This is a genomic window from Ercella succinigenes (genome assembly GCF_900002895.1).
The window spans coordinates 57,672-115,342 of record NZ_CDHP01000073.1 but is presented as its reverse complement, the minus strand read 5'-3'; the positions used below and the strand labels follow the sequence as shown (position 1 = coordinate 115,342).

52 protein-coding genes (2 of these 52 cut by a window edge) are annotated in these 57,671 nt (G+C 37.5%); 13 read left to right on the top strand and 39 right to left on the bottom strand.

From position 1 onward, the window contains the following. A protein-coding gene (locus AC0KSB_RS15805) for a sulfide/dihydroorotate dehydrogenase-like FAD/NAD-binding protein (protein WP_472310903.1) crosses the window boundary here: on the bottom strand, positions 1-173 show its 5' portion. 679 nt of this gene lie to the left of the window's left edge; only the first 173 of its 852 coding nucleotides appear in the window; it begins with the start codon at positions 171-173; its stop codon lies off the left edge, out of view. 261 nt (positions 174-434) lie between these two features. Between AC0KSB_RS15805 and AC0KSB_RS15800 the strand changes: the two genes are divergently transcribed. Then, positions 435-947: a ferritin gene (locus AC0KSB_RS15800; RefSeq protein ID WP_472310901.1), complete on the top strand. Its 513-nt coding sequence runs from the start codon at positions 435-437 to the stop codon at positions 945-947. A 9-nt stretch (positions 948-956) separates the two neighbouring features. Here the strand turns inward: AC0KSB_RS15800 and AC0KSB_RS15795 are convergent, their stop codons facing one another. After that, positions 957-1,877 carry a CHAD domain-containing protein gene (locus AC0KSB_RS15795; protein WP_472310899.1) on the bottom strand — a complete coding sequence of 307 codons (921 nt, stop codon included), beginning with the start codon at positions 1,875-1,877 and terminating at the stop codon, positions 957-959. 220 nt (positions 1,878-2,097) lie between these two features. On the opposite strand from AC0KSB_RS15795, the gene tkt reads away from it, so the two are divergent. Both tkt and AC0KSB_RS15785 read left to right on the top strand, forming a co-directional pair. Then, a complete protein-coding gene (gene tkt / locus AC0KSB_RS15790; protein WP_472310897.1) occupies positions 2,098-4,077 on the top strand; it encodes a transketolase in 1,980 nt (659 codons plus the stop codon). A 451-nt stretch (positions 4,078-4,528) separates the two neighbouring features. After that, positions 4,529-6,643, top strand: coding sequence for a glutamine synthetase III family protein (locus tag AC0KSB_RS15785; protein WP_472310895.1), 2,115 nt, complete (start codon positions 4,529-4,531; stop codon positions 6,641-6,643). 123 nt (positions 6,644-6,766) lie between these two features. Here AC0KSB_RS15785 and AC0KSB_RS15780 read toward each other — a convergent pair whose 3' ends face one another. Further along, on the bottom strand, positions 6,767-7,426 hold the full coding sequence (locus tag AC0KSB_RS15780; protein ID WP_472310893.1) for an HAD family hydrolase: 660 nt from the start codon (positions 7,424-7,426) through the stop codon (positions 6,767-6,769). 214 nt (positions 7,427-7,640) lie between these two features. On the opposite strand from AC0KSB_RS15780, the gene AC0KSB_RS15775 reads away from it, so the two are divergent. Further along, entirely contained in the window at positions 7,641-8,012 is a 372-nt protein-coding gene (locus AC0KSB_RS15775; protein WP_472310891.1) for a rhodanese-like domain-containing protein, read from the top strand. An 11-nt stretch (positions 8,013-8,023) separates the two neighbouring features. Here the strand turns inward: AC0KSB_RS15775 and AC0KSB_RS15770 are convergent, their stop codons facing one another. The 19 genes from AC0KSB_RS15770 to AC0KSB_RS15680 form a co-directional block, all read right to left on the bottom strand. Next, positions 8,024-8,521 carry a GNAT family N-acetyltransferase gene (locus tag AC0KSB_RS15770; RefSeq protein ID WP_472310889.1) on the bottom strand — a complete coding sequence of 166 codons (498 nt, stop codon included), beginning with the start codon at positions 8,519-8,521 and terminating at the stop codon, positions 8,024-8,026. Between the two features lie 16 nt (positions 8,522-8,537). Next, positions 8,538-9,356 (bottom strand): TIGR00266 family protein, encoded by an 819-nt coding sequence (locus AC0KSB_RS15765; RefSeq protein WP_472310887.1) that lies wholly within the window; start codon positions 9,354-9,356, stop codon positions 8,538-8,540. Between the two features lie 66 nt (positions 9,357-9,422). Beyond that, on the bottom strand, positions 9,423-9,926 hold the full coding sequence (gene ilvN, locus AC0KSB_RS15760) for an acetolactate synthase small subunit (protein ID WP_472310885.1): 504 nt from the start codon (positions 9,924-9,926) through the stop codon (positions 9,423-9,425). 22 nt (positions 9,927-9,948) lie between these two features. Continuing rightward, on the bottom strand, positions 9,949-10,869 hold the full coding sequence (locus tag AC0KSB_RS15755; protein ID WP_472310883.1) for a bifunctional enoyl-CoA hydratase/phosphate acetyltransferase: 921 nt from the start codon (positions 10,867-10,869) through the stop codon (positions 9,949-9,951). 36 nt (positions 10,870-10,905) lie between these two features. Further along, positions 10,906-11,991 (bottom strand): butyrate kinase, encoded by a 1,086-nt coding sequence (buk, locus tag AC0KSB_RS15750; RefSeq protein ID WP_472310881.1) that lies wholly within the window; start codon positions 11,989-11,991, stop codon positions 10,906-10,908. A 40-nt stretch (positions 11,992-12,031) separates the two neighbouring features. Beyond that, the gene (locus AC0KSB_RS15745; RefSeq protein ID WP_472310879.1) at positions 12,032-13,321 is read right to left on the bottom strand and encodes a transglutaminase domain-containing protein; all 1,290 of its coding nucleotides are present in this window, start codon (positions 13,319-13,321) and stop codon (positions 12,032-12,034) included. After that, positions 13,318-14,595 (bottom strand): sulfatase-like hydrolase/transferase, encoded by a 1,278-nt coding sequence (locus AC0KSB_RS15740; protein WP_472310877.1) that lies wholly within the window; start codon positions 14,593-14,595, stop codon positions 13,318-13,320. The genes AC0KSB_RS15745 and AC0KSB_RS15740 overlap by 4 nt, the downstream gene beginning before the upstream one ends. Positions 14,596-14,615: 20 nt before the next feature. After that, the gene (locus tag AC0KSB_RS15735) at positions 14,616-15,419 is read right to left on the bottom strand and encodes a hypothetical protein (RefSeq protein WP_472310875.1); all 804 of its coding nucleotides are present in this window, start codon (positions 15,417-15,419) and stop codon (positions 14,616-14,618) included. A gap of 121 nt (positions 15,420-15,540) precedes the next feature. Beyond that, a complete protein-coding gene (locus AC0KSB_RS15730; protein WP_472310873.1) occupies positions 15,541-16,335 on the bottom strand; it encodes an ABC transporter ATP-binding protein in 795 nt (264 codons plus the stop codon). After that, positions 16,328-17,224, bottom strand: coding sequence for an ABC transporter permease (locus AC0KSB_RS15725; RefSeq protein WP_472310871.1), 897 nt, complete (start codon positions 17,222-17,224; stop codon positions 16,328-16,330). Before AC0KSB_RS15725 ends, AC0KSB_RS15730 begins: the two co-directional genes overlap by 8 nt. 25 nt (positions 17,225-17,249) lie before the next feature. Further along, a complete protein-coding gene (locus tag AC0KSB_RS15720) occupies positions 17,250-18,227 on the bottom strand; it encodes an ABC transporter substrate binding protein (protein WP_472310869.1) in 978 nt (325 codons plus the stop codon). Positions 18,228-18,327: 100 nt separating this feature from the next. Further along, positions 18,328-20,856: a beta-glucosidase gene (locus AC0KSB_RS15715; RefSeq protein WP_472310867.1), complete on the bottom strand. Its 2,529-nt coding sequence runs from the start codon at positions 20,854-20,856 to the stop codon at positions 18,328-18,330. Between the two features lie 56 nt (positions 20,857-20,912). Next, a complete protein-coding gene (locus AC0KSB_RS15710) occupies positions 20,913-22,739 on the bottom strand; it encodes a glycerophosphodiester phosphodiesterase family protein (RefSeq protein WP_472310865.1) in 1,827 nt (608 codons plus the stop codon). A 163-nt stretch (positions 22,740-22,902) separates the two neighbouring features. Next, complete coding sequence (locus tag AC0KSB_RS15705) at positions 22,903-24,417, bottom strand: UDP-glucose--hexose-1-phosphate uridylyltransferase (RefSeq protein WP_472310922.1); 1,515 nt, start codon at positions 24,415-24,417, stop codon at positions 22,903-22,905. Positions 24,418-24,579: 162 nt separating this feature from the next. Continuing rightward, the gene (gene malQ, locus AC0KSB_RS15700; RefSeq protein ID WP_472310863.1) at positions 24,580-26,091 is read right to left on the bottom strand and encodes a 4-alpha-glucanotransferase; all 1,512 of its coding nucleotides are present in this window, start codon (positions 26,089-26,091) and stop codon (positions 24,580-24,582) included. A 54-nt stretch (positions 26,092-26,145) separates the two neighbouring features. Continuing rightward, the gene (locus AC0KSB_RS15695) at positions 26,146-27,156 is read right to left on the bottom strand and encodes a LacI family DNA-binding transcriptional regulator (protein ID WP_472310861.1); all 1,011 of its coding nucleotides are present in this window, start codon (positions 27,154-27,156) and stop codon (positions 26,146-26,148) included. 30 nt (positions 27,157-27,186) lie between these two features. Next, complete coding sequence (locus AC0KSB_RS15690) at positions 27,187-28,023, bottom strand: carbohydrate ABC transporter permease (protein ID WP_472310859.1); 837 nt, start codon at positions 28,021-28,023, stop codon at positions 27,187-27,189. Then, entirely contained in the window at positions 28,023-28,865 is an 843-nt protein-coding gene (locus AC0KSB_RS15685) for a carbohydrate ABC transporter permease (protein ID WP_472310857.1), read from the bottom strand. Before AC0KSB_RS15685 ends, AC0KSB_RS15690 begins: the two co-directional genes overlap by 1 nt. A 102-nt stretch (positions 28,866-28,967) precedes the next feature. Beyond that, positions 28,968-30,350, bottom strand: a complete 1,383-nt coding sequence (locus AC0KSB_RS15680) for an ABC transporter substrate-binding protein (protein WP_472310855.1) — start codon at positions 30,348-30,350, stop codon at positions 28,968-28,970. Positions 30,351-30,640: 290 nt separating this feature from the next. Between AC0KSB_RS15680 and AC0KSB_RS15675 the strand changes: the two genes are divergently transcribed. Further along, the gene (locus AC0KSB_RS15675; protein WP_472310853.1) at positions 30,641-31,864 is read left to right on the top strand and encodes a helix-turn-helix domain-containing protein; all 1,224 of its coding nucleotides are present in this window, start codon (positions 30,641-30,643) and stop codon (positions 31,862-31,864) included. Between the two features lie 17 nt (positions 31,865-31,881). Here the strand turns inward: AC0KSB_RS15675 and AC0KSB_RS15670 are convergent, their stop codons facing one another. Next, positions 31,882-32,217: a PadR family transcriptional regulator gene (locus AC0KSB_RS15670; RefSeq protein ID WP_472310851.1), complete on the bottom strand. Its 336-nt coding sequence runs from the start codon at positions 32,215-32,217 to the stop codon at positions 31,882-31,884. A 173-nt stretch (positions 32,218-32,390) separates the two neighbouring features. Continuing rightward, a complete protein-coding gene (locus AC0KSB_RS15665) occupies positions 32,391-32,945 on the bottom strand; it encodes an SH3 domain-containing protein (protein WP_472310849.1) in 555 nt (184 codons plus the stop codon). Positions 32,946-33,062: 117 nt separating this feature from the next. Here AC0KSB_RS15665 and AC0KSB_RS15660 point away from each other — a divergent pair, with 117 nt between their 5' ends. Further along, positions 33,063-33,704, top strand: a complete 642-nt coding sequence (locus AC0KSB_RS15660) for a class I SAM-dependent methyltransferase (RefSeq protein WP_472310847.1) — start codon at positions 33,063-33,065, stop codon at positions 33,702-33,704. A gap of 90 nt (positions 33,705-33,794) precedes the next feature. On the opposite strand, the gene AC0KSB_RS15655 is transcribed toward AC0KSB_RS15660, so the two are convergent. After that, entirely contained in the window at positions 33,795-34,010 is a 216-nt protein-coding gene (locus AC0KSB_RS15655) for a DUF1858 domain-containing protein (protein ID WP_472310845.1), read from the bottom strand. 337 nt (positions 34,011-34,347) lie between these two features. Between AC0KSB_RS15655 and AC0KSB_RS15650 the strand changes: the two genes are divergently transcribed. Further along, positions 34,348-34,623 carry an HU family DNA-binding protein gene (locus tag AC0KSB_RS15650; protein ID WP_472310843.1) on the top strand — a complete coding sequence of 92 codons (276 nt, stop codon included), beginning with the start codon at positions 34,348-34,350 and terminating at the stop codon, positions 34,621-34,623. Between the two features lie 55 nt (positions 34,624-34,678). On the opposite strand, the gene AC0KSB_RS15645 is transcribed toward AC0KSB_RS15650, so the two are convergent. The 3 genes from AC0KSB_RS15645 to AC0KSB_RS15635 all read right to left on the bottom strand — a co-directional run bounded on the left by AC0KSB_RS15645 (position 34,679) and on the right by AC0KSB_RS15635 (position 36,146). Then, on the bottom strand, positions 34,679-35,296 hold the full coding sequence (locus AC0KSB_RS15645; RefSeq protein ID WP_472310841.1) for a sporulation initiation factor Spo0A C-terminal domain-containing protein: 618 nt from the start codon (positions 35,294-35,296) through the stop codon (positions 34,679-34,681). A gap of 131 nt (positions 35,297-35,427) precedes the next feature. Continuing rightward, a complete protein-coding gene (locus tag AC0KSB_RS15640) occupies positions 35,428-35,691 on the bottom strand; it encodes an HPr family phosphocarrier protein (RefSeq protein ID WP_472310839.1) in 264 nt (87 codons plus the stop codon). Between the two features lie 35 nt (positions 35,692-35,726). Continuing rightward, positions 35,727-36,146 carry a hypothetical protein gene (locus tag AC0KSB_RS15635; RefSeq protein WP_472310837.1) on the bottom strand — a complete coding sequence of 140 codons (420 nt, stop codon included), beginning with the start codon at positions 36,144-36,146 and terminating at the stop codon, positions 35,727-35,729. A 255-nt stretch (positions 36,147-36,401) separates the two neighbouring features. On the opposite strand from AC0KSB_RS15635, the gene AC0KSB_RS15630 reads away from it, so the two are divergent. Together AC0KSB_RS15630 and AC0KSB_RS15625 are read left to right on the top strand one after the other, a co-directional pair. Beyond that, complete coding sequence (locus AC0KSB_RS15630; RefSeq protein WP_472310835.1) at positions 36,402-36,656, top strand: hypothetical protein; 255 nt, start codon at positions 36,402-36,404, stop codon at positions 36,654-36,656. Positions 36,657-36,896: 240 nt separating this feature from the next. After that, positions 36,897-37,277 carry a metal-dependent transcriptional regulator gene (locus AC0KSB_RS15625; RefSeq protein WP_472310833.1) on the top strand — a complete coding sequence of 127 codons (381 nt, stop codon included), beginning with the start codon at positions 36,897-36,899 and terminating at the stop codon, positions 37,275-37,277. 6 nt (positions 37,278-37,283) lie between these two features. Here the strand turns inward: AC0KSB_RS15625 and AC0KSB_RS15620 are convergent, their stop codons facing one another. From AC0KSB_RS15620 to AC0KSB_RS15610, 3 genes are read right to left on the bottom strand one after another with little or no spacing between them, the layout of a single operon-like run. Then, the gene (locus AC0KSB_RS15620) at positions 37,284-38,195 is read right to left on the bottom strand and encodes an HAD-IIA family hydrolase (RefSeq protein ID WP_472310831.1); all 912 of its coding nucleotides are present in this window, start codon (positions 38,193-38,195) and stop codon (positions 37,284-37,286) included. Next, positions 38,195-40,240, bottom strand: coding sequence for an NAD-dependent DNA ligase LigA (gene ligA, locus AC0KSB_RS15615; protein ID WP_472310829.1), 2,046 nt, complete (start codon positions 40,238-40,240; stop codon positions 38,195-38,197). Before ligA ends, AC0KSB_RS15620 begins: the two co-directional genes overlap by 1 nt. A 43-nt stretch (positions 40,241-40,283) precedes the next feature. After that, on the bottom strand, positions 40,284-40,910 hold the full coding sequence (locus tag AC0KSB_RS15610; protein ID WP_472310827.1) for a hypothetical protein: 627 nt from the start codon (positions 40,908-40,910) through the stop codon (positions 40,284-40,286). 312 nt (positions 40,911-41,222) lie between these two features. Between AC0KSB_RS15610 and AC0KSB_RS15605 the strand changes: the two genes are divergently transcribed. Beyond that, the gene (locus AC0KSB_RS15605; protein ID WP_472310825.1) at positions 41,223-42,197 is read left to right on the top strand and encodes a diaminopimelate dehydrogenase; all 975 of its coding nucleotides are present in this window, start codon (positions 41,223-41,225) and stop codon (positions 42,195-42,197) included. Positions 42,198-42,340: 143 nt separating this feature from the next. On the opposite strand, the gene AC0KSB_RS15600 is transcribed toward AC0KSB_RS15605, so the two are convergent. Further along, entirely contained in the window at positions 42,341-42,574 is a 234-nt protein-coding gene (locus tag AC0KSB_RS15600) for a YdbC family protein (protein WP_472310823.1), read from the bottom strand. 125 nt (positions 42,575-42,699) lie between these two features. Between AC0KSB_RS15600 and AC0KSB_RS15595 the strand changes: the two genes are divergently transcribed. Next, positions 42,700-43,587 carry a metallophosphoesterase gene (locus AC0KSB_RS15595; RefSeq protein WP_472310821.1) on the top strand — a complete coding sequence of 296 codons (888 nt, stop codon included), beginning with the start codon at positions 42,700-42,702 and terminating at the stop codon, positions 43,585-43,587. Here AC0KSB_RS15595 and AC0KSB_RS15590 read toward each other — a convergent pair. From AC0KSB_RS15590 to AC0KSB_RS15580, 3 genes are all read right to left on the bottom strand, one after another. Next, positions 43,569-46,760: a diguanylate cyclase domain-containing protein gene (locus tag AC0KSB_RS15590; protein ID WP_472310819.1), complete on the bottom strand. Its 3,192-nt coding sequence runs from the start codon at positions 46,758-46,760 to the stop codon at positions 43,569-43,571. The genes AC0KSB_RS15595 and AC0KSB_RS15590 overlap by 19 nt on opposite strands. A gap of 18 nt (positions 46,761-46,778) precedes the next feature. Then, positions 46,779-48,248 carry an extracellular solute-binding protein gene (locus AC0KSB_RS15585; protein ID WP_472310817.1) on the bottom strand — a complete coding sequence of 490 codons (1,470 nt, stop codon included), beginning with the start codon at positions 48,246-48,248 and terminating at the stop codon, positions 46,779-46,781. A gap of 113 nt (positions 48,249-48,361) precedes the next feature. Then, positions 48,362-50,740 carry a glycogen/starch/alpha-glucan phosphorylase gene (locus AC0KSB_RS15580; protein WP_472310815.1) on the bottom strand — a complete coding sequence of 793 codons (2,379 nt, stop codon included), beginning with the start codon at positions 50,738-50,740 and terminating at the stop codon, positions 48,362-48,364. A 232-nt stretch (positions 50,741-50,972) separates the two neighbouring features. On the opposite strand from AC0KSB_RS15580, the gene AC0KSB_RS15575 reads away from it, so the two are divergent. Both AC0KSB_RS15575 and AC0KSB_RS15570 read left to right on the top strand, forming a co-directional pair. After that, positions 50,973-51,701 (top strand): prepilin peptidase, encoded by a 729-nt coding sequence (locus AC0KSB_RS15575; protein ID WP_472310813.1) that lies wholly within the window; start codon positions 50,973-50,975, stop codon positions 51,699-51,701. A 4-nt stretch (positions 51,702-51,705) separates the two neighbouring features. Continuing rightward, positions 51,706-52,770, top strand: a complete 1,065-nt coding sequence (locus AC0KSB_RS15570) for a lysostaphin resistance A-like protein (RefSeq protein WP_472310811.1) — start codon at positions 51,706-51,708, stop codon at positions 52,768-52,770. On the opposite strand, the gene AC0KSB_RS15565 is transcribed toward AC0KSB_RS15570, so the two are convergent. The 4 genes in view from AC0KSB_RS15565 to der are tightly spaced (at most 40 nt apart) and all read right to left on the bottom strand, a layout consistent with a single transcriptional unit that may run on beyond the window. Continuing rightward, positions 52,758-54,092 (bottom strand): peptidase U32 family protein, encoded by a 1,335-nt coding sequence (locus AC0KSB_RS15565; RefSeq protein WP_472310809.1) that lies wholly within the window; start codon positions 54,090-54,092, stop codon positions 52,758-52,760. The two genes, AC0KSB_RS15570 and AC0KSB_RS15565, sit on opposite strands and share 13 nt — an antisense overlap. After that, positions 54,058-55,215, bottom strand: coding sequence for an endolytic transglycosylase MltG (gene mltG, locus AC0KSB_RS15560; RefSeq protein ID WP_472310807.1), 1,158 nt, complete (start codon positions 55,213-55,215; stop codon positions 54,058-54,060). Before mltG ends, AC0KSB_RS15565 begins: the two co-directional genes overlap by 35 nt. A gap of 40 nt (positions 55,216-55,255) precedes the next feature. Further along, positions 55,256-57,115 (bottom strand): translational GTPase TypA, encoded by a 1,860-nt coding sequence (gene typA / locus AC0KSB_RS15555; RefSeq protein WP_472310805.1) that lies wholly within the window; start codon positions 57,113-57,115, stop codon positions 55,256-55,258. A 32-nt stretch (positions 57,116-57,147) separates the two neighbouring features. Further along, on the bottom strand, positions 57,148-57,671 hold the final stretch of the coding sequence (gene der, locus AC0KSB_RS15550; protein ID WP_472310803.1) for a ribosome biogenesis GTPase Der. It continues 802 nt past the right edge of the window; only the last 524 of its 1,326 coding nucleotides appear in the window; the start codon falls outside the window, past its right edge — the gene reads right to left on this strand; the stop codon is at positions 57,148-57,150.

Sequence of the window (57,671 nt, the reverse complement as noted above, 5' to 3'; positions counted from 1 at the left end):
GTACCTTCGACTGCATCGTATGCAGCTATAGTCAGTGGTACTCTCTCGCCTTCATCATCAACTCTGAGAATGATGAACTGTCCCGGTTGTGCCTTTCTGGCAATTTCCGGTGATTCTATCTGCATCAGAACAACAGATGGATTCAAATCCTGTTTTTTGAATATTTTGAACAAAAACGCAGCCCCCTTTGTCTCGCTTCTTTTGTTATTTTACCTCTCTATTATAAAAGCTTTGTTTAATTTTGCAATCTTATCGGCCTAAAATTGCAAAAATTGATATAAAGTGATTCTTTTTCATACCATAACATGATAACCTTACACAAACATTTTTTTTGTAACATTTCTGTTGGCGGTTGTTAAGATAGTACCTTATAATTAAACAGAATCTTGTAATACTGTCAAAACAAGCAATAATATGGGAAGAAGGTAATAATTATGAATTCAGAATTAGCAAATGCAATCAGTGATCAGATTAACAAAGAATACTATTCCGCTTTCCTTTATCTAGCAATGTCAAACTGGTGCTCAGACAAGGGTTTCAAGGGAGCTGCCAACTGGATGTATGTTCAGTATCTTGAAGAGCTAGCTCATGCACAAGGATTTTACCAGTACATGCAAACAAGAAGTCAGCCTGTTACTTTTAAGGCTATCGACGACCCCAGCGGAGATTGGACAGATCTGTTGGATATTTTCAAAAATACTCTTGCACATGAACAATTTGTTACAGATTCTATAAATAATCTTGCGACTATTGCAATGAAGGTAAATGATCATGCGGCGTATATTTTTCTGCAGTGGTACATAACCGAACAAGTAGAAGAAGAAGGTAATGCTAATGATATGATCGATAGGCTGACACTTGCCGGCGAAAACACAAATGCACTGCTTAATATTGATGATCAAATGGCAACCCGTGTATTCGCACCGCCGGTTATTCCAAATATCTGATATCACATATTATAATTGTAACCAAGTAACTATTTGATTATTAAGCTTTGACAGATCAGCAGCAGCCAGCTGATCTGTCATTTTTTTTTGTAATTGTTGCTCTAGAACATCTACAGACTTGCATAGATTTGAATATTTACCTGTTCTATTGTTTAGTTTTTTCAATGTACTTTTTAAAAAATAAATGTCATGCCATATTCCCAGCTCTGATTGAAGTTTTTTTATTTTATCAATCAAAAAAGATTTTTTGTTTTCACTGTAAAAGGAAAAAAACTCCGTCAGGTAACGCATTTTTTTGCAGGCTATACGAAGTCTGTGAAGATCTGCTTGCTTTAACTGAGAAAAAGCATTTATATCGGCAGCCGCTCTAAAAAGCACTGCCGGAGCTATATTATTCATTTTATATTCACTTTTGCCAGGGCTAAGGCTACAGGAAATTCTGCGCGCTGCTTCAGGAGAAGAAATAATGAGCCGTAATTCTCGCATGCTGATTGAAAAATTATCCGAATTAATGAAGTCAGAAAGTTCCTGCCATGACTTTTCTCTTTTTATATTTAGATAATCGCATAATTCCTGACACTCTGTTTTCTGAATTTCACAATCCTCAGCATTTAATTCTGTTTTTGATAAAAAACTGATCATAACATCGTAATCTCTGAGTTTCCCGGTTTTTCTTAGTATTTTTTTAAAAGATTCAGTCATAAACTCAGCAGTTTGTGATTCAACAAAGGAATTTAGTCCTTGAATTATTGAAAGGCATCTGCGAGAAGATGTGCGAAGATCATGCACATCATCTGTTTTTTCTATATGCTGGCTGAATTTACTATCTTTAATAATCTGCATTTTCAGGTAAATAATTTCGGTTTGGGCAAGCATATAAACTGCCAATGCATCACCAAGTGAAATATCTTGAATAACTGATGACTCCATACAAGCCCCCCTGCTTATAGTAACCATTTGAAAAGCAACTGTTCAAAAACGTCAACTGTTCATATCACATCTAATCAGGCAATATCCAACTGAAAAATAATTTATTATTTACATTTTAACATATAAATTTGATTCTTTTTTTACTCTCTTGTTTTGTCGTCATTTAATTTCGTGTATAATGAGAGGTGATGTTTATCGAAAATACTCGGAGGTGAAACCTATGTCTGACACACAACGTCTAGACCAGTTGGCAGTAAATGCAATTCGTATTCTGTCTGCTGAAAGTATTCAAAAGGCCAATTCTGGTCATCCAGGATTACCTATGGGCTCTGCCGCTATGGCTTATGAGCTGTGGGCTAATCACATGTCGCACAATCCTGCAGACCCTAAATGGGTTAATCGCGATCGATTTGTCTTAAGTGCAGGCCACGCGTCTATGTTGATCTATTCTCTGTTACATCTTTTTGGTTATGGATTGACTATGGAAGATCTGAAGTCTTTCCGTCAATGGGACAGTAAAACTCCCGGGCATCCTGAATACGGTCATACAACTGGTATTGAAACTACGACCGGCCCTCTTGGTCAGGGTATTGCAACTGCTGTAGGTATGGCAATGGCAGAAGCTCATCTGGCAGCTCGCTTTAATCGTGAAGATGGTAAAATTGTTGATCATTATACATACGCTCTTGTCGGCGATGGTTGTATGATGGAGGGAATTTCCAGTGAGGCCGCTTCATTAGCCGGAACTCTTAAGCTTGGAAAACTGATTGTTTTTTATGATGACAATGATATTTCAATTGAAGGAAATACCGATGTTGCTTTTACGGAAGATGTAGGAGCACGCCATGAGGCCTACGGTTGGCATGTTGTTCATATCGATGACGGTAATGACCGTGCAGCGATTGCCAAAGCAATTGAAGCCGCTAAAGCTGAAACAGATAAACCTTCAATGATTGTTGTAAAAACAGAGATAGGGTTCGGATCACCTCTGGCTGGACTTGCCAAAACACATGGTGAGCCACTTGGTGCTGAAAATGTTGAAAAAACCAAAGAACTTCTGAACTGGCCTCAAAAAGAAGCTTTTACTTTGCCTTCTGAACTGGAAGATTATCTTAAAGAAAAACAGTCAGATCTGAAAAACAAACAGACAGAATGGCAGTTAGTCTTTGATAATTGGCAGGAAAAATATCCTGAACTGGCAAAAGAATTTGAAGCTTGCAATAATAATGAATTGCCAGACCTGTTAAATGACGAAGAATTCTGGTCTTTTGAAGGATCACAGGCAACTCGCGCAACCAGCGGAGTTATTTTGAACAGACTGGCCGATCGTTTGCCTAATCTTATTGGCGGCAGTGCGGATCTGGCACCTTCTACCAAGACAGAATTAAAAGGAAAAGGCTGGTTTGCTCCAGGATCCTATGAGAGTGCCAACATACATTATGGGGTTCGTGAATTTGCAATGGCAGCAGCAGCAAACGGACTTGCTTTGCACGGAGGTCTTCGTACATTCTGTGCTACTTTCTTTGTTTTCAGTGATTACCTGAAAGGATCATTAAGATTGAGTGCTTTAATGAAAGCACCTGTTATGTATGTTCTTACACATGATAGTATTGGTGTTGGAGAAGATGGTCCAACACATGAGCCAATCGAACATCTGGCAGCTCTAAGAGCAACACCTGGTGTCAGAGTGTATCGCCCGGCAGACGGCAAAGAAACAGCTGCTGGTTATCTGGCAGCGCTTACCAATGAAGGGCCAACCTGTCTTGTTTTGAGCAGACAGAATTTACCTACTTATGAAAATAGTGGCAAAGAAGCTTTAAAAGGTGGCTATGTATTATCTGATGCTGAAAACCCAGATATTATTCTCATCGCTACCGGTTCTGAAGTAGAACTGGCTATGAAATCACAAAAAGCTCTGCAAGAAAAAGGAATTGCTGCTCGTGTAGTATCAATGCCTTCCTTAGAACTTTTTGAAGAACAAAGTGATGATTACAAAGAAGCGGTGCTTCCTTCATCTATCAAAAAGAGAGTCGCTATAGAAGCCGGTGCTACTATGCCATGGTATCGTTATGTCGGTTTTGAAGGCAAAGTTATTGGTATTGATCATTTCGGAGCATCTGCTCCTGCTGGTAAATTATTTGAAGAATTCGGATTTACTGTTGATAATGTTGTAGCGCAGGCTGAAGAATTAGTAAAATAATTAAAATCTTATGGTCATAAATCCTTAACTTGTAAAAGATCAACTCGCTTTTGCAACAAACACATCTTAACATTTCACACACAAATAAAATCAGCAAAGAGAATTGTATGCTAAAAATATAATTCTCTTTGTTTTTTTGCCTAAAAACACTCTAAAATAAGCTTTTAGGGTTATAGCATCATCATAACAGCTAAAAAACATTTATGTTTATAACCACAACTTTATGCAATTCACTATTGCATTTCTTGCATTTTGTGTTAGAATAAAAGCAGAAAACGATGTAAATGCATCGGTGATTCATCAGATCGGATAGGACTGACGGATATTTCGGCGAAAACGAGGACGTTTCGTGTTTCCTTTAAGTAGGAAGCGGAACGTTTTTTTTATACAAATATCTGGTCAGATATGATCGCCGCAGCTCACCGAAATGCAACCAAAGGAGGTTCATAACATGTTACAAACTTTTGAAAATGCTAGTGGAACATCTCTAAGCCAATTATTCGGATCAAATGTATTCAATGATTCTGTTATGCGTCAGACCTTGCCAAAGGCGACTTATCAGGCACTGCGCAAAACCATTGAAGCAGGTAAAACTTTAGATCCGCAGGTCGCGGAAGTGGTTGCATCAGCAATGAAAGACTGGGCTATCAGCAAAGGTGCTACACATTTTACGCATTGGTTCCAGCCTATGACAGGAATCACTGCAGAAAAGCATGATTCGTTCATTTCTCCAACGTCTGATGGCAAAATCATTATGGAATTCAGTGGCAAAGAATTAATCAAGGGCGAGCCTGATGCTTCTTCATTTCCTTCGGGAGGATTAAGAGCAACTTTTGAAGCTCGTGGTTATACAGCCTGGGATTGTACTTCTCCTGCTTTTGTTAAAGATAAATCGCTTTATATTCCCACAGCTTTTTGTGCTTATACAGGTGAGGCATTAGATAAAAAGACGCCTCTGCTTCGTTCAATGGATGCACTTAGCAATCAGGCTGTAAAAATACTTCATTTGCTGGGTCAGACTCAGGTAAAGAAAGTAACAACTACAGTAGGGCCAGAGCAGGAATATTTCCTGATTGATAAAAAGTATTATGATCAACGCAAGGATCTTATAATGACAGGGCGCACATTATTTGGTGCCAAACCGCCCAAAGGTCAAGATCTGGAAGATCATTATTTCGGTCAGATAAAAGATAGAATTGCAGCTTATATGGCTGATCTGGATGCTGAATTATGGAAAATGGGAGTTTCTGCAAAAACAAAACATAATGAAGTTGCTCCTGCACAGCATGAATTGGCTCCTATTTTCAGTACAACCAATATTGCTACTGATCATAATCAGCTGACAATGGAAACTATGAAAAAAATTGCTCTCAAACATGGTCTGGTCTGCTTATTGCACGAAAAACCTTTTGCCGGTGTTAACGGATCAGGAAAACATAATAACTGGTCAATGAGCACTGATGATGGTCAGAATCTATTGGAACCAGGTAAAACACCTCACGAAAATCAACAGTTCCTTTTATTCCTAAGTGCCGTAATCCAGGCAGTTGATGAGTATGCTGATCTTCTTAGAATATCAGCTGCAAGCCCTGGAAATGATCATAGATTAGGTGCTAACGAAGCTCCTCCGGCAATTATTTCAATATTCCTTGGCGATCAGCTTACAGATATTCTGGAACAGATCGAAACAGGCAAAGCAACCAGTTGTAAGTCTGGTGGTATACTTAGTCTTGGAACAGCATCATTGCCAAATTTATTCAAAGATAGTACTGATCGTAACAGAACATCTCCTTTCGCCTTTACTGGCAATAAATTTGAATTCAGAATGGTTGGATCATCTCAATCAATAGCGCAGTGTAATTTTACATTGAATACGATTGTTGCTGAAATTCTGAGCAGATATGCAGAAAGACTTGAAAAAATTGATGATACAACTGCCGAAGTTGATGAAATCATCCGCGAAACCATCAAAAATCATAAAAGAGTTATTTTTAATGGTAACGGTTATTCTGATGAATGGGTTGTCGAGGCAGAAAAAAGAGGTTTACCAAATATCAGAACTACAGTTGATGCAATTGCTGTTATTCGTGATGAAAAGAATAAGGCCCTGATGGAAAAGCATAGCGTTCTTTCAAGAGTTGAAATGGATTCACGTTGTGAGATACAGTATGAAATATATATCAAAACAATCAATATTGAAGCTTTAACAATGTTGGAGATGGCTAAAAGACAGATTATGCCTGCTGCAATTAGTTATCGCAGTAAACTGGCTTCTGAAATTGCCATGATCGATGCTATAAATGGCGGAGCTGAAGTAGAGAAAAATCTTTTCCAAAAGATAAGTCAGGCACTTTCTTCTTTCAATAAGAATCTGGATAAGCTCGAGAAGGCGGTAGAAACAGCATCTTCTATGCATGAAGATACAGTAGCTCAGGCAAAAGCTTATCGGGACGAAGTTTTTGCAACAATGAATGAGTTGCGCGAAGATTCAGATTTACTGGAAACTCTTGTTGATGCCAAGTACTGGCCGATCCCTTCTTATTCCGATATGCTGTTTAACGTATAAGCAGAATCTATCTACAACAGAAGTAATCGAAAGGGGCTATCTCGTTTGAGACAGCCCCTTTGTTTAAACTTAGCAGCTTGTAAAACTTAAATAACAAGGTAGTGATTATTTAGAATTAATCAATTAAACCAGATCAGAAACTTTACTCATATTATCTATAATATGATCAGCACCTGCTTCTGTTAATTCATCTGCAGAATGCGCCGAAGTAAAACCAATACAGGTCATGCCGGCAGCTTTACCTGCTTTAATTCCGCTGACAGCATCCTCAACTACATAACATCTTGCAGGATCAGTATTACATCTTTCAGCAGCCAGCAGATAAATATCCGGGAAAGGTTTTTTCCTCTCAATATCGCTACCTGTAATTACGGCATCAAAAAGATTATCCGGAAGATTGAGAACTTTTAGATTTGCTTCTACCTTGACCATATCGGCACTGCTGGCAACGGCAAGACGATAGCCTTGTGCTTTAAGACTATGAAGAAGATCAGTAACGCCTGCAAACGGTTCAACAAAATCAGGAGCATGTTCAATATATTTTTCATAGACATGTGCCTTGATATCAGCAGTAAATTCAACGCCATATTTTTTCAGAACTTCACCCAGATAGGTTTCTTCGCCCATGCCTATATAAGGCTTAAAGTCATCAGGACTTGCCGGAGCACCAAAATCAGCCAGTGCAAGTGCAGCTACCCTTGCCAAAGCAGGCTCAGAGTCAACCAGAACACCATCACAATCAAATAAAACAGCTTTGCCAAGACCGGACATTAATTCACCCATTATTATTCCTCCACTTTATTTGCAATATCCGTGAAAAGTCCAAAAGCAATGGCTTATTGTGATCAGATCACAGAATAAAAAACATTCATGCTATATCATATCAATGTAATTGTTATATGACAATAAAGCAGAATACACAAACAAATTTTTTTGCCGAACAATACTATTGTCGGTTGGTAAAATAATTTTTTAAAAAAGATAGGAGACTAATAATATGTCAAGTTTATTTGAATCATTCAGAACAGCTATTCATGGAAATAATTTCAACACAGCAGCAAGTGTTCAGAGAATCAAACCACAGCAAGTAAAGGAATGGCTTGAACAGGAAAATCCACCGCTTTTGATAGACGTGCGCACAGTTGACGAGCATAATCAAGGACATATACCGGGAAGCAATCTTCTGCCGGTTCATGAAATACCTAATAATCTGGCTGAACTTCCTTCAGACAAAAGCCAAGCTATTGTTGTTTATTGTGCCAGCGGAGCAAGAAGTGCTCAAGCAGCAAGGTTTCTTGTCAAAAATGGATACGAAAATGTATATGATATGGGTGGTATCTTCAGTTGGCCTTTCAAGATAGTAAAATAGTCTTATGACAATTATATCTGCATTTTCATGACATAATCATCCATATAATAACCAGATCCTATATCAGATTTCTGCTCAGAAATAATTTCAAATCCAAAATGCTGATATACTTTTATGCTCCCTGAATTGCCTTTATTTACAGTTAACCAGATATATGAAGGGTTATGTCTGGCCTTCATGTGATCAATCATCTTTCTGGACAATCCATGACCTCTAAACTTTTCGGACAAATAGATCTTACTGAGAAAAAGAGATTTCTCAGCAAGATCTGGTTTCACGGCATAGTATCCTGCTTTATCATCGCAGTCACTGCTTAAGATAAAATATTCATAGTTTTTTTCTTTTATATCGTTGATTATAGCTTCTGGAGACTGAAATTTGGCAATCATATAATTTACCTGCTCAGATCCGATCAGCTTATCATAGTGCTCATGCCATATTTCAGAGGCAAGCTCAGAAAGCATAGCAGCAGCAGCAAAATCTTTTACTTGCAAAAAATCAAATGTCATAATCAATTACCTTTTTTTAATTACCGGATTTTGGCAAAAATGGAATCAGCTGTTTGGCAAAATTCGATAAAGTCATTGTTTGCAGCCAAACTTTTCCTGGTCCTGTTAAAGTGGTCAGGAATAAACCTTCACCGCCAAAAAGAACATTTTTAAAGCCCTTCACCATCTCTGCCTGATACTGAACAGATTCGGTGAATGCGGCAACATTGCCGGTATCTACTTTAATTGATTCTCCAGGCGCCAGTTCTCTTTCCACTAAACTGCCATCTATTTCTAAAAATACATAGCCGCTTCCAGACATTCGCTGCATAATAAAGCCTTCACCACCAAAAAGACCTGCTTTAATACCTTTGGTAATATATGCACTTAAATTAACACTAGGCTGTGCACAAAGGAAAGATGATTTTTGAGCTATAATGGGGCTTCTGCCTATATCTACGGCAGCAATTTTACCTGGAAAGCTGCTGGCAATTACTATTTCCTGATTATCTCTGCTGGCGGTATAAGTAGCAATGAAAAGTGAATCTCCGGAAAAAACTCTGCCCAAGCCTTTCATTAGTCCACCATTCATATTGGTTGACATTTGCATACCATTATCCATCCAGGTCATTCCGCCGCTTTGTGTATAGATACTTTCACCAGCATTTAATCTAATAGAAACAGCAGGCAAATTATCGCCAAAAATTTCATATTTGAAACCGCCTGATGCATAGCTATGATTATTTACTGCTGACACCGCCTGATTGCCATTATTCTGCTCATTTAAACTCTGTCCGCAACTGGTACAAAATTTTGCATTGTCCTCGTTAGGAGCTCCGCATTTGATACAAAACATATTTTTATCCTCCTGAATTATATTATTTTAAATTTTTATGGATAACAAAACAACTGTAATTTTCATCTAGTCAAAGAGTTTTCTTCCACGATCCATTGCTATGGTCCCTGTTCTAACAATTTCTAATATTCCAAAGGGTCTCAACAGATCTATCAACGCTTCAATTTTAACTGAATTTCCAGCAATTGCAACGGTCATGGTATGTGTAGCCACATCCACTATACGTGCTCTAAAAACATTAATCAGATTAATCAGATCGGTTCTTTTTTCATCTGGGGCATCTACTTGAATTAAACCGAGTTCCATCTGAACTGATTCTTCCTGATCAACCTGTTTAACCTGTATTAAACTGGTTATTCGGTTTAATTTGGCAAGAACAGAAGATACATCCTGCTGGTCTCCTGCAACAATTATAGTCATTCGCGAAATTTTATTCTTTTCTGTCTGTCCAACCGCAAGACTTTCTATATTACAATTCTGTTCACCAAACAATTGTGTCACCTTGCCAAGAACTCCTGCTTTATCTTCCACCCATACGGAAAGAATAATTTTCTTTTCTTTAACAGCCATTGATAAACCTCCCTGATAAATTTTATCTTAAATCTCGGCAATATCCATTTTCACCTAATGCTAATGCCAATAAAATAGAATAATATTTTGCCTCACTGCTTTCTGCCCTTGAGGTCACGACAAGAGGAACTCTTGCCCCAGTTATTATGCCGCAAGATCTTGCCTGTGCAAGAAACACAAGCGATTTAACTAAAATATTGCCAGCTTCAATATTGGGGGCCAGCAGAACATCTGCATCACCAGCAACCTCACTTTCAATATGTTTTTGTCTTGCGGCCTGTCTGTCTATTGCATTATCCATAGCCAAGGGGCCGTCAACCAGACAATTTCTTATTTGACCGCGCTTTGCCATCAAAGACAAAGCGGCTGCATCTAAGGTTGCACTCATGGATGAATTAATTAACTCTACTGCCGAAAGAACAGCAACTTTGGGATTATCATTTCCAAGGCAATGTGCTACTTCTACAGCGTTCTTAATTATCTGAGCCTTTTGCTGTAAATCAGGCTGAATATTTATACCTGCATCCGTAACCATAAGCAATTTATGGTATGAGGGCATTTCATACAACCCTATATGACTAAGAAGGCGATCTGTTCTCAGACCCTGTTCTTTTGCCAGCACAGCCCTGAGCAGTTCAGCAGTTTGAAGCTGCCCCTTCATTAAAATATCTGCTTCTCCATTATTTACCATATTAACAGCCTGAACAGCACAAGCTTGTGGGTCAAGTTCCTTTATAATTGTTATATTAGAAAGATCAAGTTCCAGATTATCTGCATGCTCAAATATTTTTTCTTTATCACCTATTAAAACTGCACTGGCATAACCAAGATTACAAACTGCATTTACAGATTGCAAGACATGATCATCATGCGCTGCCGCAACGGCAATACGGCCTGGAGCCCTACCTCTTACTAAATCTTCGAGTTCTTCAAAATGTTTCATTTCCACCTCCGGAAACATCGGGAAAACTGTTTATATTTAACTATCTTTATAGATTAAAGGTATTTCTTCATTATTCAATATGCGTAAAGCCCCTGCTGCCAAAGCCTCTGATTCCATTTCCCCCGCAATAATCTCCACAGGTGCAATAAATTCAATTCTTTCCTTGATGCTCTGGCATAAAAAAGAACTGTAAGCCATTCCACCTGTTAACACAATTGACTGAACATCGCCCTTAAGAGCAGCAGCCATTGAAGATATTTCTTTGGCAATCTGATAAGACATGGCTTCTAAATAAAGAAATATTTCTGAATTCTCTTCTTTTTGTGATTCAAGAAATCTGACATCTGAAGAACCTGTCAAAGATAACAAGCCGCCTTTACCATTTAAATTTTTATAAAATTGATTAAAACTAAGTCCCGAATTGATGAATTCGCTCATCAAGGATATACTAGGCAAAGAGCCTGCTCTTTCTGGAGAAAAAGGACCTTCTTCAAGAGCATTATTTACATCTATTACTTTGCCGCGGCAATGTGCTCCAACGGATATTCCACCACCCATATGGCATACTATTAAATTTAATTGTTCATACTCTCTCTTAAGCTTGGCAGCTGCTTTTCTGGCCGCGGCCTTCTGATTAAGAGCATGAAAAATACTTTTGCGCTTAATACTTTTAAGACCGGTTATCCTGGCTACATCCTCCATTTCGTCAACCGAAGGTGGATCAACTATATATCCCGGCTTATTATATCTACAGGAAAAATCAGAAGCTATCAACGCCCCCAAATTACTGGCATGTTTACCGTATTTAGCTATTGTCAGAACATTTATCATGTCTTCATTAATTTGATAGGTACCACCTTTAACAGCTCCAATCAATCCTCCTCTGCCCACAAAAGCAGAAACCTGTTTCAAGCTGCCGATACCATGTTTTTTTAACGAAACTTCACAAAATTCATTAATCATTCTTAATCTATAGGGCAACTGATCAATTATTTCGGGAAAGCTGGCTAACTCAGAAGAATCATGTCTGATTATTTTCTCTTCGAGGCACTCTTTTTCGCAAAACAATCCTGTCTTAGTAGACGTCGACCCGGGATTGATTGTAATTATCAATCTTTTCATTCTGCTGCCCCCTGATAGCAAAATCAGCTGTAATTGTTATCTATTCAGATATAATAATAATTTGTAAAACTCTTTTGCTTACTGATATTCTATACGAAAAACCACGATTAATGCCACTATTATCTAAAGCCTGTTTGAAAATTCTATCAAATTCATCTGAAGATGGTTGATCTTGTGCTGTGTAAAGCAATTCCAACTGCTTATCTCTTTTATCTTCAAAATCAGTTAAAATCAAAAATTGCTGTGTTTTTTGCAGCAAGGAATCTTTGCTATCTACGATAAGTTCATTCTGTCTGTAATAATGAGCACCATCCTCAGGAGCAGCAGGATATGCACTTTTGTCCCAGACATGTGTTTCACTCATTACTTCATCAGATCTGAGGAAGTGTCGGTGTTCAACAGGTGCATGTTCACCTCTATCGGGCACAGGATCATCATGTGTTACATCAACATGGTAATAAACACCATCTAAGAGCACAAGGTTCCAGGCATGTTCTATGCCATCTGCCTGACCTGATATAACCAAAGAATCAAGATCCATCAGATCACAAACAAGTTTAAAAGCCTGGGCATAACCTTTGCATAGTGATATTCCATCAATCAAAGCACTTGCAGTCTGATTATACCTTTGATCAAGACCGGTATCATAAGTTATCCTTCTAACAAGCTCATCATGGATAATAAGCATTTTTTCCCAATCAGCTCTATCTGTACCGGCCATATTAACAATTTCTCGAGCTTGGACAAGAATATTGTTTTTTACTTCCTTTAGCATGTCTTTGCTATGGTTTTCAAAACCGGCTAATCGCTGCACAACAACAGAAAGTTTTATTACTTGTCTTTGCCCCCAGGCAGACTGTAGTTCATACGCAACTTTCATGGAGCCATCAAGATGAAACATGAAAGGATCCTGCATATAAATATGTTCAAAAATCGAAACAAGTCTGGAAACAAGATTATCTACTTCCGCTTCTGCTATGATATATCCTTCAAGGCATTCTGTTAAATCAATTTCATCTTCAAAAGCAGAAAATCCTGCTGAAAGCCTCTCCTTGACTTTTCTATCAAATTCGTCATCCAACTGAACAAGATCATCGCCATTTTGGCTATTGTCTTCAAACAGACCTCCCTGATCAACATCAATAACATAGCTTGTAGGATCTGTTTCTGATGAGGTGTCAGACTCTTCCAGTGTTTTTGCTGCTTCTTCAAGTATATCTTTACCAGTCTGTAAGAGTTCACTAAAACCACAGCTGCCGGTCATAACAGCTATACTCAATAATAAACATATAACAAAAGTCAGCGTTCTGAATCTTTTTTTCTGAATCACTGGCCTTTTCCCTCCATCTCGGTTTGCATTACTCGAATAAGAGGATCATCACATCTTATCATTTCCGTTAACATTAATGCTTTTAGTCTTGCAGCTTCATCCACATCTGTTTCAATTCGATTAATTAACTCATAAGGATCTTTTTGCAAATCATACAACTCATCAAGATCTGTCGGATTCCAAATATACTTAAATCGACTGTCTCTGAACATGCGTTGCGTATACAAGCCTTGGCTAAGACCCAGCTGACTTGACATTATTCCATCACGGTTGCAAAAACCACTTTCAGATTTTCCCTTGCTCCAAAAACAAGATAAATCAAAACCCTGCAGTCTTTCTAATTTTCTATCTTGAAGTAAAGAAATCAGAGTTGCCGGCAAATCAAGCAAACTGCTTACCAGCTTGTCGCAACGTAAACCAGCAGGAATAATACCTGGCCAATGCAAAAGCATCGGCACTCTCATAACCTCATCATAGCAGACATATTCATTTCCTATAAGTTTATGACTGCCACACATTGATCCTGAAGCTGCGGTGAAAATAATCAAAGTGTCCTCAAGAAGACCCATCTGATTTATCTGTGCCACCAGGTTGCCAACAGCATCATCTAATCTGGTTGCCTGTGCAACTGAATTGGCAGCCCGTTCAGACCATTCTGACCATAGATTATGTGTAGAACTACATCGTTCCTGCAGTCTTTTCTGAGCCATAGGCTTATTTTGCATATCGTCTGTAAAATTTGGCCACGGAGAAAGTGGAACGGGTTGATCATTTTTTATGTCTTCTGACGGCATATAATCTGGGAAATTCAGGCAAAGATGCCAGGGAAGACCTTGCTGTCCGTTTTTTCTAAGCCATTGTATTGCAGATTCCGCTATATCAGATGGTTTATCAGACTTAATGTCATCTGCTTTTTCATAGCCGAAATCAGCAGGTTCATAACCACTGATTTGCCATTTGCCAAGCCATGAACACAGCCAGTTTCGATCACTTAGCCAATTGCTCCAATTATCCTTAAATTTAATAACGGCGCGAGGAGATAAACTTTTTTCATAGGGAAAATAATAATTTGCATTAACCCTTTCCCCACTTAATAAAATACTTTGTGCAAGGCCTAAGTTAGGATTAGGTGTGTAGGCCTGTTCAAACCATACACCATTACCTGCAAGCCAATCCAGATAGGGAGTTTTACTCAAACGCACCTGACTACTGCCAATACAATCATATCTGATACGTTCTGCCATTATAAAAAGTATATTTGGATGGTGCTTCATCTTTCACCTCAATGACAACTTTATTTTTTTGATTCCATTGGCCATTTTTTTACGAAGAGCACCTGTAAAACAGTTGCCACAGCTAGAGCACCAAGAGTAATCAGTAAATACTGCCAGAAATTAATGTCATCATTAAAAAAGTTAGGCATTAGAATAATAGCCATAACAGCTAAAAAGATTAAATTAATCGACTTCTTCCTTGACATGGGAAAAGTTATAGGATCACCACAATGTTTACAAACAAAATCCATTTTACTGGGTATGTAATTTTTCCAGGTATCAACCGGTTCATGCTTACATTCTGGTTCTTCCGGTAATGGTTTTGCCTGTTTTACAGGACTTGCCTCACCACGTTCCTGAGCCTGTTTTTCATAAGCAGCATACATTTCCATTAACTGCTTTTGTTCTTCAGTTAAATTCTGATCATCAGCAGCATTATCAATTTGATCTGAAGATTCATCAGTCAAAACATCAGTTTTTGATTCTTCTGCATTTTTTTCATCACTTTTTTCTACAATATCTTCATCGATAATTTCTTCATACGGTCCAAATTTGATAATCATTACCAAAACTATAACATAGGCAGTGGCAAGAGCGAACAAAATACCCATGTTTATAAGGAAACCTTCTACTGAAGCTTCTGTATCTGTTGTATTAAATGCCCTAAAAAGAATAATCATTATGAAAAGAGCATTTGCAGCTCTTAACCCTGTTCTGAAAGGAGGTGTTAACTGTATTTTCGCACCACAATTCTGGCAAAAATATTCTGGTCTTCTGGCAAATAATTTTTTAAATTTAAATATCGGTTTATGTTTACATGACATTATCGGTTACTCCTTCAATCAATTTTATGATTAATTGATTGTAACATATAATTAATGCTTTTACAGAGAACAAATTTTGCAAAAACTGCTTTACAGAGAGCATATTCTTACATATGATCAATCAGCCAAGCAGCATTCTATCATTATCAAGTTGCGAACCGCTTGCTTGCTCGAACAAGTGAAGCAAATCTTCCACTTTTAGTTCTTTTTTATTCTCACCTGATATATCAACAATTATCTTACCCTCATGAAGCATAAGTAATCTATTACCATATCTGATAGCATCACGCATATTATGTGTAATCATCATAGTAGTTAAATTATTCTGACTAATTAAATCTTCAGTCAATGAAAGAACTTTAGCGCCTGTCTTGGGATCAAGAGCAGCAGTATGTTCATCCAGCAACAGCATGCGTGGTTTTTTTAGAGTTGCCATCATCAGCGTTAGAGCCTGTCTTTGTCCACCGGAAAGAAGTTTAACTTTTGCAGAAAGACGACCCTCCAGACCAAGATCAAGCTGTTGCATTAGTTTCTTATAGTTACTTCTCTCTGATCTGGATATCCCCCAGCCTAATCCTCTACTTTTGCCACGACGAGCAGCTAGAGCAAGATTTTCATCAATACCCATATCTCCAGCGGTACCTCTCATTGGATCTTGAAAAACACGGCCTAGCAAATTTGCTCTTTTATGTTCCGGCAGCCAGGTAACATCAACATCATCAAGTACAATGCTGCCACAATCAGGAAGCAATGCACCGGCTATAAGATTTAGCAAGGTTGATTTACCTGCACCATTTCCACCAATTACAGTTATAAAATCGCCGTCTTTAATCTCCAGATCAATATTCTTTATTGCCTGATGTTCGTTGGGAGTCCCAATATAAAATGTTTTGCTGACTTGATTAATTTTAAGCATTATTTTTCCTCCTGCGCTGTCTGTAAGCTCTGTAGTCCGATCGCATAACAGGCAGGAAAAGCGCTATGGCTACAAGAACCGCAGTGAAAAGCTTCAAATCAGTCGATTTCAAACCTAGTCTGAGCACAAGAGTTATTACTATGCGATAAACTACAGATCCAAATATTACTCCCGCAAGTCGGAAAAGGAAATTCTTTTGTGTAAATAGAACTTCACCGATAATAATCGCTGCAAGACCAATTACTATGGCACCTGTTCCCATTCCAATATCTCCAAATCCTTGCTGCTGTGCAATCAGTCCACCGGACAAGGCAACCAGAGAATTACCCATTACAAGACCCAATATAGTTGTTGTGTCAGTATGAACACCCAATGCTCTTATCATATGAGGATTATCTCCGGTAGCACGAATAGCACTGCCTATTTCGGTACCAAAAAACCAGTACATCAAAGCAATAACACCAGTCATGAATAAAATGCCTATGAATAATGTAACCCAACGTGAGGGGAATCCTATATCTTCAATCCAGGTAAAAATCGTAGTTATTCTCAACAAAGGAATATTAGGAGACCCCATCACCCTGAGATTTATCGAATATAATGCAATTTGTGTAAGAATACTTGCCAGAAGACCAGGTATTTTCAGTTTTGTATTTAACAAACCTGTACACAAACCGGCAGCCATTCCACTTATCATTGCAAAAACTACCGCAATAAGAGGGTTAAAGCCATTCGCCACAAGGACAGCTGAGACAGCTCCACCTAATGTGAAGCTGCCATCAACAGTCAGATCTGCAAAATTTAAAACTCTAAAAGTAATATAAACACCGAGGGACATTATTCCCCACAATATACCTAGAGAAACCGCACTTTGTATTGTCCAGAACATTTATGGATATCTCCTTCAAATAAGCTTATTTCCCATATGTATTTTGTTCAGCCAGATCTGCAGGAATACTAATATTCAGAGATTCTGCAATATCAGTATTAATACTTAAATCCATTTCACGTAGGTACTCAATAGGCATATCAGCGGTTTTTGCATCATCTTTCAGTATGCGCACTGCCATTTCTCCAGTTTGATATCCCAGTCTATAATAATCTAATCCTACCGTTGCCAAGCCGCCATTATCAACCATACCGCTTTCACCTACAATAACAGGGATTCCAGCAGGTTCAGTTATCATTGTGACGGTAGCCATAGCATTGGCAAAAGTATTGTCAGTGGGAATATAAATTGCGTCAACTCTACTGAGAACCGATTCAACAACCTGCTGAATCTCATTTGAAGAAGAAATTGTTGCTTCTATAGTTTCTAAATCAAGAACCTTGGCAGCTTCTCTTGCCAGATTAGCCTGAAAAACTGAATTTGATTCACTTGAACTATATAGAACAGCGACTGATTTAACATCAGGTATCAATTTCAACATTAATTCCAACTGTTCTTTTACCGGTGTAAGGTCGGATGTTCCAGAAACGTTGCCACCAGGATTTTCATTCGTATCTACCAGTCTGGCATCTTCAGGATCTGTTACAGCGGTAACAAGAATCGGTATATCCTTTATTACATTAGCTGCCGCCTGTGCAGCGGGAGTAGCTATAGCAAGAACCAAATCAACTTTATCATTTGCAAACTGTGTCGCTATGGTTTGACAGTTAGCCTGCTCTCCTTGTCCATTCTGATAATCAATAGTAATATTATCACCATCAACATATCCGGCATCTTTAAGTGCTGCTACGAATCCTTCATAAGATGCATCCAGTGCCGGATGCTCTACAAGCTGAACAACTCCGATTTTGATTTTTGCATCACTGCCACCACAACCTGCAATCATTGCAATAACCATTGCAATTGACATCATTAAAGAAATAATTACTCTTGTTCTTTTCATGTTTTTCCCTCCATACTACTATACTTCTTTGGATTCAGTGTGAAAGTTTATCATCCACAAAACAAATATTCAATGCTATCTGTTACACCATACTGCAAATTCAATCTTTTTTTGAAACTTCGTCTAATTTATCTATCAGGTTGATTGAGACAAGACGTAATGTTCCTCTTATAATTCTGCCATTTAGCATAGATATTATAGCCTTCATTTTGTAAAGATTCATCTCTTTTCCTCCCAGCAGAGCGATGCTGCGCAAAGGAGTTTGTTCCCATTGTGCAATCAGCTGCCTTTCCTGAACAGTTCCAGCAGCCGGATCACCAAAGGCTTTTTGCAAACCAGAAAAAATTTCAAACATCATTTTTCTGGCCAGTTTACCTTCTCCAAGATCACTTATTAGAGTATTCAAATGTATTTTTTCATTTGCCAGAGAAACTTCAGGTAAGTCAGAGCCATATCTTCTGACGAAATCAGCTTTGGTTATAACTAATTTACCGTTTTCAAAATCCTCTGGATGCATGTGGCCGGATACTATGCGGTCATATATGGTATAACTGCGTTTTTTAGCTGATAACATTTTTGTTTTTTCTTCCAAATTGTCAATCTTATCTTTATCTTCATTTTCAAACACAACAGTCGATTTAAGCCATATATCCTGACATGATGATCCAACCGAAATTTCATAAGTACCGTCATCAACGACCTGACAGTCATGATCAGGATCAAACCGGGCAAAAGCCTGCCAGTCAAGAGAAAAAGAAATCATCTTTGTTTCAGCTGGCTCAAGAAAGACTTTGGCAAAAGCTTTTAATTCAAGAGCAGGCCGGTCAGTTGCAGGATCAGTATCTGATACATATACCTGCACTACTTCCGAACCAGCTATAGAACTGCTGTTTCGCAAATAACAGGTTACCTGCAATGGTTCTTTTTTTGTTATCACACTACGATCAAGAGCTAAATTGAACCAGTCAAACTTTGAGTAACTAAGCCCAAAGCCAAATGGCCATAAAACAGGTTTTTGAACAGTTTGATAATATCTATAACCAACATAGATACTCTCTCTATATTCAACCTGATTACCTGTACCAGGAAAATAATTTACGCAGGGAGTATCATCCAGAGTCACCGGCCAACTCTCAGCAAGCTTGCCCCCTGGATTAGCCAGGCCTAATAAAATTCTTGCTATTGCCTGACCGCCTGCCTGACCGCCCAGATATGACAGTAAAACAGCACTGGCACGATTTATAAAGGGAAGTTCTACGGGCGAGCCGCCAAAATAGACAACAACTATACGTGGTTGTACTGTCCATAACTTCTCCATTAAAGCCAATTGATTTGCAGGCAATTGCATATGCGGTCTGTCATAGCCTTCTGACTCATCTTTGTCGGGCAAGCCAAGACAAACTACAGCAACATCAGAACTGCCTGCATTTTCCATTGCCTCTGCTAACAACTCCTGGTCAATATCGTCACTGCTTTGATCATATCCTCGGGAAAAAACAGCATTACAGTCTAAGTCAATCAGTGAATCAAAAAGATTATCCACACGTGTAGGATTGACTCTTGAGCTGCCATGTCCCTGATAGCGTGGATCAATTGCAAAATCGCCAATAACAGCTATTCTATAACGAGCTTTAAGAGGAAGTATTTTTTTCTCATTTTTTGTAAGAACCATTGATTGTTCTGCTGCTCTTAAAGCCAGATAATGATGATCTTCTTCAAAATTATCAACCGGTTTAGATAATTTGCCGTCAGCTCTATCATGCAAAGCAAGGAGTCTTTTCACGGAATCATCAAGATATTTACTTTCTAATTTCTTCTTTTTAAGAGCACAGCATATTTCTTTTACATGAAAAGAACCACTGCCTGGCATTTCCAGATCCATGCCTGCCTCAAGCGCTGCCAAGCGGTCATTAACAGCACCCCAGTCTGAAATAACAACACCATCAAATTTCCATTTCTCTCTTAAAACCGTACTGAGTAAATATTTATTCTCACAGGCATAGGAACCATTTATCATATTGTATGAGGCCATAATACTCCATGGTCTTGCTTTTCGGATAACATGTTCAAATGCACTTAGATATATTTCATGCAATGCTCTTTTATCTACAATAGCATTTACAATCATTCTTCTTGTTTCCTGACTGTTGACAGCAAAATGTTTGAGACATGCGCCAATATTATCTGATTGCAACCCTTCTATCCAAGCGGAGGCCAGCTGACCAGTCAAATAAGGATCTTCTGAAAAATATTCAAAATTCCTGCCACCAAGAGGAGATCTTTTTATATTAATACCAGGACCTAGTAAAATATCTATCTTGCCTTTGCACTCTGCAGCAAGAGCTCTGCCAATCTGAAGAAGCAGACCTTTATCCCAACTGCAGGCAATTGTGCAAGCAGGCGGAAAACAAGTAGCTTTCAGCCCTTCTTCAAAAGGCAAGTGTTCTTTTTCTGGTTCATTTAATCTCAAACCATGAGGTCCATCCGACATCATCAGACTTCTAACAGCAAATCGAGGCAATGCCGAGGTTCGCCAGAAATCTCTTCCCGTAACCATCCATGCCTTATCAATCGGCATCATTTTCCCAATTGTGGCAGAATTGTTGTCATTTTTTTTCTGATCTGTCATAGCAAAATCTCCCATTTTTATATTCATGATCTTACAAACAAGTTTCGGTTGTTCAGCTAATCAGTTATTTCATTTTTTTCTGTTAACTGCGGCACAGGACTCTGTTCATTAAACAGAATATCAAAACCACCTATTTTTTGCACTCTTTGAGGATAATCTGTGATTATACCGTTTATATCATAAGATAATACAGTTTTAATATTTCTTTCAGAATTTACTGTCCAGACCCATATCTGTCGCCCTTCCCTACGTGCCGATTTCACAAAATTCTCCGTAAGCATATTTTGGCTTATTGTGTAAAAATCAACATCCATTTTGCTTAGATTTCCAGCTGACAAAGTGAGGATCTGTCCTATTTTTATATCTGGATTTAAAGTTCTTACCTCTGCCAGAAATCTCGGACTAAAACTCTGTACAAGGCATGTATCAGTGATTTCGTACTGTTCAATAAGATCAACTATGACTTTTGCCATAATTTCAGGGTCTCCTGCCAGTTTAACATCAATAAGCAAACCGCATCTATTATCAACGTGCAAAATTGCTTCTTCCAAAGTAGGTATCCCTGTTTGTCTGAATTCCTCTGAAAACCATGCACCTGCATCTATACGTCTAACAGCCTCAAGTGACAGATCACTTATAGATTCTGATCGATCGGCAATTCTTCGCAATGTATTGTCATGAAATAGAACAGGTACATTATCGTTTGTCAGTTGCACATCGATCTCGACAAAATCAACTGCCTGTTCGATTGCTTTTTCAATTGCCGGTATGGTATTTTCAGGAGCCTGTACAGGATCACCTCTATGTGCGGCAATCATAACATGCCACCTCATAAAAACCAGCCTGTCATAAAATCTGGTATTTACCAGAAATGTCAGCAAAAGCAATATCACTAATAATGTGCGAAATATCTTTTTATGCTCACCGATGATCTTTGCTAACCAGTGTTCAAATTTACCAGCAAGCCAGCTGCCTGACAAAACCAGATCATCCAGAGGTTTTGCATCCTGTGCCGAGCTGTATTCATAGTATAGTCTTGTTATAACAATTAGATTAAGTGGAATAACCAAAATAGTCAGCACAAAACCAAGATAACCGGTAAAAATAATAGTTGCTGATTTAAGAAAAATATATCGGTCTGCCAGCCTTAACCATAAGGGTAAATAGTTAAAAACAAGCAGCAAAGCAATTACTATACCAAAAAAAGCCACATTACTAGTTACAAGAGCAACTGAAATACGAAACATTTTTTTATGAGTCAGTCTCCAGCTTTCTCTAATTGCTTTAGTTATTGAAAGATTTTTAATAATTATTATATGAAGCGAAAAAATCATCCTGCTGAAAAAAAGAATCAACAAGGCTGCCAAAATTAAAAATATAACTGTTCTGAAAGTTGATTGTAAAATAGGATTCAACAACAAGATGTTTAAGTTAAGTCCGCCAAAAAGAAAATCTGTTATTGGTGAATCTACTAATGGAGTAAGTAGAATAAGAATTAAAAAGAGGTTAATCATACCTATACCAAATATTTTTGGAATGCTCTTCATAGTAGTTACTATCGCATCCATAACGCTGACTTTATGTCCAAAATAAATTTTCTGACAAAGAATAACTAATACTCCGAACTCCACAAATAAGGCCAAAACCATAAGAGTTCCGAGAATAATAAAAGCAGCAAAACCTCTTATGTTCAAAGCAAATCGAAATATTTCATTATTTACCAGATAACCACTGCCCGAAGCTCTCAAAAATCTATCAAATATCCAAGCAATAAATGGCACAAATAAAAAACCGGAAAGAAGTATATAAACAGACTCAAAAACCAAAACTTTCCGGTGAATTTGCTTAAAATCTCTCAAACTGTCTTTCCACATGCCGTACATCTTAACACCTCGATATCATCATGATATCTCATTAAATTCTGTCATACAATATTTTTACCAAGAAAAAAGAGCTGTCCTGTGAATCATATAAATTCTCAAGACAGTTCTAATAAGTTTTTCCTTTTTAAATCCTTTATATTAGTTTTAGAAAACAAAAGATGTTTTAAGATTCAGTCAAATGATTTAAATATCTATGAAAAGCTTGTATCCCTTTTTCATCTCTTTTGAACACACCAGCATCCAACAATACTTTTTCAAATTTAAGAGCGGTTTCCAATCGAACAATTTCCTGAGCATGCTGCTTATCTCTGACTTTGAAATACTTATTACGAAGGTAAGCTGCCCATTGAGCATGGTACTGCATTATTTCTACTGTATCATCCAGCAAATAATCAGCAATGACATCAAGTTCAATAACGAGGCGCGATGGCAAAACCGCAAGTCCCATGACTTCTATTAAACCTATATTCTCCTGCTTTATATGATGTACATCTGCATGAGGATGAAAAATACCCATAGGATGTTCTTCTGTTTGTCTGTTGTTTCGCAACACAAGATCCAGCTCATATTTGTTGTTACGAATTCTACCGATTGGTGTAATGGTATTATGTGGTTCTCCGTTACTTGATGACAAAATGTCAGCCTCCGGATCATTGTATTGGCGCCAGTTATTAAGTATTTCTACTGCACAATCTGTAAGCTGCTCTTTCGCTTCACAGCTAAGTCTAATAACAGACATTGGCCATTTTACAATACCCATATCAACCTCTGGATATTTGCTCCAGTTAAAGATATATTCTATCGGCGCTCTTTGCATAGCAAAAGAGTAACGGCCTCCCTGATAATGATCATGACTTAAAATTGATCCGCCTACAATAGGCAAATCAGCATTAGAACCAATAAAGTAGTGAGGAAACAAATCCAGAAATTCCAAAATTCGGACAAAAGTGTTTTTATCTGTTTTCATTGGTCTATGTTCACCCGACAAAACGATACAGTGTTCTGGATAGTAGGAGTATGGAGAATATTGAAAAAACCAATTTTCGCCCGCAAGATTATTTAATCTTATGAGTCTGTGATTAGCCCTTGCAGGATGGTTTATCCTGCCTCTATAACCTTCATTTTCAACACAAAGCAGGCATGCAGGATAATCCGAACTTTCTACCAGCCTGGCTGCAGCAATATCCGCCGGATTTTTTTCCGGTTTTGACAAATTTATTGTAATATCCAGCAAGCCGTATTGGCTATCCGCCTGATAACTGATATTTTTGCGAATTCTCCTTACCTGAATATATTGTACGGCCTGGCAGTATTTATAAAACCAATCAGTAGCAATATCTGGACTTTTGGCATATAAATGCCAGAACTCGCCATTTATTTCTGATGGTCTTGCCATCATACATGACATTAATTCAGCAGCTAGAACTTCTTTCATATCAAACAGGTCTTCTATAAAACCCTGTTCAACAGCCCATAAAACTACTAAATCAATCAGATCAGGAATAGCAGACGGTAAATTATGGATTGGTGATTCTAAAAAATCATCACTTTGAGGCGAAATACCATTTTCTATTGCCAATATGTTCAAAAGCCGATTGTACACATATATGTAGTCTTCTTTCTCTAGAAGATTATTTTCCAAACCTGATTTTACCAATTCATTTAATAAAGTCAGAATATATTTTTCATTTTTAGAGTCTTTTTTCACAATTTATTCCTCCGTTTATATAACCTGAAGACATATTAATATGAAAAAGACTTCTTTAACGATGATAATTTGTTGGTAAAAGCATGATATTTGTTGTTAATTGTCAATATTGAAATTTCAAATCTTATGTATTCAGTTAAAACATGTATCAAATGCTCTATCCACAGATAATCTATGGTAGATCAGCATTTCCTGATACAAACGTTTGGCAAGCACCTGGTTATAGTCACCGTGACTACAACGCCATACCCAATTACCTCCAACAGTCGATGGAATATTTATTCTTGCTTCACTACCAAGACCCAGCAAATCCTGCATCTGTATTATTGCCAGATCAGCCACACTTGCCCAGGCAGATCTCATCATCCCCCAGTTATAGCCTTCCTGCTTATTCAGACGTAAATACCTGACTGCATATTCAACATCTTTTGATGGAGCAGTTGAAATCCAGCCCATAATCGTATCATTATCATGGGTTCCCGTGTACACAACACAATCCCGTGGATAGCAATGCGGCAGATATCCTGCACCTGTGTCACGACTGTCAAAAGCAAACTCCAGAACCTTCATTCCTGGATAACCGGTATCTTTAAGTAGTTTGTGTACAGATGGAGTCATAAACCCAAGATCCTCGGCAATAATCCTGCGTTTTCCCAATACGGCTTCCAAGATTCTGAAGAATTTGATTCCAGGCCCTGGTTTCCAGCAGCCATTTCTGGCGGTTGTTTGATTAACAGGTATGGCATAATAAGCATCAAAACCTCTGAAATGGTCTATACGCAAAACATCGTATATTTCAAATTGATATCTTATGCGATCTATCCACCAGCTATAGTCATCTTTCTCCATTTTAGCCCAGTCAAAAAGTGGATTACCCCAAAGCTGACCGTCTGCTGAAAAACCATCCGGCGGGCAGCCTGCAACTTCTAAAAGCCGCAGATTTGAATCAAGCATAAACTGTTCAGGATTAGCCCATATGTCGGCACTGTCTGCAGATACATAAATTGGAAGATCCCCTATTATATCTATACCGTTTTCAGATGCCCGACGCTTTAAGTTTTTCCATTGGCGAAAAAACAGATATTGCACAGATTTCCAAAATATAATATGTTCAAACAGCTCCTCTTCAGCGGATAGCAAAGCTGATTCGATACGATGACGCAGATTTTCAGGCCAGCTTTGCCATGACATACCATCATATTTGTCTTTTAAAGCCATGAACAAGGCATAATCATCAAGCCATAATTTTTGTTCTTTGCAAAAAGATGCGAACTCATCTTTATTTAGAGCTTGTAACCTGTTTACTGCTATTCTAAGAACATTGAAACGTTCTCTGTAGAGCAGACCATAATCTATTCTATTAGCATTATCGCCCCAGAATTTATTTTGATATTCTTCGGGTTTTAGCAAACCGTCATTCGCAAGGTCGTCCAGATCTATCATATAAGGATTCCCTGCATACGAAGAAAAAGACTGATATGGCGAATCACCGTAACTGGTTGGACAGATAGGTAAAATCTGCCAATATGCCTGCCCACTGTTAGAAAGAAATTTAATAAAATCTCTGGCGGCTTGTCCAAGAGTACCAATTCCATATCTGGAAGGCAAAGATGTTATAGGCATAAGTATTCCGGCGCTTCTCATAAAAGAAACCACCTTTCTGTATCTATTTGTTTTATTTTATGATTTATCTGTGACTTATCGACTGACTCTTTGCACACTCTCACCATGTACAAGCTGGAAAGGAACAATTTCATGCACAGGGGGACGACGATTATGAATTCTGTGAAGCAGCATTTCTACTCCCCTCTTAGCCATAAAAGCAGAATCCTGACGCACAGTTGTCAGTCTGGGAACACTGTAATGGGAAATTGGAACACCATCATAACCTACTACAGAAATATCTTCAGGTACATTTTTATTCATATCCTTTAATGCACGAACTGCACCGATTGCTATCACATCACTCATAGCAAAAATTGCAGTAAGTTTATTGTTACGCATTAGCAGTCTTTTGGTAGCACTATAACCCTCCGACATAGAATATCTGCAAGGCTCACATTGCCTTTCCGCATCAAAAACAAGATTATTCTTTGCCAGGCTCTCTTTGCAACCACAAATACGACTATGACTTATCTGTGTATAAGAAGGATTTCCTCCCAGTATACCAATTTGTTCATGACCTTGTGATACAAGATAGTCAATCACACCGGCAGAAGCAGCTTTATCATCTGTGGTCAGACTGGAAAGATTCTGAAAACCAAGACTACTGGCATTATTCGTCAAAAGAACGCCCGGTAATTTGATATGCCCAAACGACTGACGAAAATATTCAAGATCTCCTCCCAGAAATAACAGACCCTTAGGTCTCCTCTCCCTGATTAATTGTATAGCATAGGCAACCTCGTTGGCATCTTCATCAAGATAGCACACAACAGCGTCTTCTCCATTCTCCATCAAAAGAGCCTGTGCTTTTTCCAGGATATCGGCAAAAAGCATATTATTGGTACCTTTAACCAATATTGCTACGGAAGACTTTGCCTGCATTTTTAAATGACGAGCATTAGTATTAGGTTGAAAATTATGTTCTCGTACTACTGCCATGACTTTTTCTCTTGTCACATCGCTGACATCAGGATGGTTGTTTAGTACACGAGAAACTGTGCCTACACTAAAACCTGATAATCTGGCAATATCTTTTATAGTCATGTATTATCCGCCTTTCAAAAAAACTGTCGCTCAACCCTTTACCGCTCCGGCAGCTACACCCTTGATTATATGTTTCTGACTGCTCAGGTAAAATACTACCACTGGAATCACTGCCATGACAAGACAAGCCATAATTGCTCCCATATCAACACGACCGTATGATCCTTGCATATTCTGAATAACCATGGATATTGTACTATATTTATTGCGATCTAATGTCAGATATGGCAACAGAAAATCATTCCATATCCACATAGTTTCAAGGATGCCTACCGAAATATATGTGGGTTTCATGATTGGTAGTACAACCGAGAAAAAAGTTCTCAATGGTGTACTCCCGTCAATCATTGCCGCATCTTCTATTTCCAGAGGAATTGATTTAACAAACCCACAAAACATAAAAACAGCCAGACCGGCACCAAATCCCAGATAGATAATAATCAGACCCCATGGTGTGTTTAGTTTCAAACTGTCTGCTGTTCTGGAAAGTGTGAACATAACCATCTGAAAAGGTACAACCATAGAAAAAACGCAAAGCAGATAAAGGAAAGAAGTTAATTTGTTTTGCACCCGGGTTATGTACCAGGCAAACATTGATGTACAAAGCAATATAACAAGTACAGATCCGACTGTCATAATCAAAGTCCAGCCTACTGCAGCAATAAATTTATACTGATTTATTGCTGTTAAATAATTTTCCAGACCTATGAAAGTTTCATGATTTGGCAACTGAAAGGGAGTAAGGCTTATATTTGTTCTATTTTTAAAAGAATTTGCCAAAACAATGAAAAGAGGTGATGCATAAAAAATGCAAATGATAGAAAATATAAGTGTGGCTAAAGGATTAATAAATTTGCGTTTTTTCATTACTGCTGCACCTCCTTTGAACGTGTTAATTTAAGCTGAACAAGTCCTATACTTACCACCAGAATAAAAAACAGAACAGCTTTTGCCTGACCTACACCTTGCCAGCCTACTCGCCCATAAAATGTATTAAAAATATTCAGTGCAAGCATTTCTGTAGACTTCATGGGTTCACCGGCAGTCAGTGATAAATTCTGATCAAACAGTTTAAATCCATTTGTCACAGTAAGGAAAGTGCATATTGTAATTGCCGGCATTATATTAGGTATTATTACATGACGCATCCGCTGCCAGGAATTGGCACCATCAATCTGAGCTGCCTCAGCAAAATCTCCTGGAATTGCCTGCAGCCCGGCAATATAAATTATCATCATATAGCCTATTTGCTGCCAGCAAATCAAAATAACCAGCCCCCAAAAACCAAAGGTGGTACTGATTTTCAAAGTAAGATCAAAATGAGCCAGTATACCGTTAAATATCAACTGCCAGATATAACCTAGAACTATACCACCAATTAAATTTGGCAGGAAAAATACTGTACGGAAAATATTTATACCCTTAAAACTTTGTGTAAATGCCAGGGCTACTGCAAAGGCAAGAACATTGATTAGTACAACTGTTACTACTGTAAAAACTGCAGTAAATAAAAAAGCATTTACAAATTCCGGATCCTGAATCGCTCTGATATAATTTTTCAAACCCACAAATTCAGAATCTTTTACAGTTCTGAATTCAGTAAAAGAAAGATAAATACCTTGCAGAAAGGGCCAGATAAAACCGATTAAAAATGCTGCCAAAGTCGGTAAAACAAAAACAGGGAAATAACGTTTAATTGATCGTTCCATAAAAAGCCCCTCCCAATACTAATCCAGTATATATCTTTAACAGTAATGTGGGTAAACGAATCACCGCCTACCCACATCATAAATCCTCTATTTAAGAGAGTTTTAAGAAGCAGCAGCAGCTTTTTCTGTAGCCCAGCCATCAACAAAAGCATTCACAACAACATCCCAATTTGCATCGTTCTGGTCAGCAGCATAGGCAGTAAGTGCTGAACCAACTCCATTTTTCCAGTTTTCCGAAGGCATGGTAGAAAAATTCCACTGTACTGACTCCTTGCCTGCGGCAACATATTCTGAAGCAACATTAATCAAAGCATTTGAAGATTCAAGATTGCCTTTGAATGGTATAACAAAACCCATACCTGCATCTCCGGAAGGCATTGCTCCTTCTCCGCCACAAAGAGCCTTGATACCAACATCAGAACTTACACACCAGTATATAAAATCCAGAGTTGCCTTAATGTCTTCTTCAGAAGCATCCTTGTTAACACACCAGTAATTCTCTGTGCCTGTGCATAATCCTTGATTCTCTTCTCCCTCAGCACCAATATATATTGGCAGCATTCCCAAAGTATCGTCACCAAGCACAGCTATATCTCCATATGCCCATGTTCCATTCTGATAGAAAACAGCTTGCTCAGATACAAATTCAGCAGTAGCATCATCCCCCGTTTTTGCACTAAGCAAGGTAGGTGCTACGGTTGAATTATTAATGTAAAGATCCCAGATTGCTCTATAATTGTCAAGATAGGTTCCTTTTATTGCATCAGTATCACTTATACCATCAGCTTTGTATTCGTAATAAATTGGCAAATTAGCCAGATGTGTTTTAAAACGCCAGTCAGAAGATCCATCCATGCCGGCAGATGTAAACGCGGCAAATCCTAATTCATCACTTCTTGCAGTAATATCTTCTACTACAGATTTAAGAGTAGCAAAATTAGTAATGTCATCTTGAGAATATCCAGCTTGCTGTAATAAATCTTTGTTATAGATTATGCCATAGGTCTCTATAACATAAGCTATACCAGCCATGGATGTTCCATCCATAAGAGCAAAAGCAGAATCACTTAATTCACCTGCAACATCTGAACCAGTAAGGTCATAACAATAATCTTTCCAGTTTGCAAGTCCCACAGGTCCGTTTACCTGGAAAAGTGTTGGTGCCTCACTCTTACCCATTTCACTCATCAGAGTTGTTTCATACTGACCTGAAGCAGCTGTAATAACCTTAACTTCCACACCAGTTTGTTCAGTATAAAAATCAGCCAGTTCCTGCCATTGTGCATCCTGCTCAGGTTTGAAATTCAAATAATAAACTGAGCCGCCGCTGCCAGAAGTGGTTTCTTCCGGAGCTGCAGTGGTAGTTTCAGCACCATTGCCTGAAGCTGTTGTAGTTGTAGTGGTGCTATCACCACCAGCACAGCCTGCTAAAATAGAAATTGACATAATGGCAATCATGCCTAGAGATAATAACTTCTTTTTCATTTTTTTAACCTCCTGAATTTTGGTGTCGCTTCCTGGAAACGTTACTGGAAACGTTTCATCATTTTTATGACTTCATCATAACCACATCAATATCATTTTTCAATACTTTTTCTCTTTTTATTCAAATACCATGATAATAACCACAAAACAACTTTTTATTTGTGCATAGCAAACAAATAACCCTTTTAAAAAAACTTATTTATCTTTGAGTAATAATTAGACGGGCATTGTCATTAGATATATTTTTCAGCTAAAATACATCTAATGGTCAATATTTGCGGAGGTATTTTGTGAATATAAATTCGGAATCAAGTTCAAATGATATCAGCTCAAAACAAGCGGATTGTATTTTAACCAGAAATAGCAGAAAAAAGCTCGATCTGTTGGAATCGGTTTGTAAAGATGTTTCTATTCTAACCGGCATACCGGTTACTTTATTTGATCGCAACGGAAATATTATTTTCAGGAGTATTTCTCCACTAAATGCTCATGCAAAAAATGCAATATTAAATTTACGCAAATGGTTTTTTAAACAATTAAGGAGTCGAAACCCTTCTTTTATCAAGCCACAGGCACCTGGTCCTGTTATATTTTCTACTGGCAATGATCGTTTCTGGTCTGCTATATCAATGAAGCCAACAGTTTGGTCTCAGGATCTTTTGCTAATAGGTCCTGCTCGCCCTGATCATGCAGAAGGGGCTTTGCAGCTCTTGTCAGATATTGTCTGCCTCAATTTACATAATGAAAAGGCTAAATCAATTGACTGGATTGATAGCAGTCGCAAACAAGTAGAAACCATGGTTCACAAAGATTTAAGAAATAGTAAATTAATCGGTAAGAAAGCATTTTCTTTGCCTGCAGAAGATTGTCAGGAGCAATGTATACTTGCAATAAAAACTGGTGATCAGGATAAATTAAAAGCTTCACTAACTTTATTGAATAATCAATATGAAAATATTTCCAACAAACAACTACGTTCATCTAAAAATAATTCTCTTCTTTTGGCACAAAGAGCTGTATCAGGTGCAATTGAAGCTGCTTTGGATAGTGATTCGGCAAACGGAATTTTATCAGACTGGTTATATAATATCGAAAATTGCCAAACAGCAATTGAAGTATTTAACTGGATCAGCAGTCTTTTTTCAGAATTATGCCTTCAGGTAAAAGAACAATTGCAGGCAGCCTGGACACAACCGGTTAGATTATGCCAGCACTATATACAAAGAAGAGTTTACAGCAAAATAACCCTTGAAGATCTTTCAAGGTATACAGGTCATAATCCCGGTTATCTGTCAAGACATTTTAAGGAAAAGACAGGAGAATCAATATCTTATTACATTCAAAAGGTAAAAATCGAAACAGCCTGCAAACTTCTTAGATTCTATAATAAACCAATTGCTGATGTTGCAATTATGCTGGCATTCAGTGATCAAGCTCATTTCACAAGAGCATTCAGACAAATAACAGGAACAACTCCTCTTAAATTCTGTAAGACACCCGAAAACGATAATTAACATAAAAACGGTTTCAATCAACCAGGACGAGACATCTCAATGGGGTCATGATCAATATTATCTGATAATTCAAGCATATATCTGCGTGCCCTACGCAGCTCTATGCGTCCCTCATCAGTAATCCTATAGTACTTCCTAACTTTTCCTTCAACATTTTCAAAAAAGTGGTTAAGTAAACCTTCTTGTTCAAGATTATGCAAAATAGGATATACAGTTCCAGGGCTTAGCTTATATCCAAGAGCAGACAATTCATCAATCAGCCAACTGCCATAAAACGGCTCCTGATTTGCCTTATTAAGTACATGCAAGCAAATAAAACCCTGAAATAATCTTTTGCGCGTTATACCAGACATTGTGCCGTATCCCCCTATGCTGATTTTCGTCAGTACTCTTTCTGAACAATAAACTTATCAGTTAAAAGAACTGCTAAATAAACCTTCCCTAATGTTATATCGACCATATAGAGAAAAACTTTAATAATTATTATTTAATAGCAAGCACTTTATTCAACTGATTGCGAAAGAAATTAATCAGAAAGAGGGACTAATGATAAATATGAATTATAAGCAAAACCTCGATTTCCATCTGGTAAAATTATCTCAGACCACTGACGGCTAACTGCAATTCTCTCCAATGCGTCTCCATAATAAACCTCTGTTATTATGGGATAATCGGTAGAAGGACCGCTTCTAATGTTAAGCCAGCTATTATCAACAAAGACCCAACTGCTGTCTTCATACCATTTTATATCTTCTGAAATATCAGCTCCGGAGTTTTCGTCTGATTGGTTATTTTCCGAAAAATTATTGTTTGAATTATCTATTACATTTTCATCCTTTGAGATATCGTCTTCAGATCCATTTTCTGTTATTTCAGTCTCAGAAGATATACTTTCCATATCTGTTTTTCCATCAGCACTTTTAGTCGGATAATTTGAATCTTGTTCTTTTTGCCAGCTGCAGCCTGCAAAAACAAAAAGAATTGCGCACGCAATAAATATCGTTGCAGATAAACGCACCTTGAAATAAGATTTCTTTGAAATATTTTTGTGTATCAAACTATCCATCCTTTTGTACTGCATCTAAAATCCTCAATTTACAAATTTTCCCCATAAGCTTAATATATACAGGCATAATACAATTTTTGTTGTAAAGAAATTCTTCTTTTGGTTATCATTTTAGCATAGGCAGGTGATATTATGAACAAACTCATTTTTTCTGATGAAAATGTAAGTCTTGTCTTTGAAACAAAAACAGATTTATTTTCCCCGAATTTTTTTGATCCTGGCACTCTTGCAATGCTTAATCAGATCAATTTTGTAAAAAACATGAAAGTTCTTGATATTGGCTGCGGTTACGGTCTGGTAGGATTATATGCTGCTTATCATTGCGGTTCAGAAAATATTTGGATGATTGATAATAATCCTTCAGCCGTAGAAGCAAGTCAAAACAATGCAAAACTCAACAATCTGAACATATCAAATATCTTCCATTCGGACGGTATGGAAATACTCTTACCGGAACAGGCTGGTTCTTTCGATTTGATACTTAGCAATCCACCATATCATACCGACTTTAGCGTGGCTAAGAGATTTATCGAAAAAGGCTTCAGGCTATTAAAAATACATGGACAAATGGTTATGGTCGTCAAAAGGCTTGATTGGTATAAAAATAAGATGATTTCAGTTTTCGGTGGGGTCAAAATAATATCTGATGGAGGATATTTTATCCTTCTTTCAGAAAAAAGAGACACTGATTCCTTAAACAGAAGCAAATCAAAAAAAACAAGCACAACAAAAAAACATCAGAAAAAAATGAATAAAGGAAAGCAAAAACTCTGAAAAATATAATTCTTCAGAGTTTTTACGCAAATTGTCATCTGTCTTTGACTAATTATTAACTGTTCATGTGTATCTGATTAGAAAAAACTATTATGCTTTCTCTTCTTCTTTACTTTTTAAAAACTCATTAAGCTCTGCGATCAAACTGTCACAATCTATTCCATGTACCATGCATGCTTCTTCAACTGTTTCTCCAGATGCCATAACGCATCCAAGACAGTGAAGTCCATTTTTGAAAAAAATAGGAGTTGTTCCCTGATCAAGGTTGAGCACTTCCGAAATAATCATATCTTTTGTAACTATCATGTAAATTTCCTCCCTGTACCATACAGCACCAGTTCTCTCAATACAGTTACCGATCCTAAAAGCAGTCACTGCTAAATTTTTTATTCCATGACATTTTACATTATTAAATCAGCATAAACAACCATTGTAATTATTTCAAATTTAATTTTAGCATTGGTTACACATATCGACAAAATTAAATTAATCTCTTGCTACAATCTGTCAAATTTGTTCTTTTGGGTAAAAAAGATCATAAATATCCTGATTTCAGGTAATTTTCTTGTATAGATACTTGACACTAGTCAATGATTCGTATGATAATATGGCAAGAAATATCTCCCAAAGGAGGCTCTTATCCATGAATAAAACTGATTTGATCGATGCAGTTGCAAAGGAAACTAAATTGAGCAAGAAGGATTGTGAAAGCGCAATCTCTGCTGTGCTTGATTCTATTACCAATGCACTGGCAAATGAGGAAAAAGTTGTTCTCGTAGGTTTTGGTACTTTTGAGGTTCGCAGACGCGCAGCTCGTAAAGGACGTAATCCTAGCACAAAAGAAGAGATCAAAATTCCTGCATCAAAAGCACCTGTTTTCAAAGCTGGTAAAGGTTTGAAAGACAAGGTTAACAATTAATTTGGTTACATCTTGTTAAGGTAATATAAGAGACCTGATTGTGTTCTGAAAATTTTCAGACAGGATCGGGTCTTTTATTTCTTTCGATTTCTCTCATATGTGCAATTGTAAGATCATGTAGATAGCAAATTGCCGTAGTGTTTGAATATGTTGACAATGGCTTATCACAACAAGTTTTAAGAGCATAACGAATATCACGTTCAACCTGAGCTGGTTTAACCTTGAAATCAGCAGCAGTTTCAGGATACAGGGTTTTACTTACAGGTCTTAGCAATGATGGATTGGCGGCAGTCTGCTGCAGCATATATCTTAGATAATGATAACCCTTCAAACGAGGTTTAATCATAACAGTTTTAAGTATTTCGTCAACGGAAGAATGTATCAAATGAAGCTGATAATTAATACTATCTGCTTCTCTGCAAATGAGTTTGTCTGCAACTTCACTGATGCGTCTTGCAGCATAAGGTGAACCTTTGCGTCCGTCAATCAGGTATTGAACCCTGCCGGCGGTATCCATAAGTCCTACCGAACCAAATCTGTCAACTATACTGGTTACACGTTGCAGCAGTTCCTGATCAGAAGCCGCAATATAAAAACCTAGCTTTTCCTGTGCGTTTCTTTTAGTATTTATAAAACTATCATTATCAGATTTATTATGATTGTATAAATTCAAAATAGCCACCTCCGCAATCATATTGCATGACACAGCTATTTTTACACACCTAAACATGGCTTCCCATAGATTATTTTGAAATTTTTGCTTTTTTCTATAGTTCTTAATTAACATATGATAAAGATTAAACACTATTCGGTAAGTGATTCGATAAAGTCACATAAAGACTTCAGTGTATTTTCTTCATCGGAACCTGAACATTGTATTTCCAAACAGTCCCCATATTTAAAATTTGCTGCCATTACATCAAGTATTCTGTCGGCATCTATTGTTTGATTATCATCCGTTATTAGTAAAACTTTGCTTTGATGCTTTTTGGCTATAGCACAAAATTTACTTGCAGGTCTGGCATGAAGACCAGATGGATTTGATAGTATAATTTTCTTTGTTTTCATATAACTCTACCTGTCAATCAAAATATAAACAATTATTAATTACTTACAATATCATTTGGTTCAGTTGTTACCGGTTCAAGAGATATTACAAATCTACTTCGAGGAGTATATTCTATTCTGTACAAAATATTTGTTTCCGGCATTAAAGCAAAAGGATTATAGTAAAAATCAGCATCATCAATCCGGACAATGTTTTTTTCAATATCATTTTGTGCAAATTCTATTTCTTCAACCTCAAATCTGCCGGTAGCAACATAAACAAGATCCATTATTCTTGGTATTGTTAGCTTGATACAAAAAAAGATGAAAACAAAAGAAAGCAAAACTGGTAACAAAAAACTTATTGCATGTCTATTCTTATAAGTATTATTTACCTTGATTCTATAAATAATCAGAAGGAATAAACAAAAAGAAATAATCAGACATAAAATAAGACTATAAAAATAATATAACACCTGATGTCTGTGCCTCCTTTATTGTATAATTCCCACAGAGTTTATTAAGCAAGAGTTTTAAGATTTATTTTATATACAAGATAAAATAACTAAAAAAACTGTCTGATGTTGATTATACCACATACAAATGACAGTTTTTGCAAACAAAGTATACTATTAATGCCATAAAAATTTAACAAAAATCAAACATTAAGTACATCGACCAGGAGTCGATTTTCATGTAGAATTAGCCATACACTAGGAAAGGAGAACAAAATGATAGGAAATATTGATATGATAAAAGAGTTTACGGATCTTATTAATCAAAGTAAAGGTAAAATAGTATTCCTTACACAGGAAGGAGACAGGCTTGTTGCCGATAGTATGCTGTCAGCACTGGTAGGGTTTGCAACTATCCTTAATGCTGCTCAAACTATACCTTTTACTTTCACTTGTGAGCATGAAGATGATCACAGAAAGTTGCAGTCTTTTCTAAAAAGACATAATTTGCTTTGCCAGCCAGCCAGTTAAGGCTGAGTCTGGAGCGGCATTTTGTTTATAAATTTTCATAAATGTTTTGTGGGCAAGCCAGAGGCTGCTTTTTTTTTGTTTTTTTGCCATATTTTATTGTAATAAAATTTTTACAGCGATAATTAATGTAACACATATAACAAGCATGAAAAAACCAATGTAAACAAGGACAGAAAAAAATATATGTGATAGAATAAATATCGTGAGAAATAATAAAAATTAAGATTTGAGGTGTACAAAATGTCGTCTGTTGTGCTCAGTCCTGCCAGCGAAGATTATCTGGAAGCTATATTACTTTTAGCTGACGATGAAGGGTGTGTAAGATCTGTTGATATTGCAGATCACCTTCAGGTGTCAAAAGCAAGTGTTAGTAAAGCTATCGGAATTCTGAAGCAAGCAGGTCTTATAGATCACGATCATTATGGGCTTATTAAGATGACAACAGAGGGTAAAAACCGAGCAAGAGAAATTATGCAAAGGCATAATATGCTCAAAAGATTTTTAACCGATGTGCTTCACATTGATGAAGAAACAGCTGAAAATGAGGCTTGCAAAATGGAGCATGCGATAAGCAATGAGACCAAGGATAAGTGGATGGAATATCTTCGCAAGGTTTTATAAACCTCTCTATTTGTTTACTTTTTGAATCAAAGATGCTAACTGCCCGATATCTTTTATAATGATATCGGGTTTTTGTGTGGATTCGTTTATTTCATCTAAACTGGTTTCTCCAGACAGTACGGCTATTCCAAGAATATCTGCTCTTCTTGCTATTTCCAGGTCTGTGTACAAACGATCTCCCACCATTGCCAGTTCATTTCTGGCAAAACCTCTATCCTTTAGTACCATATCCACCATCGCTGTTTCAGGTTTACCAATCACAATTTGTGGTTTTATTGATGTGCAAGCCTCAAGCATTGCTATAATTGACCCACAGTCAGGTAATACCTTATCATTTGCCAACGGGCATACCAGATCAGGATTAGCTCCTGCCCAGGGAACACCAGAACGTATATAATCACAGGCAGTGTCGATTTTCTGATAGGTAAGAGTTGTATCAAAGCCGACAACAACATAATCTACAGGCTGTGCTTTTTTATCAACCAGATTGAATCCTGCTTCTTTTAGAGAAAGTTCAAAGTCAGGCGTACCCACAGCATATAAACTTCCTGAAGAAGATATTTTCTCCCGCAGATAAATGATCAAAGCATCTACTGATGTAAGCATTTGCCTGCGACCGACATTGAAGCCTAATTTTTGCATTCTTTGGACATAATAATCAGCATGTCTTGAAGAATTATTGGTTAAAAAAATAAATTCCTGATTTTTTATTGTTTCAAAGAAATTTTTTGAACCTGGCAAAGCATCATCTTCAAGAGAAACTGTTCCATCCATATCCAGAAGCCAACAGCGAACCTGCCCCAATCTAGCCATTATATTCTTATTCTTGGCAATTCTATCAGGTTCTATATCCTCTATGGAAATAAAATCACTATATTCTGCTTTTTCCAATGTTTTTATGTTTTCTTCCTTGATCATTATTTCTCCTTTTCTCCTAAAGCAGTCTTTCCTGTAATATCTAATAAATGCTTCAGTCCAGCTTCGTCAATTATCTTTATTCCTATGCTTTTTGCTTTTTCAAGCTTGCTTCCTGCTGCTTCTCCTGCAACTAAATAATCTGTCTTTTTTGAAATAGCACCTGTAACTTTTCCACCTGCCTTTTCAATCAGTTCACGAGCTTCTGATCTTGTCAATTGAGGCAAAGTACCTGTTAGAACAAAAGATTTTCCTGCTAAGTATTGTGAATCAGTATTTTCTGTATTGTAAGAATTCTCTTGATTAATTTTTACACCTGCAGCTTCAAGTTTACTTAGTAAAGATACTGTTTGCTCTTGCCTGAAAAAATTACAAACAGAATTTGCGCTAATCAATCCTATATCTTCTAATAATACAAGGTCTTCAGGTTGGGCTTTTGCCAATTTACGCAAATCAGGATACGATTTGGCAAGAACACGTGCAGCCTGCCTGCCAATATTCCTAATGCCAAAACCGGTAATAAGACGATCAAGAGGTTTAGTTTTTGCCTGCTCAATCGCTGAAAGTAAATTATTGACGCTTTTTTCACGTCCAATGATTTTTTGTTCCAACAAATACTCCCTGTGATCGGATAAAACAAAGATATCAGCAAGACTTTTGATCAAACCGGCAGACATAAGGGCTTCGACCGTAGCAGGACCCATACCTTCTATATCCATTGCATCTTTGGAAGCAAAATATATCAGATGTCTCGTCAGCTGAGCCGGGCAGTCTGCACCAACACAGCGAAGATCTGCACCATCTTGCTCTGCAAGAGTTCCACAAGCAGGACAATGAGTAGGAAGCTTAAAGTTTTCAACCCCTTCTTTTTTTAAATCTTTTCTCACGGAAAGAACAGCGGGAATTATATCTCCAGCTTTTTGCACGAGAACAGTATCACCTTTAGCTAATCCTAGTTGATTGATATAATCCTGATTATGTAAAGTCGCACGGCCGACAGTGGTACCAGCAAGCAGAACAGGTTCCAGAATTGCCATTGGTGTTATTTTCCCGGTTCTGCCCACCTGAACAATAATGTCTTTTACCTGGGTCTCTTTTTGCTCGGGAGGATATTTGTAGGCGACTGCCCATCGAGGAACCTTACTGGTGGTTCCAAGCCTTTCACGTTCAGCTATTTGGTCTAATTTAATAACAGCACCATCTATGCCATATTCCAAAGCAAATCTTTCTTTACCTATATTTTCAACAGCGGAGATAACTTCTTCTGTGTTTTTGCAAACAAAAAATCCAGGACTCACCTTAAACCCTAGTCTTTCAAGCCAGTCTAAGCTTTCAGAATGTGTTTGAGGATAAGGATCACTGCAATACTGAACATTAAACACAAAAAGCCTTAACCCTCTTGATTTAACAATTTCACTATCCAGTTGCCTTAGTGTTCCTGCCGCACAATTTCTTGGATTTGCAAAAATTTTGCCACCTATTGTTTCCTGTCTGGCGTTTACCTCTTCAAAAGTTGAAACAGGCATGTAGACCTCGCCTCTCACTTCCAGATCAGATATAGGTTCGGTCAACATCACAGGGACATCTTCAATCATTCTCAAATTCGCTGTAATATCTTCTCCGGTAGAGATACCATCACCTCTTGTCATCCCAAGAACAAGGCGACCGTTTTCGTAGCGCAGAGCGACTGATAATCCATCAATTTTCCGCTCAACAACAAAAACCGGATCATTAACATCTCTTTTGATTCTTGTTACAAAATTTTCTATATCTTTCTTATCAAATACATCCTGTAAACTAAGCATCGGAAACCTATGAGCTACAGGAGGCAGATTTTTCCCAGCTCTGCCACCAACTTTTTTTGTAGGCGAATCAATATCACTAAACTCCGGCCAGCTTGTTTCAAGCCAGCGCAAGCGCTGCATCATCTGATCATATTCCTGATCAGAAACAGTAGGATTATCTTCATCATAATATCGACGGTTATGTTCTTCTATTTCTTTGCGTAAAGATAATATCTGTTTTTTTATATTCTCTGTTTCCGACATAATACTGCCTCTTTTTCATATTAATATTTGATTTGTTAAGTTTTTATTTGGCTCTGTTTTTACTTAAAAAAACTATAGGCAAAATTGCACAAACGGAAGGGAAAATAACCCATACCTGCCAAGGAATATTGAGAAAAGAATCAAGATGCATGATATCTTGATATTTATAACCGGCAAAAAATACATTTAATATTTTTGCAGTAAAATCCGACCAGGAAAAAAGCAAAAACAGAAAGCTGTCATAAAGAAGCCAGACTGGTAAGGCAACTATAAAAGCATCTGATAAAAAAAGACCAGGGGTTTTGTTCTTAATTAGCAAAAATAAGAGTGCAAGTGCCAAAACAGCAGCAATTGGCAAAGATACATCATACAACTGATTATTTTTGATGCAGATAATAAGATGATGTATCAATACTGCCAAAGAAAAAAACCCTGCCAGATAAAGTCTGAATTTTTTCCGCCCTAAAAAAAGGAATAAACAGGTCAAGCCCCCCATAATCGAGTATTTTAAAAGCACGGTTACGGCCAAAGGCAAACCGGTAATCTGAAAGAGCATGTTCAGTCCATCGGAAATCATGTCTGCAAAATACAAAAAAGGAGTTGCATATATAAAACGCCACAGCAATAGTATTACGACCATCATCACAACGGTTCTGGTCTGACTTTTCATGGTATACCTCCGACACTTCGATAATCTGTATCCGATATATTCTACCTTATCAGCTGATAGGTTTACAACTTTGTTTAACAAAGATCTACAGAAAAGAAACTTGTATTCTAAATTGCAGCTTATACTTGCAAATGAATGATCTGTATTCTTTTCCTGCATAATGTATCATTTACCACTGCATATCTATTGCTATTTATGATAATATGTATTGCGTATTTGATTTTTATATGATCATCACTGTCATTTCAGTCTGATTGAGGGAATCTTTGCTGATAAGCAGCAGATCATAAATTTTTTTACAGGAGTGATTAAATGATTAAAATTGGTTTAGCAGGTTATGGAAACTTGGGAAAAGGTGTTGAAAAAGCAATAACAAAAAATAAGGACATGTCTCTTGAAGTGGTGCTTACACGTCGTGATCCTCAAACTCTGAAAATTGAATCATCTGCACCTGTTGCTTCAATGACAGATGCGGTAAAGTGGCAAGATAAGATTGATATTATGATTTTATGTGGTGGTTCAGCTACAGATTTACCTGTGCAAGGGCCTGAAATGGCTGCATTGTTCAATACAGTTGACAGTTTTGACACACATGCAAAAATTCCTGAATACTATGAAGAAGTAAATCTTAAAGCTCTGGAAGGAGATAATCTTTCGCTTATATCATGTGGTTGGGATCCAGGCCTGTTCTCCTTGTCAAGAGTGCTTTTTAACAGCATTCTCCCAGAGGGCAAAGATTATACTTTCTGGGGCAAAGGCGTTAGTCAGGGGCATTCTGATGCTATTCGCAGAATCGACGGCGTTATCGATGCAAGACAATATACTGTACCATATGATGATGCTATTAAAGCAGCTAAAAGTGAGTCAAAACCAGATCTTACAACCAGGCAAAAACATCGTCGTGATTGTTTTGTGGTTGTAGAGGATGGTGCAGATAAAGCTGCTATTGAAAAAAGCATCATAGAGATGCCAAATTACTTTTCAGATTACAATACAACGGTTAACTTTATCAGTATGCAGGAATTAAAGTCCAAGCATAACGGCTTACCGCATGGTGGTTTTGTAATCAGAAACGGGGAAACATCGGAAGAAAATAATCAGGTAATACAATTTTCACTTGAGCTTGACAGCAATCCTGAGTTCACTGCCAGTGTTCTTGTAGCTTATGCCAGAGCAGTCTACAGACTTGCTGCCGAAGGCAAAAGGGGTGCAATCAGTGTCTTGGATATTCCTTTTGCTGCTTTATCACCACTTGATGCCGGTCAGTTGCGTAGAGATTTTCTCTAAGGAATATAATAGTCAAATAGAATCCTGAAACTTTTTAATTAATTATAAAAGAAGTAAAAAGCCCCGATTACTGAAGAAAATCAGAAATCGGGGTTTAATAATTTTTTAATATGTTTCACTTAATAGTATCTGCAGATCAATGTTTAAATTTCATCAAGATCAATTTCATCAAGTATTTCTTTCAAAACTGCCACTTCTTCATTGGTTAAAGATATACCCTTACCCATTTTTTCATGTTCTGGAGCCCAGTCTCTAATATCAAGTTTAGGTTGTCCATCATTCCAGCTCACAAGATTCACCTCTCGGCTCCATCCTGATCTGCCAGCGCTTAATTCGCCAAAAGTTTTGATTACCTCGTATTTAAATTCCTTAGCCATATAAACCTCCATTCTATCGGGTTGCCCGATCTGGTAAAATTAATAACGATTCATTTTTTTTAAAAGCTATTGTATAATTGCCAAATAACTGACGCCATTATAACATACGAAATGAGTGTACAAGCTTGATAATTATAATAATTAAATTTTTTCTTTATATAATTCTAGGGGCAGGAGTAATTCTGCTAATTATTGGTTTGATTGAACCTCATATTTTAAAAACAGAATTTGTTAACTGGAAAAACAAAAATACTCAGGCTGGAGAAAATATCAGAATAGCTCTTATTAGTGATATTCATGCAGAATATAACTTTGTCAAACCTGCTAAATTATGTGCCGAAATAGAAACTGCCAGACCTGATCTGATACTTTTTGCCGGTGATTGGACAGCCTCCTATAAACAAAAACATTTCATCAGAGTTCAGAACTGGCTTCGGAATATTTGTCAGACAGCTGAAAAAATAGAAATACCTTTTCTGGCAGTACCTGGTAACCATGACAATGACCAAATTAGAGAAATTATATCTGACAGCAGTAATATCTGTGAGCTGCTGGTAAATAAAACAACTTTGGTTTCCGGCAGAGATGGCAGCAAATGGCGTCTTACAGGTCTTGATGATCTAAAATATGGCGATCCTTTTTTCCCGGAAATTCCAAGCGAAGAAATTTTGCGAAGCGAAAAAAACAGCGCTTTTTCACCAGTCATTCCAGAGGAAAAACATATTGTAATAGCACATAATCCTGATACTATTTTGCTATTAAAAAACAAACCCTGGCAGTATTTTCTGTGTGGACATTTCCATGGAGGCCAAATTTGGGCACCTTTCAAACTGGAGTTTAAAATGTTCCGTCGAGAAGCAATGGCTTCTCAAGGCTGGTATCGAGGTGAAAGAGATTTTTCCGGAAAAAAGGGCTATATCAATCGTGGTCTTGGTTGTGTGCTCATGCCTATAAGATTATTTTCCAGACCAGAAATAACAATAATTGATATTAGCTATCCAAAATCAATCTGATTATTATTCTTGTTGATAAGTTTAATCTGTTCTTTGATTTCGTCTTTTATTTCTGCAGATTTTATGGCAGGACGCCCTATATAGTATCCTTGAATATAATCTATACCGAGAGTTATCATAGTTTCCAGCTCACCTGCAGTGGAAATACCTTCAGCAATAGTTTTTATTGATCTTTTTTTACAGTATTCAATCATTGTTTCTACTAATTTTTGTCTATGTGGATCACTTTCTATATCACGCACTAAAGAAATATTAAGTCTTATGTAGGTCGGTTTACTATCTGCAAACAGATGTCTGTTCAGTTCAAGGCTATCAAAGCCAGACAGGGCAAGCTTACCTTTATATTTGCGGCAGCGTTTGCAACAACATTTATATATTTGTGAATTAACAATATCCGACGAATCCACAACAAATATTATGCGGCCTACCAGATTGGGAAAAAACACGTCCTCAAATCCCGCATTTCGATCAAAAGATAAACCACCTACAAGTCTTTCATCAATCTTGGCTGGTTCAGAATCAGCAGTATACTCGCCTTGCAGCTTAGCAGATTTGTTCACAGAATCAACATTTGCCTCAACTGCGAGTCTGCAGCTATAACCCTCGAAAAGATGCAAAAAAATCTTTAGGTTTTTCTTTTTATTATCAGAAATATTTTCCTGATACCATTTTGATGCATTTTTTATCATTAAAGCTTCAATTTGAGATAATTTTTGATGTTCAATTGCAATTCTTATTAAATCAAGAGGCAGATTTATTCGCTCATGCAAAGGCCTTATCATCAGATCATATGCAATAATCTCTGCTGTTTTTGCACTGATTACAGGCTGTGCTGCATATTCAAGCAGATTATTTGCAATAATTTCATCAAGATCTGCTTTTTGCTGCAATTTAAGCTGATTAAAAGTATATTCCTGTCTGTTAAACCATGTCAGTCCATCTTTACCGCTTCTTTTACGTTGATACATAGCGAAATCTGCATATTCTATCAAATCAGAAAGTAAACTTGAATCATCCGGATACCAGGCGGCACCCATTGACATTTGAAGTGTCACACTTTTCTGATCAGGCAAATATAATACTTCTTCATGTATTAATGACAGTACAGAATTACATTGATCAATAATCTCTTCGCGACTATCACACAAACCAAGAAAAACAGCAAATTCATCACCGGAAAATCTGGAAGTCAAACCTTTTTCTTTTCTGAATTTACTAATAAAATCAGCAGCCATCTGCAGGTATTGATCACCAAATTGATGCCCGTAATTATCATTGATTTTTTTCAGATTATCTAAATCTATAAAAATCATCAACCCATATTTTTGATTATTATTTCTTATCAGCTCATTTACACGTCTGGTAAAAGCAGCTCTATTCAACAGTCTTGTTAAATCATCATAATCTCTTTCCATGATCAAGCGGCGGTTATTCAGGACTTCTTCACTTACTTCCATTATTATACCTGAAACACGTCCCTGATTTTTGGCCTGACGTAAACGAAGCCATTTTACCTGATGATCCGGACTTTTCTGCCACCTATACACACTATCAAAATCTTTTTCAGGTTTTGATAAAAGCAGGTTCATCAGAGAATTCCAGGTAGAGAGCGCAATACTAGTATGCAAATCAGACCTTATTTCAAGATCCAATAAATCTGCCATGGCAGAAGATATAATTACAATATCCTTTTCGGGTTGCTCTTCAAAACTAGCAATCGGCAAATCAACCAAGTCTATAATCGCAGCAGTTTTGAAACTTGCTTCAATAAGGTTCTGATTCATCTGTTCAATAGCTCCTGATAGCAGATCAATTTCTTTGATCTTAAACCTAGGCAGTTTTATTGCATTATCAGATAATTCTGATCCCTGGCCTTTCATTTTTGAAGCAAGAAGAACAACTGGCTTTGTTAATGTTGTTCCAATAATCAAGGCAGCTAGCAAAGCAAGACAAAGAGCAATAAAAATAACAAAAATCAACCGATCGAATATTTCCGTTGAAGGCCGTGCAAGTTCCGATTCAAGAGCCATTTCTGCAATAATCCATTGATTACTGCGGTCAAAATTATTATTGCCTGATAAACTGTGTATCGGCTGTAATGTCACAATATATTTTTCAATATTCTCTACATCAATATCCAGATTGTAGAAATTGCGTGTGCCATCATCTACAGGAATCAGATTTGCTTCGATGATATCATTATTATCAGCAAAAGCTGGACTTATTATCTGCTGTATAGTCGGTTTTGCCAAAGTATAATTCAAAAGCAGCAAATCATGATCTATTAAACGTCCTATAAAAAAAGATCCGCTACCAAAGCCGGGATCTATATCCGGTAGTTGCTCAAGAAGCAATTCAGGACTTACTTCTATACCAATAAGGGCAAAAACTTTGCCTTCATTATCTAACAATGGCAAAGTATAAACCATCTTTAATTCATTATCTTCTGTATCAGAAATTGTATTTTTAGACTTTTCTGTCCAGAAAGAATAGTTAACAGGCAACCGAGAAAAATTACCACTTCTGTTTGCCTGCATAATTATTGTTTCTATGCGTTCATTAACCTTGTTAATATTAAAGGCAGGACTATCTACATAATCACCATAACGTAGTCCCCAGAACCTTGACCAGTCAGAAGCCAAAGCAATATTTTCCGATCCGGCCCATAAAGCAGAGCCATATATTAACTGCAGATCGTTTTTATCCGGAGAAATTAGATCAGGCTCAAAATCTTTAATATGCAGCCCCTCTTTAGTTTGAGAATTATGCACAGGGCTTGCATTCCAGACAATATATGCTCCGTTTACTCCTCTTAACTGTGCCAGATCCAGAATAATTGAACCAGCCAGATTGTTGAGTATTTCCGCCTGATGCTGATCAATAATATATGTACCATTTTCGGATATTTCCATCTCGCTGAATAAAACCATCGCCTCTTCACGAATTTGAGGAACCGCTCTGTCTGCTTGATTCATGACAGAATCAAGCTGTTTGTCAATATCATCTCTTCTGCTCTGAAGCTGATTACTAAGCATATTCTTAAATTGGCGGTCTAGACTTTGAAGTGTTTCTGAATTACTAAAACTAAGCGCAATAAAAGCTCCTGTCAGAAAAATGATCAAGAGCATAGGAATGATTATTCTGATCCTTATTGACAGCAAAAAGTCTGGCATTTTATTCTCCACCTCAAGCTAGCCAATTTTCATTATTCTGATCGATAAATCAACATACCATGATTCAAATGCTGTTGACCCCATCAATTGCTTCATCAGATCATCAGCACTACGACCATTTTCAAGACCTTCTATATAATCGAGTCTAGCATTTTCAGCATGCTCAAGCAAGCTTGTCTCAATTATCCTGCGAATCTCAAAACTGTTTTCAAAAGCAGGATATGAGTACAAGGTATAACTTTGAATTTGGTTTAGTGATTGATTTAGTGATTTGACGGAATTACTCCCAAGATCATAACCCAAATTATCTAGGTCAAGGTAGTCCCGCAATAGCTGGCTGTTAATTGCATCATTAGTAACAGGCAGATAACCTGAAGATAGTGCCGCATCAATATTTTGTTCTGGGCGTGTCAGCCAAAGCAAAAAAGCAGCAGCAGCAGCTTGCCTGTCCCCTTGCATAGTTAAAATACCAAAACCAGCTCCTTGCAGAACACTTATAGATTTGCCGCCTTCAAAAACAGGATATGGCAGCACCTCAAATGTTATATCGACGGCCTCTCCTTGTTCGGAAATAACACTATCAGGTAAATATATTCCTCCGGATGAAGAAATAACCGCCGCAGCCAATTTACCGGATTTCAGATCATCTGTTCGGAAGCGCCCATACGCACCAAAATTCCCAAGAACCATATTAGGGTAATAAATATCCCATAACAGTCTTAAAACTTCACGGTCTAAACTAACTTTATATTCTTTGTGTTTTTTATTTATCAAACCTTGCCCAAGTTGTTCCGAACCAACAAGAACATAATTAGCCAAAGAATCAAAACCTATAAAGGCTTCACCCTTACTCCATCTATTATATTCATCTGCTACAGATACAATATTTTCCCAGCTTCGCAGACAAGATGCGGGATCAGCTTCGTATCCGGCAGAAATTGCAAACTCTCGCCATATATCACGGTTGATCACAAGTACATCAGTGGCTTTTGCCCATGGTAGAATATAGAGGGACTTATCCGATCCTATATAACCTTCGGCCAAAAATTCAGACGGGTATCTTTCCAGATCAGTTATTGTAAGAAACCTGCTGATATCAGTCAGACCAGAACTCATTAGAAGCTTATATGCCATATCACCATATAAAGAAGATATATCCGGCAAATCATTACTATCCAAAGAGCCAATATTATCAAGCGAATCGGCAAGTTCTTTTATTGATCCCTTGGAAAAAGCATTAATGACAACATAATTGTCCTTGCCTACAGTCTCATTATATGTCTTCACAAGCCGTTCAAACTGTACTTGCTGATCACCAGAGTAATAGTGCCACAATTGCAAGGACATAATTTCCGGTTCTGCCTTTGCACCACTGCCGACAGACATAAAACTTTTTTCACAAGCAGATAAAGAGAAAAAAACAAACCAAACCAGGCCGATCACTAAGATCAGCCTGGTTAATCTTGTTAAAGTAAATTTTCGCGTCAAGCGGCTACCCCTCCGATGTCAGGTACTTCATTAAGGTAAATTCCCTTAAATTATCAAAAATTATACAAAACACCAATATTATGACAAAATGTTATCTTTATAATAGCATTTTGTCAAATTTTACAAGAATCGATCTGCCAAATTTCCCCCGCATATTCAGCAATAGTTCTATCTGAGCTGAAACGACCGCTAAGAGTTATATTAGACCAGCATTTGCGAGCCCATTCCAGTTCATTTTTATAATCCTTCTGAACCTGTCTGCGAACTCTGCGGTAATCATCAAAATCACCAAGCACATAAAAAGGATCAGCAGGCTGCCAACTCGAACCCTGCAACAAGCCGTTATATATATCCTGAAACATGCCTGTGTGACCATCATCGAATGTACCGTCAACAAGAGTATCTACACAACGCTTCAAACCAGAAATGTTTTCATACTGCCAACGAGCATTGTAATACTGCTTTGTAGAAGGGAAGTCTTCAACCTTACAGCCAAAAACATAACAGTTGCTATCTCCTACAGCCTCCGCTATTTCAACATTAGCTCCGTCACATGTCCCTAAAGTCAGTGCACCGTTCATCATAAACTTCATATTGCCTGTTCCGGAAGCTTCCATTCCTACAGTTGAGATTTGCTCAGATACATCAGAAGCCGGAAATATTCTCTCAGCTCTCGAAACATTATAATTATGCATAAAAACTACTTTGATCTTCTGACTTACAACAGGGTCATGATTAACCATTCGTGCAATTTCATTTATAAATTTAATAATTGCTTTAGCACGGAAATATCCAGGAGCAGCTTTGGCACCAAATAAATATGTAGTTGGCACAATATCGGCATCAGGGTTCTCTTTTAGTGTAAAATATTGATCCAGAATTTCAAAGGCGTTAAGAAGTTGACGTTTGTATTCATGCAGACGTTTTATTTGCACATCATATATTGATCCTGGGTCTATAGTGATATGTTCTGTTTTCTCAATATAATCGGCCAGTTCAACCTTGTTCTTTTTCTTTATGGCAATCAATTTTCGCATTACTGAGTCATCATTTCTCATATGCTCTATTTTTTCCAGTTCAGATAAATCTGTTACCCATGAGTCATTGCCTGAAACTTCTGTAAGCAGTTCGGCAAGTTCTGGATTACACATCCTCAACCAGCGTCTTGGTGTTACACCATTTGTTTTATTACTGAATTTTTCCGGCCATATTTTATAAAAATCATTTAGCGTTTCTCTTTTTAAGATATCTGTGTGCATAGCGGCAACACCATTTACAGAGTAACAGCCATACACTGCAAGCCATGCCATATGTATTTTCCCATCACCTACAGGTGCAAGATAATTTATTTTATCTGCATGTAATCCGAAGGAATGGGCATCTTGTCTGAAAAGAGCATCAATTTTATAAATAATATCAAGTATCCAAGGGAAAAGGTATTGGAATATACCTATATCCCATTTTTCCAAAGCCTCTGCTAAAATAGTATGATTAGTATATGCAAATACTTTTTTGGTAATAGACCAGGCAGTATCCCAATCCATATCATATTCAGCTGTCAGCAACCGCATCAATTCAGGAATGGCAATAACAGGATGTGTGTCATTTAACTGAATGCTATGCATTTTATCAAGATTAGAAAAATCACCTTTATATATTTCATTATGTTTTTTTAGAATATTCTGTAAAGAGGCAGAAACAAAGAAATATTGTTGTCTTACACGTAAGACCTTTCCATCATATGAGGTATCATTGGGATATAAAACCCTGTATATATCATTTACTCGATTACGGGAAATAACGGCATCGTCAAATCTTTGAGAATTAAAAAGATTAAAGTCAAATTCCTCTGCAGGTTCAGCTCTCCACAATCTCAGTGTATTTACATTATCGGTACCAAAGCCCGTAACCGGCATATCAAAAGGAACAGCATATACATCCATATCCTGATAATGAACCTTAACTTTATCCTTTTCCCTTCTAATCATAAAAGGGTATCCTCTTTCCATCCAGGCATCAGGAAACTCTTTCTGAAAACCATTCTCAAATTCCTGACGAAACAAGCCATATCGATACAAAATACCATAGCCAGTTACAGGATAATCAGCGGTAGCACATGAATCAAGAAAACAGGCTGCAAGCCTGCCCAGACCACCATTACCTAGACCTGGGTCTATTTCCTCTTCTTCCAGCGATTTTAAATCAAAACCAAAAGAACTTACTGCATCTTTAACAGCATCATACAGATCTAGATTTACCAGATTATTAACAAGTGATCTTCCCACCAAAAATTCTGCGGAAAGATAATGAGCCTGTCTTACACCTGAATAAGCAATATCTGTTTTTTCCCAGTTCGGAGCCAGCATTTCCATTACAGTTCTTGAAAGAGCCAGCCAAAAATCACGTGGCTGACATCGATCCGGGCTGCAAGCTGATTCCGCCATGAGATGGGCAGAAATTCTGGATTTAATTGCTTCAATATCTAATTTCATAATAGTCCTCCATTATCTGTAGGCTACTTGCAAAAAGTACATACAGAAATTTTATCATTTCAGCTAATAACCAGCAAAATTTTTATTTATTGTTCCACCAAATAATATATCATTGCTGTTTATTATGACATATAATACCATAAGTGATATTTACAGATCTAACAAGACAGATTTTTGTTAAACAATTGTGTCTTCAGATACATTCTCTGTTTTTACTGGGGGGAGAATTTAAGTGCTGATAAGAATTATAATTCATATCGCGGCAATTGTCTGTGGTTTTGCGGTATTCCTCTTTTTTAGAAGGATGCCTACTTCATGGTTGCTTGATTATGGTGAAAATAAAGTTAACGCCGAACTTTACAGAAAGCAGCAAATTCCTTTTACACCTTTTGCAGTTTCACTGATGGCTGCAGGACTTGTCTTATCATGGATTTTGTTGAATCAATATGATAGCTTTTTTTACCCCGCAGCTGTTTTTCTTATATGTATGATTCTCTTTTTGATAATAATCGCAGATTTTCAGACAAGAATTATTCCTGATCAGTTTGTTGTTGCTCTTATTCCTCTTGCTTTGATGCTCTGGTTTTTTTCTGACAGAAAGATTAGTGATTTGTTAATGAGAATAGCTGCAGGTCTTTTAAGTGGTTTGCTTCTGGCGGCCATTGGCTGGGCAGGATCAAAGTTAATGCATCAGGAAGCAATGGGCATGGGGGATGTAAAACTACTGGCAGCTGCCGGTCTTCTTACCGGTCTACAAGGCATTGCTATGGTTTTTGTATTATCTTTTGTAATTGCACTTATACCTGCAATAATCATGCTTATTATGAGAAGAATTAATCCAGAAAAAGATGGCTCACTAGCTTTTGGCCCATTTATTTCCATATCTGTTATAATTGTTCTTCTATTTAAGGATAATATATATCAGCTTTGGAACTGGTGGCTCAACCTGATAATTATTTAAAATTATGAAAAAAAACAGAAATAATACTAAAAAAGAACATATACTGAAAAACTTTTTCTCCAAGGGAAATGCTTCGATAAGAAATCCCTTGATAACTACGGCAGATGAAAGTTCCATATCTTTTGATGGTAGTGCTGCCGGAGCTTTATTGCTGATACATACTATTTTGTATCTTATTTCTGGATTTTTGGCTGATAATCGACCTGAAATCGCAGATTTGTTATATGCTCGCAGTTTTAATTCTTTTATTGCCGGCGGAATCATTACTCAGGGTATATTAATTTTTATTCCTGCTATAGTTATAATATATATTTACAAAATCCCTGCTGGTGCAGTTGCAGGGGAACGTCCAAGAGCTGGCAGTGTTATTCTTGGTATTGCAGCAGGACTGCCTGCTGCTGTTGTCTTTCAGGGATTAAATAATCTTTTGATATATTTCTTGGTAAAATCCAACTGGCAGTTGCCCGTAAGCACGACGCCTTATGCTTTTGATACCAATATGATTTGGACAGCTTCGTGGCAAATAAAATTGATCGTATTGCTTGTGAGTGCTCTCATTCCGGCTATAGTTGAGGAAATGATGTTCAGAGGGGTAATTCAAGCAGGATTGTCGACGCGAGGCAGAGGAACAAGTGTAATAATCTGGCAGGCTATCGCTTTTATGTTATTTCATAATGATCCTCTTTTTATGCTGCCACCTTTTTTATCAGGTTTATTACTTGGATATTTAAGATACAAAAGTATGAGTTTATTTCCTGCAATTTTCTGCCATATCTCTCTGAATATTTCTTTGCTTGCCATTAATCCTCTTTTACCAAGGCTGACTCAGAGCATGTTGGAAATATCCAGTCAAACAACAGAGTCATTATTGTATGCTTCACTTATTGCTTCTTGTATAGCAGCAGTCGCTCTTGTTCCTATGCTTATATTAATCAGCGGTCTCAGCAGACCTGAAAAAGAAGTCGAACAAACTAGATTAGTGATATTTCCGGGAGACTGGAAATATGCACTTTCAATAATTATCATGCTTATTCTCATTCTGATGACATATTATAGTCAGTTATCCTGAAATGGCTTATTATGTCGTGGCGTATCTTTATCTCCTGTTTTTCTTATAAATGCTCCAGAAGTAACATGTTCTGCCATAGGCAAATAATAAAGCATCTGTGGATGTGGTGTTGAATCTATGATATTTTTTTCAAGATCTAATATTTGTTCGGCTTTTATTTTTATATGTCTGCCCCGTGGTTGAATTAACTCAAGCTCATCGCCAAGATTAATTTTATTTCTTTGTTCCACCAATACAAGTTTACTTTGTGGCAGCCATGCTTTGACCATACCTACAACAGCGGCTTCACGTATCATAGTATCATCTTCAAAAACCTTGGCATCTTCAGATGGGGATTGATAATAAAACCCTGTGTCAAAAGGACGATGTACAGTCTGAGATAAATCACGCAGCCACTGCGGATCAGTCTGATATTGATCAGGATTTTTCGCCCATTTATCCAAAGCCTCTCTATATGCCTTTACAACAGTTGCTACATAAAAAGGGCTTTTAGTTCTACCCTCAATTTTAAAACTGTTTATACCGCTTGTGGCAAGCTCTGCAATATGTTCAATCATACACATATCTTTGGCATTAAATATATATGTGCCTCGATTATCTTCTTCCATCAAAAGTTGATCCTCAGGTCTTTTCATTTCGGTTAACAAATATTTTTGCTCAGGCTCAGATTTGAATTTCCAGCGGCAAGTTTGTGTACAGGCACCTTTATTGGCACTTCTACCTGTAAGATGAGCAGAAAGCATACATCTACCTGACCAGGCCATACACATGGCACCATGAACAAAAGCCTCCAACTCCAAATCAGCAGGTATTTCTGAACGAATGTTTTTTATATCTTCAAGAGACAGCTCTCTTGCAAGAACAATCCTTGCAGCGCCTAGCTTATGCCAGAAAGTACAAGCTTTGGCATTGGAAACACTGGCTTGTGTACTTATATGTATTTCCATATCGGGACATTCTTCTCTTACTATTGAGAAAATACCTGGATCAGAAACAATGACTGCATCAGGTTCACCGGCAGAGATAATTCTTATGGCTTCTCTCAGATTTATCATATCAGACGGCATCGCAAGAATGTTCATTGTTACATATGCCTTCAAATCATGATCATGTGCCTTTTTTATAGCAGCCGGCAAGCCAGTCTCTAAATCAAAATTACCACTGGCAGCGCGAAGACTATAGGCAGTTGTACCCATATAAACAGCATCGGCTCCGTACTTTATCGCCATGTCCAGTTTATTCATATCACCAGCCGGAGCAAGAAGCTCAATGCCTGCAGTTAAAATTCTATTCATTTTCGCCATTTTCCTGATTAGCTTCATCCTCAAGTCTTCTCTGATAAGCAGCAATGTTTGCTTCATGCTGATCAAAGTTGACAGCAAAGTCAGTTTTCCCATCCTCACCGGTAGCACTGAAGAAATAATAAGGAACATTTGCCGGCCAGAGCGCACCTTCTATTGCTGCAATCCCAGGAGAATTTATAGCTCCGGGAGGCAACCCCTTATTAGCATGTGTACTATATGCATTATCATTAAACATTTCTATCTGTTGCAAATTAAGCCACAAAACCGGCTCCATATCCAATTCTTCTCGCAGATAGTTAATTGTGGTATCAGAACTCAAAGTCATATCTGCATTGAGTCTATTATGGAAAACACCACCTATAGCTGCCATTTCCGTAGCATCTGCAGCTTCAGCCTGTACCAGAGAAGCAAAAGTGATTGCCTCGTCTATTGTCATGCCCATAAGTTCTGCTCTTGCATATATTTCATCGGTTAACTTAATATCTGTATTATTCAAAAAAGTTCTGATTATAGTTTCTTCATCTGAATTAATATCAAAAAAATAGGTGTCAGGGAAAAGATAACCTTGCAAAAGCCATTCTCTATCCGCAGAAGGCCGAATCTGTTTTACAAAATCATAATCCAGAAATTGATTAGGTCTTCTTACAAGACTGTCCAGTACATCTTCGTCAAACTTTACTCCAGCATCTCGAAGCCGCTGTTTTACCTGTTTATATGTAAGTCCTTCCGGGAATGTAACACTAACCGGATGAGGTCTTTGAGTCAAAATAAACATAATCTCGTCATAGCTCAAATCCTTGGTAAGATAATGTGTGCCTGCTATGTAAGAGCCATCAAAACCATTAAATTTAGAAAGTATTGTAAAAACCAGAGTATTTCCTATCATACCTTTTTTTTCAAGAATCTCGGCAATATCCCTTGTTTCAGATGCTCTTGGTATTATAACTTCAATAGCACCAGGCGTACTTTCAATAATAGGAGACCTGCCAGTCTGTTCATAGGCTGCTTCAAGATCATCAAATCTGCTGTTTTGTGCCAACACATATGAAAATCCAAAATAAAATCCGGCCGCTGTTACAGATATTAAAAGAAACAGCACCAGTACAATTGACAATGTACGAGATATTTTTTTTGACAGCATCCGGCTTTAACCTCCCGCTGAATAATCCTGCTTAATCAGTTTATTTGCCTTGCAGCTTTTTTGATCTGATTCTTGCTCTCTGGTCGGAATCAAGGATTCTTTTACGCAAACGAATATTTTTGGGAGTAACTTCTATCAGCTCGTCATCTGATACAAATTCCAAAAACTGTTCAAGACTCATTTGTATTGGCGGCACAAGTCTAAGAGAATCATCTGCACCAGAAGCGCGCATATTAGTTACATGTTTCTTCTTGCAAACATTAACAACAATATCGTCATTTTTGGGATTACGTCCCACTACCATGCCTTCGTAAACCGGGGTTCCTGCACCTATGAACAAACTGCCTCTTTCCTGAGCATTATAAAGTCCATATGCAACAGCATCACCATTTTCCCATGCTACGAGAACACCATGTGAACGTGTCTCTATCTCACCCTTCCAAGGCTCAAAACCATTTATGACGCTGTTCATTATACCATTGCCTTTTGTGTCGGTCAAAAACTCAGAACGATAGCCAATAAGTCCACGTGAGGGAATTCTAAATTCCATTCTGGTATATCCTTTTTCAGGAGGAAGCATGTTTATAAGTTCAGCCTTACGCCTACCTAGCTTTTCAATTACCACACCTACATAGTCTTCAGGAACATCTATTAAAACAAGTTCCACCGGTTCCATTTTTTCACCGTCGATGTCTTTTACAATAACCTGCGGCTTAGAAACCTGCAGCTCATAACCTTCTCTGCGCATAGTTTCAATCAGAATCGAAAGGTGAAGCTCGCCTCTTCCCTTTACAACAAAAGCTTCCGTTGAATCAGTTTCTTCTAAACGCATTGAAACATTTGTTTCCATTTCGCGCATAAGACGGTCGCGCAAGTGGCGGGAAGTCACATATTTGCCTTCTTTGCCGGCAAAAGGACTGTCATTAACACTGAAAGTCATAGCAATTGTTGGTTCATCAATATTTACGAAAGGCAATGCTTCAGGATGGCCTTGCATGCAAATAGTATCACCTATATTAATTTCAGGTATTCCCGCAACACAAACAATCTCACCTACGGAGGCTTCGCTTATTTCACTTCTCATAAGACCTTGATATCTAAAAAGCTTCACAATTTTAGCATTTTGCTGCGATTGATCATCATATCCACAAACCACAGTCTGTTGTCCCTGCCTGATGGTTCCTCTCTCTACTCTGCCAATAGCAATTCTGCCGATATAGTTGTCATAGTCAATATTTGAAACAAGCATTTGCATCGGAGCTTCAACATCTCCTTTAGGACAAGGCATATGATCTCTGATTGTTTCAAGCAAAGGTAAACAGTTTGCTTCTTCAGTTCCCGCTTCAATATCTTTAAGATCAAGACAAGCATATCCATCCTTACCGGAAGCATATAATATCGGAAAATCAAGCTGATCATCATCAGCTCCAAGTTCAATAAACAACTCCAGCACCATATCTACGACTTCTATAGGTCTGGCATCAGGACGATCTATTTTGTTGATAACAACAACAGGTATCAACTTCATTTCCAGAGCTTTACGTAAAACAAACCTGGTCTGAGGCATAGGCCCATCATAGGCATCGACTACCAGAAGAACACCATCAACCATCTTTAGAACACGTTCAACTTCTCCACCAAAGTCAGCATGCCCGGGAGTGTCAACAATATTGATGCGTATATCATCAAAAGTTATGGCTGTATTTTTTGCCAAAATAGTAATGCCTCTTTCTCTTTCAAGGTCGTTAGAATCCATTACCTGTTCAACAACTACCTCATTTTCCCGAAAAATACCACTTTGCTGCAGCATAGCATCTACCAAAGTTGTTTTTCCATGGTCTACATGTGCGATAATGGCAATATTACGTAAATCTTTAATTAGTTTATCAGAATTTGACACGTGTTGTTCTTCCCTTCTACTATTGCTTTCTACTATTGCTTTTTTTCTTTGCCTCTGAGCATAAACCAGATCGGAGTTCCCATAAAACCAAAATTCTTACGGAACTGGTTTTCCAGATATCTTTCATAGGAAAAATGCATCAGCTTGGTATCATTAACGAATAATACAAATTGAGGTGGCCTTGTTGCCACCTGGGTAGCATAAAATATTTTCAGATGCCGTCCTTTATCTTGCGGAGTAGGTACCATGGCAACAGCTTCTGCTATTAAATCATTGAGCATACCTGTACTCAGACGTTTACCACCTTGTTCATAAACCTGATTAACAAGTGTCAAAAGACGGTTTACACGTTGACCAGTTAATGCAGAAACAAATACTACAGGTGCATATTGCATAAAAGCAAATCTACTTCTTACCTGCTTTTGATACTGCTCAAGCGTTCCTGTTTCTTTATCTACCAGATCCCATTTATTAACTACCAAAATACAAGATTTGCCCGCTTGATGAGCATAACCTGCAACTTTAGTATCCTGCTCCGTTACACCTTCAGTAGCAT

Bases quoted from the DNA above. Each gene is read 5' to 3' on its own strand.
- AC0KSB_RS15580 (WP_472310815.1), bottom strand. From the start codon at position 50,740: ATGAAATTAGATATTGAAGCAATTAAATCCAGAATTTCTGCCCATCTC.
- AC0KSB_RS15775 (WP_472310891.1), top strand. From the start codon at position 7,641: ATGTCAAGTTTATTTGAATCATTCAGAACAGCTATTCATGGAAATAAT.
- AC0KSB_RS15695 (WP_472310861.1), bottom strand. From the start codon at position 27,156: ATGACTATAAAAGATATTGCCAGATTATCAGGTTTTAGTGTAGGCACA.
- AC0KSB_RS15800 (WP_472310901.1), top strand. From the start codon at position 435: ATGAATTCAGAATTAGCAAATGCAATCAGTGATCAGATTAACAAAGAA.
- AC0KSB_RS15640 (WP_472310839.1), bottom strand. From the start codon at position 35,691: ATGAAAACAAAGAAAATTATACTATCAAATCCATCTGGTCTTCATGCC.
- AC0KSB_RS15565 (WP_472310809.1), bottom strand. From the start codon at position 54,092: ATGAAGCTAATCAGGAAAATGGCGAAAATGAATAGAATTTTAACTGCA.
- AC0KSB_RS15605 (WP_472310825.1), top strand. From the start codon at position 41,223: ATGATTAAAATTGGTTTAGCAGGTTATGGAAACTTGGGAAAAGGTGTT.
- AC0KSB_RS15740 (WP_472310877.1), bottom strand. From the start codon at position 14,595: ATGAAGCACCATCCAAATATACTTTTTATAATGGCAGAACGTATCAGA.
- AC0KSB_RS15685 (WP_472310857.1), bottom strand. From the start codon at position 28,865: ATGGAACGATCAATTAAACGTTATTTCCCTGTTTTTGTTTTACCGACT.
- AC0KSB_RS15765 (WP_472310887.1), bottom strand. From the start codon at position 9,356: ATGTTTTGTATCAAATGCGGAGCTCCTAACGAGGACAATGCAAAATTT.
- AC0KSB_RS15690 (WP_472310859.1), bottom strand. From the start codon at position 28,023: ATGAAAAAACGCAAATTTATTAATCCTTTAGCCACACTTATATTTTCT.
- AC0KSB_RS15650 (WP_472310843.1), top strand. From the start codon at position 34,348: ATGAATAAAACTGATTTGATCGATGCAGTTGCAAAGGAAACTAAATTG.
- AC0KSB_RS15625 (WP_472310833.1), top strand. From the start codon at position 36,897: ATGTCGTCTGTTGTGCTCAGTCCTGCCAGCGAAGATTATCTGGAAGCT.
- AC0KSB_RS15720 (WP_472310869.1), bottom strand. From the start codon at position 18,227: ATGAAAAGAACAAGAGTAATTATTTCTTTAATGATGTCAATTGCAATG.
- AC0KSB_RS15795 (WP_472310899.1), bottom strand. From the start codon at position 1,877: ATGGAGTCATCAGTTATTCAAGATATTTCACTTGGTGATGCATTGGCA.
- malQ (WP_472310863.1), bottom strand. From the start codon at position 26,091: ATGAGAAGCGCCGGAATACTTATGCCTATAACATCTTTGCCTTCCAGA.
- AC0KSB_RS15725 (WP_472310871.1), bottom strand. From the start codon at position 17,224: ATGTTCTGGACAATACAAAGTGCGGTTTCTCTAGGTATATTGTGGGGA.
- AC0KSB_RS15610 (WP_472310827.1), bottom strand. From the start codon at position 40,910: ATGAAAAGTCAGACCAGAACCGTTGTGATGATGGTCGTAATACTATTG.
- AC0KSB_RS15780 (WP_472310893.1), bottom strand. From the start codon at position 7,426: ATGGGTGAATTAATGTCCGGTCTTGGCAAAGCTGTTTTATTTGATTGT.
- ligA (WP_472310829.1), bottom strand. From the start codon at position 40,240: ATGTCGGAAACAGAGAATATAAAAAAACAGATATTATCTTTACGCAAA.
- AC0KSB_RS15655 (WP_472310845.1), bottom strand. From the start codon at position 34,010: ATGATAGTTACAAAAGATATGATTATTTCGGAAGTGCTCAACCTTGAT.
- AC0KSB_RS15710 (WP_472310865.1), bottom strand. From the start codon at position 22,739: ATGTACGGCATGTGGAAAGACAGTTTGAGAGATTTTAAGCAAATTCAC.
- buk (WP_472310881.1), bottom strand. From the start codon at position 11,991: ATGAAAAGATTGATAATTACAATCAATCCCGGGTCGACGTCTACTAAG.
- ilvN (WP_472310885.1), bottom strand. From the start codon at position 9,926: ATGGCTGTTAAAGAAAAGAAAATTATTCTTTCCGTATGGGTGGAAGAT.
- AC0KSB_RS15600 (WP_472310823.1), bottom strand. From the start codon at position 42,574: ATGGCTAAGGAATTTAAATACGAGGTAATCAAAACTTTTGGCGAATTA.
- mltG (WP_472310807.1), bottom strand. From the start codon at position 55,215: ATGCTGTCAAAAAAAATATCTCGTACATTGTCAATTGTACTGGTGCTG.
- AC0KSB_RS15670 (WP_472310851.1), bottom strand. From the start codon at position 32,217: ATGTCTGGTATAACGCGCAAAAGATTATTTCAGGGTTTTATTTGCTTG.
- AC0KSB_RS15570 (WP_472310811.1), top strand. From the start codon at position 51,706: ATGAAAAAAAACAGAAATAATACTAAAAAAGAACATATACTGAAAAAC.
- AC0KSB_RS15770 (WP_472310889.1), bottom strand. From the start codon at position 8,521: ATGACATTTGATTTTTTGCAAGTAAAAGATTTTGCTGCTGCTGCTATG.
- AC0KSB_RS15715 (WP_472310867.1), bottom strand. From the start codon at position 20,856: ATGACAGATCAGAAAAAAAATGACAACAATTCTGCCACAATTGGGAAA.
- AC0KSB_RS15730 (WP_472310873.1), bottom strand. From the start codon at position 16,335: ATGCTTAAAATTAATCAAGTCAGCAAAACATTTTATATTGGGACTCCC.
- AC0KSB_RS15590 (WP_472310819.1), bottom strand. From the start codon at position 46,760: ATGCCAGACTTTTTGCTGTCAATAAGGATCAGAATAATCATTCCTATG.
- tkt (WP_472310897.1), top strand. From the start codon at position 2,098: ATGTCTGACACACAACGTCTAGACCAGTTGGCAGTAAATGCAATTCGT.
- AC0KSB_RS15755 (WP_472310883.1), bottom strand. From the start codon at position 10,869: ATGAAACATTTTGAAGAACTCGAAGATTTAGTAAGAGGTAGGGCTCCA.
- AC0KSB_RS15680 (WP_472310855.1), bottom strand. From the start codon at position 30,350: ATGAAAAAGAAGTTATTATCTCTAGGCATGATTGCCATTATGTCAATT.
- AC0KSB_RS15665 (WP_472310849.1), bottom strand. From the start codon at position 32,945: ATGCAGTACAAAAGGATGGATAGTTTGATACACAAAAATATTTCAAAG.
- AC0KSB_RS15660 (WP_472310847.1), top strand. From the start codon at position 33,063: ATGAACAAACTCATTTTTTCTGATGAAAATGTAAGTCTTGTCTTTGAA.
- AC0KSB_RS15620 (WP_472310831.1), bottom strand. From the start codon at position 38,195: ATGATCAAGGAAGAAAACATAAAAACATTGGAAAAAGCAGAATATAGT.
- AC0KSB_RS15735 (WP_472310875.1), bottom strand. From the start codon at position 15,419: ATGTCATGTAAACATAAACCGATATTTAAATTTAAAAAATTATTTGCC.
- AC0KSB_RS15630 (WP_472310835.1), top strand. From the start codon at position 36,402: ATGATAGGAAATATTGATATGATAAAAGAGTTTACGGATCTTATTAAT.
- AC0KSB_RS15785 (WP_472310895.1), top strand. From the start codon at position 4,529: ATGTTACAAACTTTTGAAAATGCTAGTGGAACATCTCTAAGCCAATTA.